Origin of the sequence: Azospirillum cavernae (genome assembly GCF_003590795.1) — a bacterium.
GTDB lineage: Bacteria > Pseudomonadota > Alphaproteobacteria > Azospirillales > Azospirillaceae > Azospirillum > Azospirillum cavernae.
The window spans coordinates 172,629-220,839 of record NZ_QYUL01000006.1; the positions used below are offsets into that span (position 1 = coordinate 172,629).

42 protein-coding genes, 7 pseudogenes and 1 other annotated feature (1 of these 50 running past the window's edge) are annotated in these 48,211 nt (G+C 63.2%); of the genes and pseudogenes, 18 read left to right on the forward strand and 31 right to left on the reverse strand.

Features of this window, described 5'->3' with window-relative positions; translation table 11 throughout:
* A protein-coding gene (locus D3877_RS28635) for a glycosyltransferase family 4 protein (protein WP_158600047.1) crosses the window boundary here: on the forward strand, nt 1-921 show its 3' portion. 333 nt of this gene lie to the left of the window's left edge; 921 of the gene's 1,254 nt are visible here — the last part of the coding sequence; the start codon falls outside the window, past its left edge; its stop codon occupies nt 919-921.
* 28 nt (nt 922-949) lie between these two features.
* Here D3877_RS28635 and D3877_RS28640 read toward each other — a convergent pair whose 3' ends face one another.
* Nucleotides 950-3,016 (reverse strand): glycosyltransferase family 4 protein, encoded by a 2,067-nt coding sequence (locus tag D3877_RS28640; protein WP_119834208.1) that lies wholly within the window; start codon nt 3,014-3,016, stop codon nt 950-952.
* Nucleotides 3,017-3,247: 231 nt separating this feature from the next.
* On the opposite strand from D3877_RS28640, the gene D3877_RS28645 reads away from it, so the two are divergent.
* Together D3877_RS28645 and D3877_RS28650 are read left to right on the forward strand one after the other, a co-directional pair.
* Nucleotides 3,248-4,231, forward strand: coding sequence for a M23 family metallopeptidase (locus D3877_RS28645; RefSeq protein WP_238475150.1), 984 nt, complete (start codon nt 3,248-3,250; stop codon nt 4,229-4,231).
* Nucleotides 4,218-5,492, forward strand: a complete 1,275-nt coding sequence (locus D3877_RS28650; protein WP_119834210.1) for a tetratricopeptide repeat protein — start codon at nt 4,218-4,220, stop codon at nt 5,490-5,492. The genes D3877_RS28645 and D3877_RS28650 overlap by 14 nt, the downstream gene beginning before the upstream one ends.
* Here the strand turns inward: D3877_RS28650 and D3877_RS28655 are convergent.
* Nucleotides 5,482-7,050 carry a M10 family metallopeptidase gene (locus D3877_RS28655; RefSeq protein ID WP_119834211.1) on the reverse strand — a complete coding sequence of 523 codons (1,569 nt, stop codon included), beginning with the start codon at nt 7,048-7,050 and terminating at the stop codon, nt 5,482-5,484. The genes D3877_RS28650 and D3877_RS28655 overlap by 11 nt on opposite strands.
* Nucleotides 7,051-7,203: 153 nt before the next feature.
* Here D3877_RS28655 and D3877_RS28660 point away from each other — a divergent pair.
* Nucleotides 7,204-8,102 (forward strand): annotated as a pseudogene (locus D3877_RS28660) (IS3 family transposase); the annotation flags it as partial.
* Nucleotides 7,266-7,383 (forward strand) — a sequence feature (AL1L pseudoknot). (Overlaps the previous pseudogene by 118 nt.)
* A gap of 161 nt (nt 8,103-8,263) precedes the next feature.
* Here D3877_RS28660 and D3877_RS28665 read toward each other — a convergent pair.
* The 16 genes from D3877_RS28665 to D3877_RS29670 all read right to left on the reverse strand — a co-directional run bounded on the left by D3877_RS28665 (nt 8,264) and on the right by D3877_RS29670 (nt 24,589).
* Nucleotides 8,264-8,959: a cephalosporin hydroxylase family protein gene (locus tag D3877_RS28665; protein WP_119834212.1), complete on the reverse strand. Its 696-nt coding sequence runs from the start codon at nt 8,957-8,959 to the stop codon at nt 8,264-8,266.
* A 121-nt stretch (nt 8,960-9,080) separates the two neighbouring features.
* Entirely contained in the window at nt 9,081-9,632 is a 552-nt protein-coding gene (gene rfbC, locus D3877_RS28670; protein ID WP_119834213.1) for a dTDP-4-dehydrorhamnose 3,5-epimerase, read from the reverse strand.
* The gene (locus tag D3877_RS28675; protein ID WP_238475151.1) at nt 9,632-10,918 is read right to left on the reverse strand and encodes a class I SAM-dependent methyltransferase; all 1,287 of its coding nucleotides are present in this window, start codon (nt 10,916-10,918) and stop codon (nt 9,632-9,634) included. The genes rfbC and D3877_RS28675 overlap by 1 nt, the downstream gene beginning before the upstream one ends.
* Nucleotides 10,882-11,946, reverse strand: coding sequence for an NAD-dependent epimerase/dehydratase family protein (locus tag D3877_RS28680; RefSeq protein ID WP_119834214.1), 1,065 nt, complete (start codon nt 11,944-11,946; stop codon nt 10,882-10,884). Before D3877_RS28680 ends, D3877_RS28675 begins: the two co-directional genes overlap by 37 nt.
* Nucleotides 11,947-12,037: 91 nt before the next feature.
* Complete coding sequence (locus D3877_RS28685) at nt 12,038-13,288, reverse strand: glycosyltransferase family 2 protein (protein WP_119834215.1); 1,251 nt, start codon at nt 13,286-13,288, stop codon at nt 12,038-12,040.
* Complete coding sequence (locus D3877_RS28690; protein WP_119834216.1) at nt 13,288-14,439, reverse strand: UDP-galactopyranose mutase; 1,152 nt, start codon at nt 14,437-14,439, stop codon at nt 13,288-13,290. Before D3877_RS28690 ends, D3877_RS28685 begins: the two co-directional genes overlap by 1 nt.
* Before the next feature lie 46 nt (nt 14,440-14,485).
* Nucleotides 14,486-15,613, reverse strand: coding sequence for a radical SAM protein (locus tag D3877_RS28695; protein WP_119834217.1), 1,128 nt, complete (start codon nt 15,611-15,613; stop codon nt 14,486-14,488).
* Nucleotides 15,614-15,659: 46 nt separating this feature from the next.
* On the reverse strand, nt 15,660-16,328 hold the full coding sequence (locus D3877_RS28700) for a class I SAM-dependent methyltransferase (RefSeq protein WP_119834218.1): 669 nt from the start codon (nt 16,326-16,328) through the stop codon (nt 15,660-15,662).
* Nucleotides 16,328-17,233 (reverse strand): NAD-dependent epimerase/dehydratase family protein, encoded by a 906-nt coding sequence (locus D3877_RS28705; protein WP_119834219.1) that lies wholly within the window; start codon nt 17,231-17,233, stop codon nt 16,328-16,330. The genes D3877_RS28700 and D3877_RS28705 overlap by 1 nt, the downstream gene beginning before the upstream one ends.
* The gene (locus D3877_RS28710) at nt 17,227-18,516 is read right to left on the reverse strand and encodes a nucleotide sugar dehydrogenase (protein ID WP_119834220.1); all 1,290 of its coding nucleotides are present in this window, start codon (nt 18,514-18,516) and stop codon (nt 17,227-17,229) included. The genes D3877_RS28705 and D3877_RS28710 overlap by 7 nt, the downstream gene beginning before the upstream one ends.
* The gene (locus D3877_RS28715) at nt 18,513-19,442 is read right to left on the reverse strand and encodes a Gfo/Idh/MocA family protein (protein ID WP_119834221.1); all 930 of its coding nucleotides are present in this window, start codon (nt 19,440-19,442) and stop codon (nt 18,513-18,515) included. Before D3877_RS28715 ends, D3877_RS28710 begins: the two co-directional genes overlap by 4 nt.
* Nucleotides 19,443-19,460: 18 nt before the next feature.
* Complete coding sequence (locus D3877_RS28720; protein WP_119834222.1) at nt 19,461-21,005, reverse strand: PfkB family carbohydrate kinase; 1,545 nt, start codon at nt 21,003-21,005, stop codon at nt 19,461-19,463.
* Nucleotides 21,006-21,008: 3 nt separating this feature from the next.
* Complete coding sequence (locus D3877_RS28725) at nt 21,009-22,019, reverse strand: NAD-dependent epimerase/dehydratase family protein (RefSeq protein ID WP_119834223.1); 1,011 nt, start codon at nt 22,017-22,019, stop codon at nt 21,009-21,011.
* Nucleotides 22,016-23,017 (reverse strand): NAD-dependent epimerase/dehydratase family protein, encoded by a 1,002-nt coding sequence (locus D3877_RS28730; RefSeq protein WP_238475152.1) that lies wholly within the window; start codon nt 23,015-23,017, stop codon nt 22,016-22,018. The genes D3877_RS28725 and D3877_RS28730 overlap by 4 nt, the downstream gene beginning before the upstream one ends.
* A gap of 46 nt (nt 23,018-23,063) precedes the next feature.
* The gene (locus tag D3877_RS28735; protein WP_119834225.1) at nt 23,064-23,804 is read right to left on the reverse strand and encodes a transaldolase; all 741 of its coding nucleotides are present in this window, start codon (nt 23,802-23,804) and stop codon (nt 23,064-23,066) included.
* A 251-nt stretch (nt 23,805-24,055) separates the two neighbouring features.
* On the reverse strand, nt 24,056-24,589 hold the full coding sequence (locus D3877_RS29670; protein ID WP_147395319.1) for a hypothetical protein: 534 nt from the start codon (nt 24,587-24,589) through the stop codon (nt 24,056-24,058).
* 83 nt (nt 24,590-24,672) lie between these two features.
* Here D3877_RS29670 and D3877_RS28740 point away from each other — a divergent pair, with 83 nt between their 5' ends.
* From D3877_RS28740 to D3877_RS28755, 4 genes are all read left to right on the forward strand, one after another.
* Entirely contained in the window at nt 24,673-24,987 is a 315-nt protein-coding gene (locus D3877_RS28740; RefSeq protein WP_119834226.1) for a hypothetical protein, read from the forward strand.
* 321 nt (nt 24,988-25,308) lie between these two features.
* Entirely contained in the window at nt 25,309-25,926 is a 618-nt protein-coding gene (locus D3877_RS28745) for an SIS domain-containing protein (protein WP_119834253.1), read from the forward strand.
* A 61-nt stretch (nt 25,927-25,987) separates the two neighbouring features.
* Nucleotides 25,988-27,829 carry a carbamoyltransferase family protein gene (locus D3877_RS28750; RefSeq protein ID WP_119834227.1) on the forward strand — a complete coding sequence of 614 codons (1,842 nt, stop codon included), beginning with the start codon at nt 25,988-25,990 and terminating at the stop codon, nt 27,827-27,829.
* Nucleotides 27,816-28,457 (forward strand): tetratricopeptide repeat protein, encoded by a 642-nt coding sequence (locus D3877_RS28755; protein WP_119834228.1) that lies wholly within the window; start codon nt 27,816-27,818, stop codon nt 28,455-28,457. The genes D3877_RS28750 and D3877_RS28755 overlap by 14 nt, the downstream gene beginning before the upstream one ends.
* On the opposite strand, the gene D3877_RS28760 is transcribed toward D3877_RS28755, so the two are convergent.
* On the reverse strand, nt 28,452-29,393 hold the full coding sequence (locus D3877_RS28760) for an NAD-dependent epimerase/dehydratase family protein (RefSeq protein ID WP_119834229.1): 942 nt from the start codon (nt 29,391-29,393) through the stop codon (nt 28,452-28,454). The two genes, D3877_RS28755 and D3877_RS28760, sit on opposite strands and share 6 nt — an antisense overlap.
* 270 nt (nt 29,394-29,663) lie before the next feature.
* Between D3877_RS28760 and D3877_RS28765 the strand changes: the two genes are divergently transcribed.
* The 4 genes from D3877_RS28765 to D3877_RS28780 all read left to right on the forward strand — a co-directional run bounded on the left by D3877_RS28765 (nt 29,664) and on the right by D3877_RS28780 (nt 34,105).
* Nucleotides 29,664-30,674 carry a thiamine pyrophosphate-dependent dehydrogenase E1 component subunit alpha gene (locus D3877_RS28765; RefSeq protein ID WP_199721033.1) on the forward strand — a complete coding sequence of 337 codons (1,011 nt, stop codon included), beginning with the start codon at nt 29,664-29,666 and terminating at the stop codon, nt 30,672-30,674.
* A 19-nt stretch (nt 30,675-30,693) separates the two neighbouring features.
* Nucleotides 30,694-31,728, forward strand: a complete 1,035-nt coding sequence (locus tag D3877_RS28770) for an alpha-ketoacid dehydrogenase subunit beta (protein ID WP_119834230.1) — start codon at nt 30,694-30,696, stop codon at nt 31,726-31,728.
* A gap of 66 nt (nt 31,729-31,794) precedes the next feature.
* On the forward strand, nt 31,795-32,976 hold the full coding sequence (locus tag D3877_RS28775; RefSeq protein WP_158600050.1) for a class I SAM-dependent methyltransferase: 1,182 nt from the start codon (nt 31,795-31,797) through the stop codon (nt 32,974-32,976).
* Nucleotides 32,969-34,105 carry an SGNH/GDSL hydrolase family protein gene (locus D3877_RS28780; protein WP_119834232.1) on the forward strand — a complete coding sequence of 379 codons (1,137 nt, stop codon included), beginning with the start codon at nt 32,969-32,971 and terminating at the stop codon, nt 34,103-34,105. The genes D3877_RS28775 and D3877_RS28780 overlap by 8 nt, the downstream gene beginning before the upstream one ends.
* Here the strand turns inward: D3877_RS28780 and D3877_RS28785 are convergent.
* The gene (locus D3877_RS28785; protein WP_119834233.1) at nt 34,063-34,500 is read right to left on the reverse strand and encodes a hypothetical protein; all 438 of its coding nucleotides are present in this window, start codon (nt 34,498-34,500) and stop codon (nt 34,063-34,065) included. The genes D3877_RS28780 and D3877_RS28785 overlap by 43 nt on opposite strands.
* 41 nt (nt 34,501-34,541) lie before the next feature.
* Here D3877_RS28785 and D3877_RS30915 point away from each other — a divergent pair, with 41 nt between their 5' ends.
* Nucleotides 34,542-34,667: a hypothetical protein gene (locus D3877_RS30915; protein ID WP_274379669.1), complete on the forward strand. Its 126-nt coding sequence runs from the start codon at nt 34,542-34,544 to the stop codon at nt 34,665-34,667.
* A gap of 32 nt (nt 34,668-34,699) precedes the next feature.
* Here D3877_RS30915 and D3877_RS28790 read toward each other — a convergent pair whose 3' ends face one another.
* From D3877_RS28790 to D3877_RS28800, 3 genes are all read right to left on the reverse strand, one after another.
* Nucleotides 34,700-35,920, reverse strand: coding sequence for a tetratricopeptide repeat protein (locus tag D3877_RS28790; protein WP_158600051.1), 1,221 nt, complete (start codon nt 35,918-35,920; stop codon nt 34,700-34,702).
* Between the two features lie 74 nt (nt 35,921-35,994).
* On the reverse strand, nt 35,995-36,441 hold the full coding sequence (locus tag D3877_RS28795; protein WP_119834235.1) for a PglD-related sugar-binding protein: 447 nt from the start codon (nt 36,439-36,441) through the stop codon (nt 35,995-35,997).
* Nucleotides 36,438-37,667, reverse strand: coding sequence for an SGNH/GDSL hydrolase family protein (locus D3877_RS28800; RefSeq protein ID WP_147395321.1), 1,230 nt, complete (start codon nt 37,665-37,667; stop codon nt 36,438-36,440). Before D3877_RS28800 ends, D3877_RS28795 begins: the two co-directional genes overlap by 4 nt.
* Before the next feature lie 242 nt (nt 37,668-37,909).
* On the opposite strand from D3877_RS28800, the gene D3877_RS28805 reads away from it, so the two are divergent.
* The gene (locus D3877_RS28805; protein WP_158600052.1) at nt 37,910-38,896 is read left to right on the forward strand and encodes a class I SAM-dependent methyltransferase; all 987 of its coding nucleotides are present in this window, start codon (nt 37,910-37,912) and stop codon (nt 38,894-38,896) included.
* A 279-nt stretch (nt 38,897-39,175) separates the two neighbouring features.
* On the opposite strand, the pseudogene D3877_RS28810 reads toward D3877_RS28805, so the two are convergent.
* Nucleotides 39,176-39,327 (reverse strand): annotated as a pseudogene (locus D3877_RS28810) (IS110 family transposase); the annotation flags it as partial.
* A 30-nt stretch (nt 39,328-39,357) separates the two neighbouring features.
* Nucleotides 39,358-40,560, reverse strand: a pseudogene (locus D3877_RS28815) (IS256 family transposase).
* Nucleotides 40,561-40,603: 43 nt separating this feature from the next.
* Between D3877_RS28815 and D3877_RS28820 the strand changes: the two are divergent.
* A pseudogene (locus D3877_RS28820) lies at nt 40,604-40,759 on the forward strand (IS110 family transposase); the annotation flags it as partial.
* A gap of 852 nt (nt 40,760-41,611) precedes the next feature.
* Nucleotides 41,612-42,172: a sulfotransferase gene (locus tag D3877_RS28825; RefSeq protein WP_158600053.1), complete on the forward strand. Its 561-nt coding sequence runs from the start codon at nt 41,612-41,614 to the stop codon at nt 42,170-42,172.
* Here D3877_RS28825 and D3877_RS30745 read toward each other — a convergent pair.
* The 3 genes and pseudogenes from D3877_RS30745 to D3877_RS28840 form a co-directional block, all read right to left on the reverse strand.
* Nucleotides 42,169-42,354: pseudogene (locus tag D3877_RS30745) on the reverse strand (transposase); the annotation flags it as partial. The gene D3877_RS28825 and the pseudogene D3877_RS30745 overlap by 4 nt on opposite strands.
* Before the next feature lie 247 nt (nt 42,355-42,601).
* Nucleotides 42,602-43,177 (reverse strand): recombinase family protein, encoded by a 576-nt coding sequence (locus D3877_RS28835; protein WP_119834087.1) that lies wholly within the window; start codon nt 43,175-43,177, stop codon nt 42,602-42,604.
* Nucleotides 43,178-43,289: 112 nt separating this feature from the next.
* Nucleotides 43,290-44,375, reverse strand: a pseudogene (locus D3877_RS28840) (ISAs1 family transposase); the annotation flags it as partial.
* A gap of 658 nt (nt 44,376-45,033) precedes the next feature.
* Between D3877_RS28840 and D3877_RS30750 the strand changes: the two are divergent.
* Together D3877_RS30750 and D3877_RS30755 are read left to right on the forward strand one after the other, a co-directional pair.
* The gene (locus D3877_RS30750; RefSeq protein WP_238475154.1) at nt 45,034-45,462 is read left to right on the forward strand and encodes a recombinase family protein; all 429 of its coding nucleotides are present in this window, start codon (nt 45,034-45,036) and stop codon (nt 45,460-45,462) included.
* Nucleotides 45,463-45,476: 14 nt separating this feature from the next.
* Nucleotides 45,477-45,941, forward strand: a complete 465-nt coding sequence (locus tag D3877_RS30755) for a hypothetical protein (RefSeq protein WP_238475155.1) — start codon at nt 45,477-45,479, stop codon at nt 45,939-45,941.
* Between the two features lie 73 nt (nt 45,942-46,014).
* On the opposite strand, the gene D3877_RS28850 is transcribed toward D3877_RS30755, so the two are convergent.
* From D3877_RS28850 to D3877_RS30065, 3 genes and pseudogenes are all read right to left on the reverse strand, one after another.
* Entirely contained in the window at nt 46,015-46,431 is a 417-nt protein-coding gene (locus D3877_RS28850) for a transposase (protein ID WP_238475157.1), read from the reverse strand.
* 453 nt (nt 46,432-46,884) lie between these two features.
* A complete protein-coding gene (locus tag D3877_RS28855; RefSeq protein ID WP_119834090.1) occupies nt 46,885-47,853 on the reverse strand; it encodes a hypothetical protein in 969 nt (322 codons plus the stop codon).
* Nucleotides 47,850-48,211, reverse strand: a pseudogene (locus D3877_RS30065) (hypothetical protein); the annotation flags it as partial. The pseudogene D3877_RS30065 and the gene D3877_RS28855, both read right to left, overlap by 4 nt.

Genomic DNA, 48,211 nt, shown 5'->3' on the forward strand with positions numbered 1-48,211 from the left:
AACGGGCTGACCCCTGCGCCGCTCGCCGCCACGTTTGCCGGAACCCCCGATCTGGCCATCGCCTTTCTGGAGGACACCAACCTCGGTCCCGAGGTTGTGGCGCGCGGGCAGCGCTACGCCTGCATCGCCGCCGGGGCCTCCTGGACCGCCGAGGTTCTGCGCGGAGCCGGGTTGGAGCGGGTGGTGGTTTGCCCGCAGGGGGTGGACGCCACGGTTTTCCATCCCGGCCCGCCACGCGCCCACGCGCGCGACCGCTTCATCGTTTATTCCGGCGGCAAGTTGGAGTTCCGCAAGGGGCAGGATGTGGTGGTCGCGGCCTTCCGCCGTTTCCACCAACGCCACCCAGACGCGCTTCTCGTGGCGGGGTGGTTCAGCCCCTGGCCAACCTTGGCGCGAAGCATGAGCGACTCCCCTCATCTGGCTGAGGCCCCCGGTTTGGACGAAAAGGGCGCGGTCGATGTGGCCGGTTGGCTGAGCCGCAATGGTTTGCCCGAAGGGTCGTTTCAGGTCGCTCCTGCGGTGTCGAACAGGGCCATGGGCAAGGTTCTGCGGCAGGCCGACGCGGCCCTGTTTCCCAACCGTTGCGAAGGCGGGACCAATCTGGTCGCCATGGAGGCGATCGCCTGCGGAATTCCGACCATCCTGTCGGCCAACACCGGCCATCTGGACCTGATCGCTGATCTTCCCTGTCTGGCTTTGCGCGCGCAGGCTCCGGTTCCGTCCCGACCGGGCGGCATGGGAACCGAGGGTTGGGGCGAATCCTCCATCGACGAGATCGTCGAGGCGCTGGAACATGTTTACGCCAACCGGGACGCCGCGCGCGTCCAAGCCGCCCAGGCCGCCGAACGGATCCGGACGGAATGGAGCTGGGACGTTCAGATCAGTCGGATGCTGAAGGGGTTGGGGCTGCGCGCCGGGTGAGGCGTCGGACGGTTCGCCGCTTTTCCGTCTATGACCGGCGGCGGAATCGGCGATAAGCCCGGGCCGCCAACCGCCAGGGCGCGGCCAGATCCCACCAGACCGAAGCCAAAATTGTTTCTACGGCGCGCTCGGGCGGCAAACTGGCCAGATCGGAAGGGGCGCTTCCCCCAAAGCGCCGCCGCAAGGGGGTGGAAAGCCGCCAGGACCGGGATGCGAGCAAGGCGGAAAGCCGCGCTCGCTGGCGGTCTTCCAGCCCACCGGAGACCGTGGCCTCCAGGGCGCGGGCCAGCCGGTTGCGCTCGTCGAGCAGGCGGCGGCGGGCCGCCTCAGCGGCGTCCCGCGCGGTGGCAAAGCTGTTGCGTTCCGTCACGGCCCGAACCGCCACTGTCTCCAGCCCCAACGCCAACCGGGCAAAATCGGCAACCGCTCCGCCTGCCGCCGCGAAGGGAGCCAACCGTTCGACCGATGAAAGGGTCGTCGTTTGCGGCGTGGTCATGGTGGCGACCGTGGTCGCCATCACCTCGATGCGGTCGCCATCCAGAAGTCGCCCGATCAACGCGGCGGCCCGTCCGGCGGGATCCGCAGGAAGGGCGTTCAGCCGGTCGCGGCGGACCAGCAGCGGCCCGGGGCCGACCACGTCGCGCCACAGACCAAGGGCCGCCGGACCTCCAGCGGCGATCCAGCGGCGGGAACCGTCCGCCGCATCCACCGCGCCGGTGACGATGGCGGCGCCCGTTCGCTGGGCAACCGCCGTCATCCGTTCGACGGCTCCCTCCGCAAGACTCAACTCGTCCCCAGACAGAAGCGCGTAAGTGTCGGAGGCGACGGACAGCGGCGCGCCGCCGTTTTCCAGCACGCGCGCGCGTTGCGCCTCCGCCGCGTGCCAGGCCAGCCAGTCGGCGGCGACCTCCTGTTGGGCGACGCGCAGGCGGGCCGTGACGGCGCCAACGCGCAGAACATGGGCCAACCGATCCGCCAACGCATCGGCGTTCGGCGCGAACAGGACCGCCGCCGCGTCCTCGTCCACGATCAGTTCCGCCGTGCCGCCAACCCGGCTCGCCAAGAAAGGCAGGCCTCGGATCAGGCATTCGGCCACCACGCAGGGAGAGTTTTCAATGCGCGACGGCATGACCGCCAACCGCCCGTCGCCCGCCAGATAGGCCAGGGCCTCCGGCGAGGACAAGCCGTGCTGAAACGCCACCGGCCAGGGCCAGCCCGCCGCCCGGCGGCGGACATAGGTCGCTCCGTCCTCGCCGTCCACCGGGGCCGATCCGCCCAGGAAGGTGATTTGGAGATTCCGGAACTCCCCTTGCGTGGCCAGCCGGTCAAGCGCGTCACAAAACAGGCCGACGCCCTTGCGGGTTTCCAACCGTCCAAAAAAGACCAGTTCCCGCACCAGGCGTGGCGTGTCGGACGCGAACGGGATCGGGTCGGCGGGGGAAGGTTGGACATTTTGCCGGACGTCGGCCCGTGTCGGCAGGGTCCAGCCGGACTCCCGCACCCAGTCGAGCAGGTGGCGGCTCGGGCTGACCACCGCGTCGGCCAGTTCCACCGAACGCCGCTCCAGAAAATCGACGGCGAGTTCGCCGGGGCCTTCCAGCCCACCGCCGTTGACGCTGCGCACCCAGCGGGTTGGGCCGTGCAGGCCAACCGTCAGCGTGGTGTCGGCGAAGGCGATTCCCTGACGCTTGGCGGTGGTGGCGAAAAAGCCCAACCCCGTCCAGTCGGCGAAATGGATGACATCAAAACGCCGTTCAACCAGCCACAGGAAGGCGTCGTGCGACAGACGCAGGAACGGATCCTCCCCTTCAATCGGAAGCGGGCCGGGCGGCAGGCGGCGAATGGTCAGCCCTTCCGCGTTCTCCCGCTCAAACCCCGGGGGGAGGGGCAACAGGCCCGAGCACAGCACGGTGACGGCGCAACCGGCGGCGACCAAAGTCTCGGCCAACCCCGCAAAGGCGGTTCCGATGCCGCCGCTGCCCGGCAGCCCGGCGAACTCATGGGTGACGATGCAGACGGATGCGGAGCGGAGCAAAGCGTCCGGGGCGGAAGGCGTCGCCGCCGTAAGATCGTCCGGCTTCGCTTGGTCTGGCATGTCGTTGCAATCCGATAACGCTGCGGGCAATATTCCCGCGTCCTGTGACGCGGCGCCCTGAGGAGTAGCGCCGAAGCCCTGCCCAGGCCAAGCCCTTCCGCATCAGTCGCCGTCATCGGGCGCCGCGCCGCCAGGAACATCCCGTTCCACCAGGATTGACCGGAGTTCCGCGCGCCCATGTCATCTTCAACCCGCCAGCTTTCGGTTCCGCGACGCGCGTTTGCGCTGGGCGTGGCGCTTGTCCTTCTGGGCTTCTCCTCGGTCCCGGCGGCGGCGGAACCGCCGGTCCTGGAACTGCCGATCGACTGCGCCATGGGCGAACGCTGCTTCGTTCAGAATTACGTCGATCACGATCCCAGTCCCGATCGTCGCGACTACGCCTGTGGCCGCCTGTCCTACAACGGGCATTCCGGCACGGACATCCGACTGCTCGATCACCCCGCCATGCGCCAGGGCGTGGCCGTCCTTGCCGCCGCGCCGGGGATCGTCCGGGCGACCCGCGACGGGATGACGGACGTGGACATGCGCGAGGCCGATCCGGCCACTCTGAAAAATCAAGGCGGGGGCAACACCGTCATCCTCGATCATGGCGACGGTTGGCAGACCATCTACGCCCATCTGCGCCAGGGCAGCGTTGCGGTCAAACAGGGCGACCGGGTGGAGGCTGGGCAGCGGCTTGGTCTGGTTGGCCTGTCCGGTCTGACCATGTTTCCCCATGTCCATTTTGAGGTTCGCCATGGCGCCGCCGTGATCGACCCCTTTGTCGGTGTGAACGGAACTGCCGGGGACGGCGCCCCCTGCAACGGCCCGCGCGCGCCGCTGTGGAGCGCCGAGGCGACGAACAAGCTGACCTATCGGGAAACCGCCGGATTGACCGCAGGCTTTTCCGCCACCCGCCCGGACGCCGAGCAAGCGCGACGCGGCGCCTATCAGGATGCTCTTTTGGGCCGAAATTCGCCGGATCTGATCTTTTGGGCTGATGTGATGGGAGCCATGGCGGGGGATGAGGCATGGTTCCGCATCGTCGGCCCCAACAGCCGCGTTCTGTCGGAGCGGATGAGCGTTCTGCCAAGCTCCAACGTCAGTTGGTTTGGCTTCAGCGGGGTGAAACGTCCCGCCGACGGCTGGGCGCCGGGAAACTACCGCGCGGTCTTCCGACTGCTCCGCCAAGGCAAGCCGGTGGCTGAGATGGAGCGGCGGATTGACCTCCGTTGACACGACGCGCGGCTTTGCGCTGGTGGACGCCCATGTCCGGGCCGGGCGGTTGGCCGCCGCCGAAAAGGTCTGCCGGATCCTGCTGAGCGTCGATCCGGCCCATCCCGCCACATTGCGGCGGCTCGGCGTGCTGCGCCACATGGCCCGCGACTATGCGGCGGCGGTCCGATTGTTCGGCGCGGCGGTCGTGGCTGGCGATTCGTCAGCCCAGGGCGATCTGGGCGTCGCGCTGATGAAGGCGGGGCGCTTGCCGGACGCGCTGGAGCGTTTCAGCGCCGCCCGCGCGCTTGCCCCCCAGGATGCTCGCGTCGGGTACAATCTGGCGATGGCTCTGCTGGCCGCCGGGCGTCTCGACGACGGGTTCCGGTTGTATGAGGAGCGATGGCGGCTGAAGGGGCCGGTTCCTTGGATCGGGCGCTGGGATCGCTTCTGGGACGGGCAACCGCTGAAGGGCGAAACCTTGCTGGTTCATGCGGAGCAAGGGTTTGGCGACGCCATCCAGTTTGCCCGCTATGTTCCCCTGGCTGCGGCGCGCGGCGCGCGGGTGGTTTTGGCGGTTCCGCGCGAGCTGCGCCGTTTGATGGCCGGGTTGCCGGGGTGCGCCCATATCCTGTCGGAAGGGGAACGCATTCCGCCTTACGCCGCTCATGTGCCGCTGATGAGTCTGCCGCGTCTGTTTGGGACCGGCATTGGCGACATTCCCGCCGACACGCCCTATCTGAGGGTTCCCGACGCAGAAACGCACGAAAACAGGAACGGTCTTTTGCGAGTCGGCCTTGCTTGGGCGGGGCGGGGCGAGGACCCGGACGACGTTCACCGCTCTTGCGCCCTGGCGCTTTTGGCCCCCTTGCTCGCCACGCCGGGGGTTGAGTTCCACAGCTTGCAAAAAGGGCCTGCCGAAGAGGAGTTGGACCGTTTGGCGGACGGACGGCGGGTGATTCGGCATGGTTCGGCGTTGAAGGATTTCGCCGACACCGCCGCGCGGATCGCCACATTGGATCTGGTCGTCGGCGTCGATACGGCGGTCGTCCATCTGGCTGGCGCGCTTGGGAAGCCCTGCTGGGTTCTGTTGTCGGCGGATCCGGATTGGCGGTGGATGCGGGAGCGCGCCGACACCCCTTGGTACCCGGCCACGCGCCTGTTCCGTCAACCGTCGTTGGGCGTTTGGCCGCCCGTCATCGCGCAGGTGGCGGACGCGTTGGCGCGCCTTGCCGGGATGGCCCCGCGTCCAGAGCCATCCCCGGAAACGATCAGGTCGTGAGCCAGGAGGGTGAGAATTGACTGGGCGCGACGCCCATCAGGGTGATGGTGTCGCCATTCAGAAAATCAATCACCAGATCACCGGAAGCGGCTGACTTCAGAGCGTAAGTCCGGTCCCCGAAGGCCAGGCGATCCCCGGCGTTGAAATCGAAATCCGCCACGGTGTCGGTTCCATCGCTGACCTGGAAACGGAACAGATCGCCGTCGCCGCCGCCCGTCAGAGTGTCGGCCCCCAACCCGCCGACCAGCGTGTCGGCTCCGGAGTCGCCGAACAGGCGGTCGTCGTCGCGGCCACCATACATCAAATCACCATCGGCCCCGCCGAACAGCGTGTCCGCCCCGGTGTTGCCAAACAACGTGTCCGCTCCGCGATTGCCCGCCAGCACGTCGGCCCCGTTGTCGCCGCTCACCTGATCCGCGCCGTCGCCACCCAGCAGGGAATCATTGTCCACCCCGCCATAGAGACGATCATCGCCCGCGTCGCCGAACAGCGTGTCTTCGCCCTGGTTGCCGAACAGGAGGTCGCCGCTGGCGCCGCCATGAAGCTCGTCCCGCCCCGCCGCGCCAGAGATCGTGTCGGCCCCGTTGTTGCCCTCCAGAACATTGGCCTCCGCGTTGCCAATGATGGAGTCGCTGCCAGTGCCTCCCTTGGCGTTTTCGATCACCGCGCCATAGGCGATCGCGATGTTTTGCCGCGCCGCGCTGCCGCCCGTTCGGATGCCGATGGAGCTGAAACCGCCCGCGTTCAGGTTGATCGTCGCGGCCACCACCTGGTTCGACGCGTCGAAGGTGTCCGTGCCGCCCGCGTCCCAAATGGTCTTCAGCTCTTCCGACGAGGCGCTGAACTGATAGACATCGTCGCCAGTCTTGTAAGAGGTGTTGGCGCCATACAGATACTGGATCGCCGCAATGTCATAGAGCATTGGGCCGGCGGGAGAAATCGTTGCCCCGGACGCTTCGTTGTAGGCCATCACGGTGTATTGGGTGGTGTTGGCGGCGCCCGTGAGTGTGGGAGAGTCATCGAAGGGATGCTTCAGCCCCAGCGCATGGCCGATCTCATGCACCATCACCTCAAATCCGAAATTGCCGGGCAGCGGCGTCTGGTTGGCCGAAACATTCGGATTCAGCCAGACATCGCCGCCAGAACCTTGCTGGCCATAGGGATAATAAGCATGGCCGGAGGTGTCGGACGACAAGGTGGCGCTGAAGGCGACCCGGATGTCGCCCACTTGGGACGCGGTGTCATCGACCTGGACAAAGCTGATGTTCGCGACGGCCGCCCAGGATTGCAGGGCCTGGGCGAAGGCGCTCTGCTGGACGGTGTTCAACGGCGTCAGGTTGTTTCCCCAAGGCTCGCCACTGCCCGACGAGGCGCCGTAGCCACCGCTGGAAACGGACGCTGTGGACCAGGAACTGCCATAGCTGGGAAAACTGTAGGTCAGCGTCAAGCCTGTTCCAGCCGCCCCCCCCCATTTGGAGCCCACCAGCAGGGCGTTGATGTAGGTCTGGGATGTGTCGGCTACGGAAGAGACCTGTCCGCTGCTGGTGGGCGTCGCCATGCACAATTCTCCTGTTCCGAGCCGAAGCGCCCTGCGCGCGATTGCTATCAAACCGCTGCAAATTAACGGATTTGCAGAAGACCGACAATCTTGGTCGTGAGGCTCCCAGGGCAATCGCTTGAAGACGAGGGGGATTCCGACGGATGTGCAGGAAAAGCTGAAAGCGCAGAGATCCGGGAACTGCGGCAGGCGAACGAGATTCTGCGCAAGGCGTCAGCCTATTTCGCGATGGCGGAGCTCGACCGCCGACCGAATGATGCTGGGTTTCATCGAGACCCACCGCCAGGACTATGGGGTCGAGCCGATCTTGCCGAGGTTCTGCCGATCGCCCCATCCACTGTGCGTCGGCATGCCACTCGTCAGGCCGATCCGACCAAGTTGCCGGAACGGACCCCTCGCGATGCCGGGTTGAAGGCGGACATCCGGCGGGTGTTTGACGAGAATTTCCAGGTTTATGGGGTCCGTAAAGTGTGGCGGCAATTGCAACGCGAGGGCCGGAAGGTCGCCCGTTGCACGGTCGGGCGGCTGAATTCCGGACACTCTCGTGGCTGTCGAATTTCACCTACGTCCCCACCTGGAACGGCTTTGTCTCTGTGGCCTTCATCATCGACGCCTTCGCGCGGCGGATCGTTGGCTGGCGGGTTTCCCGAACGACCAATGCCGATTTTGTCCTGGATGCTCTCGAACAGGCACTGCATCAGCGCCGACCGGTCGGCAAATCCGGAGTGGTGAACCAGCCCGACAGGGGCAGTCAATATGTGTCCATCAAGTACACCGGGCGTTTGCTTCTGGCTGGCATCGAACCCTCCGTTGACAGCGTTGGCGATTCCTATGACAACGCCTTGGCTGAAACCATCAACGGTCTCTAAAAGGCCGAGGTCATCCACAGGCGAGAACCTTGGAAATCCTTCGAGGCCGTCGAATACGCCACCCTCGAATGGGTCGACTGGTTCAACAACAGACGCCCGCTCGAACCCATCGGAAATATTCCGCCCGCCGAAGCCGAGCGACGGTATTATGCTGACAGGGAGACCATGCCCATAGCGGCATGACTCACGAACTATCGCTGCCGACAATCCCGGTGCGGTTCAGTCTACCCCCTATTGCCACGAGTTCCAGCAGACCATCGTCGTCGGCCGCGCCGAACAGGCCCAGGGCACAGCCTGCCACCAGCCCGACGGATCGTAGAGGATCATGGGGTGTGGGGGGAAGATCAGCGGAGCCTCCGCAGGAAACCGTCTGGATTGTATCTGGCCCAGGTGGTCGTAATGCCTTCGTTGAAGAGGAGTGGCGGGTCTGCCAGTTCGAAATCAGGATGGGTCGCGGCAAACAAGGCGGCGGCAGCGGCTGGGTTATTCTCTGCCCAATCCGGCTGAGAACGTGGTGCGCCCGGCAGATGGCGCATGATGCCATCCATTGCCACAATCCAGGAATCGACCGATACCAGGGGCGCGTAAGCTTCCAACTCGGCCAGCACATGGTCCTGGTGATGATTGCTGTCGAGGATCACCAAAACCCGTTCACCCGGCATGATCGTGGCGCGCACGCGGTCAACAGTGTCTGGGGCGGAAGAGTCGCCTTCGATCAGGGTGATCAAGTCGGACAGTTCATGGGATTCGATTGCCTGACGATTGTGCGGTCGGATCTCTATATCAACGCCAACAACATGGCCTCGGCCCATGGCCCGGCATAGGCTGGCATGAAAGACCAGGGACCCACCATGCGCTACCCCGGTTTCTACGATAACATCCGGTTTGACCCGATAGATCAGTTCCTGCAAACGCAGGAGATCATCGGGGAGTTGGATGATCGGGCGGCCCATCCATGTGAAACTGTAGACGTATTTAGCGTCCCAGCCACAGCGCAGATACGCGGCGGTCACGGCGGCGAAGGCTTCGGGACTGCTCATGGGCAAATCATGGTTGCCGTTCGCAGTGGTCACGGTTACGCGACCTGAAGCGAAATCGATCGCAACGCGAGCAGGCCAAGGGGTGAAAGGAGCGTTCGACACGGCGAAGGGAAGTCCTCTGTCAATCGAGGGAAGCGGGTTTACGAACCGTCGCCCATAGGGGCAACGCCGCGTCGCGTGACGAGATGAGAGCGGGTTCCATTGGCCAGGGGATCCTCAGTGCCGGATCGTTCCAGCGCAATCCCCTTGCTTTGGATGCTGTATACTCCGGTGAAATACCGTACAGAATCTCGGTGTCAGCCTCAAGAGTCATGAAGCCATGGGCGAAGCCCGTGGGAACATACAAGGCTCTTTGATTTCGTGCCGACAGTTCGACATGGAAATGCTTTCCAAATGCCGGGGAATCCTGGCGCATATCGACAACCACATCGAAGATGGCGCCGTGGGTGCAACGCACCAGCTTGGTTTCCCACGATGGCGGAGCCTGATAATGAAGACCTCGCAGCGTGCCAGCGACGGGATTGCGCGACAGACTCCACTGGTCGTCCGCTGCCTCCAATCCCCATTCCCTGAAGGTCTTCCGGCAATAGAGTCTGGTAAAACTGCCGCGTTCATCCGCATGGATCGGCATTTCGACAATGAACAGGCCGGAAAACGGGGTGGAGGCCAGCATTAAACCAGTTCCGCGACATGGGGGATGGGAACGACGAACCGCCCACCCCACGCACGGATGCCCGACAACTGGTCCATGATTTCCTCCCGCAGGTTCCATGGCAAAATCAGAATACGATCAGGTTTTTCCGCGAAAATCCGATCAGGCGACACGATGGGAATGCCGGTGCCGGGAAGAGAGCGCCCTTGCTTATGAGGGTTGATGTCGGCGACGAAGACGATGTCGCGCGCGGTGACTCCGCAGGCTCCCAGCAAGGTTGCGCCTTTGGCGGCGGCCCCATAGGCGGCGACCCTTTGTCCATTGGCTGCAGCGACATCCAGGAAGCCGCGCAGGTCGGTGATGCAGCGGCGAACCGTGGCGGCGAAATTGTCGTATATTTCGTCGCGATCAAGACCGGCGGCGGCCTCCGCCGCGTGGATCCGCGCCAAGCCGTCCGACCGAGGGGCCGTCTCAGTCCCCGTTGTGGCGCTGTGGCGGACCCAGAGGCGCAGGGAACCTCCATGTGTCGGCAATTCCTCCAGATCGAACACGACCAGACCATGCCGTTTCATTGCCCGTTCAAGCGACAGCAAGGAGAAGTAGGAGAAATGCTCGTGGTAGATCGTATCAAACTGGACACCCTTGATCAGCCGCAGCAGATGGGGAAACTCGCAGCTGAGAACGCCGCCGGAGTTCTCCAGAAGCAGGGCCAGACCGCTCAGGAAATCGTCAAGGTCGGGCACATGGGCCAAGACGTTGTTCGCCACCACCAGATCGGGAGGCGGTCCCGCTTCGCGCAGGCTGCGGGCCGTGCCCGCGCCGAAATAGCGGCCATCGGTCGGGATGCCGATGGCCCGCGCCGCCGCCGCCACGGTCGTGGAGGGTTCGATGCCGAGAACCGGCACCCCTATGGCCTGGAAGTGACGCAGAAGATAACCGTCGTTGCTGGCGATCTCGACCACAAGGCTTGACGGGCCAAGAGCGAGACGCTGCGCGGCTGTGTGGGCAAAATGCCGGGCATGCTCGACCCAGCTCGTGGAGCAGGACGAAAAATAAGGATAATCAGCGAAAATGGTTTCCGGCGGGATGCCGTGGTCGAGTTGCACCAGTCGGCAGTCACGGCAGACCGCCACCACCAGGGGAAAGCGCTCTTCCGGCTCCTTGGAGGTGAGAGGCAGGCGGTTGGCGAGCGGCAGCGCGCCCAGGTCAAGGATCGTCCGGATGTCTCCGCCACCACAGGCACGGCAGCGCAAAGGCGTTGCAGCCCCGGTCATCGTGGCGCCCCCGCCAAGGCCGGGGCCGCACACAGACGCAGATCGGCGCCCACCCGGCCCTGCTCCTGCAGGAACTGAAGGTGCTTCAGCCGAATGAAGCGGTGCGACTGGAAATCGTCGGCCGTCAGTTCCCGCGCCCGGATCCAACGGTCGACCTCCTCGCACCCCATCTCCACGGTCCATTCAGGCCGGAAATCTGGCAACTCCCGATGCGCGCGTCTGAAATCGACCCGGTAGGAGCGCGGGTCGCTCCCGTTTTCCCCGGTGATCGCGATGTGAGTGCCTGGAACTTGATTCTGAACCAGCCGGGCAAGGTCGGCGACCGTCAGGTTGTTGTCGTCCCGCCCGATGTTGAACGGTCGGGCATGCACGATGTCACGCGGCGCGGTTGCCGCACGCAGCATCGCCTGGGCCATGTCCTTGATGTGAACAAGAGGACGCCACGGCGTACCGTCCGACAGAACCCGGATTTCGCCGGTGGTTCTTGCCCAGGCGACCAGATTGTTCAGAACCAGGTCGAATCGCATGCGCGGACTGGCGCCGAACGCCGTGGCGAAGCGCAGGAAGACGGGAGAGAAGCGATCATCGGCCAAGGCCCCCAGATCGCGTTCGCAAGCCGCTTTGGACTGGGCATAGGCGGACACCGGCCGCAATGGCGCTGTTTCCTCCAGCGGTGACGCGCAGTCGGCCGCCGCGCCGTAAAGGCTGCATGACGACGCGAACACGAAGCGCGGACAGCCGGCGGCCTTCGCCAACGCCGCCAGCCGAAGGGTGGCCGCATGGTTGATGTCTGGCGTCAAGGCTGGCGCCAATTCCCCCAACGGATCGTTGGACAACCCAGCCAGATGCACGATGGCGTCCACATCCGTCACGTCGCCCGGTCCGACGTCACGCACATCGCGCCGGATGTCCCCGTCGGGGACAGGCTGCGGCTCCAGCGGATCGACGCAATCCTCGAAGTATCCATTGTCGAAACCGATCACATGGTGACCGGCGTTCTGGAACGCGGCGACCACCGCAGGACCGACATATCCGAGATACCCAGTGACAAGGACGCGCATCGTCTTTCCTTTCCAGCGGGAACAGACACCCGGCTGCTTCCGGTATAGTCCCGGCCACCGCAAGCCGACCGCCGCTTCATAGGCGTTTTTCTTAAAGGCATTGGCCGCGCCGCAGCACGGGATCGACGGGCCAGAGAGAAGAGCGGACGGCGGCGGGGTTGACGCGATAGTTGCGCAGGATCGCGGCGATTCGCTGGACAGCGTCTCCGAGCGAGTTGCAGCCGAGCCGCCCGGCGTCGAGCCGGATCTGGCGCAAATACCCCTCTCCATCGGCGCTGAAGCCAGCGTGATGCCGTGGTGCTGGCGGCAGAACCAGGGTCGCCGGATCAATTTCCATCTCCAGGCGCTCGGCATGCTCCAGGATGGCTTGTTTCCACTCATCGAATGGGACGCTGATTCCACCCGGATCCCGCATGACACAACGGAGCACGCTGCGCTCATCCGCCGGAACCGGGGGGGCCGCGTCAGAATCTGCCGAGATGCCGAGTGTGATACGGACATTGGCGAGCGTGCCCAGCATCATCGTCTCCATGCCGGCCAGACGGGTGTCGGACAGCACGGTCCAGGATTCGATGGTCTGCCCGGCCTCTGCGGCAAGACGCTTCAGCATCGCGCGCATAGCTTCGGGTGTTTGCCCACGACCGCCGTTGCTCCCTCGTGACCACCCGGCGATGGACAGAGGCTCCAGAGATTTCACGTATTCCTTCGCGCAAAACAAATTCGTCAGCGTCGCCCCGATGTCCGGCTGGAGATCGAAGAAGTAGCGTCCGCCCGCACGACCGCGTGCGGTGTCGATGACCGATCGGTGGACGAAACCATGGTAAATTGACGGCGCGCCGATCCAGCCGCGCCGTCGGGTGTAGAGTTCCTCCAGAACCTGTCGGCAGGATATCTCTTCCCAGCCATCTCCGAGAAGAACCTGTACCATATTGCGGAATTCCGGCGCATCGTGGCAAGGCCAGCCGTAGACGGCGGCGACCCACGTCAAAAGCCGGGCGCCGGTCGCCGCGATGATTTTTTTTGCCTGAGCGCAAGCATCGGGGAGCAGCGCGTCGTCGTCACCGATAACAATGATCCATTCACCGCGCGCGGCCTCCAATGCCGCCGCCCAGTTGTCATGCATGGATAGGGGATGGTCGCTACGCCGGTAGACGATTCGCGGATCGTCGAAGGACAAGACCACCGCCCGTGTATCGTCTGGGCTGGCGTTGTCCTGAACGATCACCTCCAGGTCGCCATCGGTCTGCGCCAACACGGTTGGGATCGCTTCGCGCAGGGTTCGGGCACGGTTGCGCGTGGGAATGATGACGGAAAATGTGGGCATGGCTGCGGAGTTGAGCATCAGCGCCACTTCTCCATCGGCACCGGATAGTCGCGCCCGCCGCCACGGACCTGATCGGCCATGATCATCGCCTGTTCGATGCAATCATCGATGTCGAGGCTGTAGCGATAGCTGCCAGCCCGGCCGATTGAATAGACGCCGTCCGGCATCTCCTCGAAATAACAGCGGGCTCTGGCGATTTCCGACTGGTACGGCAAGGGATAGTGCCGACCGTTGAGCGAAGGAATCTCCATGCCGATGAGGGTTGTCGGCGATGTATGATGGGTAAATTTCTTGTATTCGACGAGGCGGGTAAACTTTTCATCATTGGCATAATACAGAAAATACACATCGTTTGGAAATACATGCTCGGTCGGGAAAACGATCTTGTGCAAATCTCGACCGATAAAGCCAAGCTCACCATGGCATTTATCGAACAGGAGATCCGGGGATATAGTGTTGACGATAATGTCGAATTGATGCCTATCGCCTTTGATGCTGACAGTTTTATTAGGAATGTCGTAGTGGTCGATGGTCGTGTTCAGAAGAACGCGAGCGCCCTGGGTGGCGATGTCGAAATAAGCGTTGTAGCCGTCATGGGCATAAGGATAGGCGGAAATCGCCGTATCCCAAGCGGCGCGCGGCCCTTCCTTGATGGCAACCCCCTTGGGAGACCAACTGAATGTGTCGATGGCCGAGTTGTCGTCGATCATCCACATTTTATGATTGTATTTTTCGACAAGCTTTCCGTAAAGCGTCTTGCCAACCGACCCGATCCAATACTCTTCAAGATTTTTGGCGTTCGATACGCCTTTTACTTGCTTCAGCTCCTGATGGACGATGTCGCGATCCGGCATGCGTTCGATGTCGTCCATGTGGATTGGAAAGCTGTAAAAGGCATCGTCCTGTTCCACATAGGTGAGGAATTCATGCTCGTTGCACCGGCGCAGCGGAATAATCGCATTGAGGTAGGTGTGGACGGCCTCGTTCTGAGTCAGGAAATGGCGCGGACCAAAGGTGTAGGGATGGCCGCCGTAAAAGAAGGTGCGGACACCGGCGCCGAGAAAGGGGGCGGCCTCGACAATCGTCACGTCCCACCCACCCATCAGAATCAGCTGATGAGCCGCCGCGCAACCCGCGAAACCGCCGCCAATGATCAATGCCGTCTTCATCCTTATCCTCTTTCCCGTCAAGATTGATTGCCCGTGTTCTCGGGCGTCAGGCAGGCTCGCTGCCGTTCCGGTAGCAGCCGTGGCAGATCTCGGGAAGATCTCCGTTCAAATGGGCGCGACGGAACTGGCGGTAGGTTTCCCCGGTCCAGGCCGCCGTGAGTTCGCGGGCATCGCCCAGATCGCTGGCCTCCGGGGTGCCGACCGTGCAGCACGGTACGGCACGCAGGTCGGAGGACACGTACAACCGCTCGAAGGGCCAGGGGCACAGCGTTTCGCGCCTGCGCGTGTCGTATTTCTCGGTGACGCGCCAGAACGAGACCGCAACCCCGAGCGCCCTGCCGCGCTCCACCAGGTTCCAGCACGCTTCTTCCGAAACCTTGCCGTCCACCAGGATTTCGTCATTGCGCTCTCGCCACTCCTTCTGCCCCCAATCGGTCAGGGTGAGCGAAAAGGTCAAGTCGTGGAAGCCCATGGCCGCCGCCAATTCGACGAAGTCCGACAACTGATGAAGGTTGTCGCGCTGAACGACGACCCACATCTTTGTGCGGGATACGCCCCGTTCGTCGCAATAGGCGTTGATCAGGCGGCAATTGGCGACCACGCGTTCGAACACCGAACCACGCCGAATCGCCTCGAACACGGCTCGGTCGGCCCCGTCGATCGAAATCTGCACCTCGTTGGGATCGGCGTCGATCAGCTTGCGGTGATTGTCGTGGAGATGCAGGAGCGAGGCGTTCGTCGTGGTCCGCACCCAGATGTGGCTGGACCGCGCGTGTCGGATCATGTCGAACACCGCATCGCCTTGAAGAAGCGGTTCGCCCATGCCCTGAAGCTTTATTTCCACAACACCGTACTGTTCGTCGAGCAGATGTTTGAAGTCATCCAGAGACATGTCGGCGGCTCGTCGTCCCTTAGGCCAGTCGCTTACTTGGCACATCCGGCAACGGAAGTTGCAGCGGCTGACATTTTCGATGTCGAGCTTGACCGGCAGGTAATCGATGTCCTCACCACCGAAACGGCCGCGCAGATAACGCTCCCAATTCTCACGGCGCCGGGAGGTGTGGGCCAGGGCCAGTTCCCGCTCGCGCCGATAGGCCTCCACCCCCGCCGAAGGCTGCGGTGTCGGCAGTACGGGGAGCGCCACGGCGTCGGGATGGCTTACGGTTTCCTGCATGATCGGTGCTTTCCGTTTTGAACCGGGAATGGGAGGAAAGACAGCCCTATGGCAATTCCGCTTCGATGATCGTCCAATAATGGTCGCCCCGATAGCCGGCTTCGGCGAACAACGCCTTCCAGCCGTCGGGGTCGTAGTGGGTTTCCGCCGTCAGCACCCAATCAAGGAAAAGTTGGCGCTCGACCGCGTCGCGGTAACTGTCGACCTGGACATAGCCCCGACCGGGAGCGACGCGCTCCATCTCCTGTAGCGCCGCGATGCAACCGGCACGGTCCAGATTGTGCAGCGTGTTGATGGCCAGGACGGCGGAAAAGCTGTTGTCCGGAAAGGGGAGGGACACCGCATTGCCGAGATGCAGGCGACCCACCGTCCCAGGTTCGCAATGCTTGAGCGCGTAGGATGACACGTCCAGGCCGAACGCTTCCAGGCCGGGGCAGACGGTCATCAGATCCTTGACCAGGAACCCCTTGGCGCAGCCCACGTCCAGCACCCGGTCGCCGGGACGCAGGTGGAAATGGGCGACGATGTCCTCGGCGATCGGCAACCAGCGGCCATCGTAGCGGTAACCACCATAGCCGCACTCGCGAGGGCCATCGAAATAGTCGAAACCGAACTCACGGGCGGCGCGAATATTCTCCGGGGTTTGCCCGGCATGGCGCTGATGCAGGTTTCGACGCGCCCGGGGATAGCGACGCAGCAGATCAATCTCCGCCATTAGACCTCACCCCCGGCGGCGCGCCGCCCTTCCAGTTCCCGCCACACCGTGACGAAGCCCTCTTCCGGCGCGGTCCAGGCGAAGCCAGGAAAGGCCTTGATCGCGCTGATGATGTCGAAGTGGCGGTGGATGATCGGGTTGTTGCGAGGGGTGGGACGGATTTCCACCGGCTGACCACCGCTGGCCGCAATCGCCAGTTCCGCCACGTAGTGGAAGGACAGGGACCGCCCGGTAGCCACATTCAACACGCCCTGGCTGCCATGCTCCAGACAAAGCCGGACGATGGTCGCGAGATCATCGACCAGCACATGGTCGCGGCATTCCTCGCCCCCGCCGAACAGCGTGATGGTCTCCCCCTTTTCCACCTGTCGGCGGAAGCGGTTCGGGCCGTAACCGTTGTGAGTGTCGTCGGCACCGTAGAGCAAGGAGGGGCGCAGAAGCGCCGTTGCCGGTCCCATGGCGGTCTGGAACATCAGTTCGCGCGCCAGATGCATCATGCCGTGGAAACCGCCGGGATGGCAGGGCGTCGTCTCGACAATCCGTGATTCCGCGTCCGGATAGACTGCGTCGGAACCGATATAGACCAGATGCCGGATCGGCTGGGCCGCCAGAGCCCGGCAGGCCGCTTCGGCCATCGTCAGATTTTTCATGAAGGTGGCGATATCCCGCCCCCGGTCGGGCGTCAGGGCGCTGACGAAGACCATGGCGTCGTCAGGGCGCAACTGTTCGGCAAGCCGGGCCGCCGCGTCGTCAGCCAGCAGATCCAAACTGTCGGACCCCAGGGCAAGCACTGGCCAACCGCACTGTTCCAGGGTCCGGGTCACCCTGCGGCCGACAAAGCCGCGGGCTCCGACGACGACCGTGCGCGCGGGTGGGGTGGGAGACGCGTGGCTGTGCTTCAGCATGATTGAGTTTCCGGGGAAAGGGGGCGGCCGAGGCGGCGATGATCCAGACCTGCCGCGCGGCAGTCTTCGTGGTCGAGCAGCCCATAGGGATCGACGACCAGCCGGCCGACCATGGCCTCGGCTAGCGCAGCGGGGCGGATCTCGCGGAACGCCGGCCATGGGGTCATGAGCAGCACCGCCTCCGCTCCCTGGCAGGCCTCCAAGGCTCCCGTGGCCTCGACCGCGCCGTTCAACCCGGCAGCCGCAGCGGAGACGAGGGGATCATAGACGGACAGAGCCAGCCCGTTCAGATGGCCGATCAGGGCGAGTGCGGCGGAGTTCTTGGTGGACGCGGTGTCCTCCTTGTAGGCCAGCCCCAGCACGGCCACCTTGCACCCGTCCCGCAACGCGCCCAACCCTTGGGCAAGAACGCGCAAGGCCCAGTCCCGCCGATGTCGACTGTTGCCGATGAAGGCGTCGATCAGCCGGGCATCGGCGCCATGGATGGACGCCAGTTCCCGCACGGTGGCCAAGTCACGCTCCAGATTACCCCCGGCAATGCCCAGTCCGGGCATCAGATAAGCATGGGGGCCAATGCGGCGGTCCAGCTTCAAGGCCGGAACAATGTCGTGCCAGTCGGCTCCGATCGATTCACACACCTCCGCCAGCGTGTTGGCCACTGTCACCGAGGCGACGAGACAGACGTTGATGGCGATCTTGGCCAGTTCAGCGCTCTCGAAGGCCATCGGCAGTTGCGGGCAGTCGAAGCGGTCCAGGAAGGCGGCCAAGGCCGGCGGAAGCGGCTGCCCGCCATCCGGAAGCCCCAGGATGATCCGCTCCGGGGCAAGGGCGCGCTCCACGGCACGGCCGAACACAAGGGTTTCGACCTGGTACAGCAGCGCAAATTCCGGCCGCTGGTGGGCACGGGTGAAACCAGGCGGCACTTGGCTGAGCAGAACGACCGGCGTCCCCGGCTCGACATGCGCGGCCACCAGATCAAGCAGTTCCTCCAGCCCCCGTAAATCGCTGCCACCGCCGGCGTCGGTGGGCACATCCGGAGCGACGTAAACCAACTGGCAATCACGCAAGGCGTCCGGATCGGCTGCAAACCGGACGCGGCCCGCGACTTCGGACCGCAACGCCTCAAGCCCCGGTTCGGACACCGGCAACTGGCCGACGTTCAGGGCGGCGATGCGCTCCTGGCCGGGGTCGAAGCAGACGACCGAAAATCCCTTGGCGGCAGCGGCCAAGCCAGAGATCAGCCCAAGATGGGTCATGCCCGCGAAGGCGATACGGAGGGTCATGCGGATGCACTCGTCAAGGCGTCCCGGCACAGTCGTCCAATGACACGGTCAAGCCAGATGTCCCGCTCCAGCCCATCGGCCTGACGGGCGTGGCACAGGGAAAGGAAATGGTTGTATTCCAATGCCCATGTGGGATCGGGCTGGATCAGGGTGACCGCCTCCTCCGGCGGCCGACCGCTGGGCAGCATGCGCTCGCGCAGGGTGAAGGTGCTCGGCCCCCATTTGCACAGCGATTCGATGGTGGCGGCGCCGTGCTCCCCGACCAGTTCCGCGGTGAAGTGGTTGCGCCAGCTCAAGAGTGACATTTCGAGTTGGATGTGAGGCGTGCCCGGCCGGTCCACGACGACATGATCGAAGGCCTTATTCTCAAAGCGATGGGCGGCGCGAACGACGAAACCGTCGTCAAGGTCGCCCAGCCAGAAACGCAGCGTGTCCAGGAGATGCGAGGCGAGATCAGGCAGCACACCCGCCCCACGGTCCCGCCACGGGGAATTGCGGACATCGCGCGCGGTGCCGTTCCCGTAGAACAGGCGCAGCGTGTACAGTCGGCCAAGCCGACCTGAGGCGATGCAGTCGCGCATGCGCACGAAATGAGGTTCAAATCTATGGTTGTAGGCGGTGTAGCAGACAAGCCCCCGCTCCCGCGCCAAGGCGTTCAGCGCCTGCAACCGCTCGCCCCGGCCAATTGACAACGGCTTTTCCACCAGCACATGCTTGCCGATGCGCAGCAGATCGCCGATCAGGTCCAACTTGGGTTCGTCGGGGGTGCAGACCAGGGCTGCGTCATAGAGACCGGGTTCCACGTCGTCGATGTGGCGGAAGTCCGCCTCGGCGACGTCAGGATCCACGGTGGCCACCACATCGCCTGCGGCGATGGCCCGCCGCTTGCGCCCCTGTATGCCCATGCCGACAACGATCACCCGCATCGTGCTGTCCTCTGCCGTTCAGGCATAATTCGCCCGCCGCTCCAGTTGATCGATCCGTTCCAGCACCGCGTCAGGATGAACCGGGATATTGCCGTCATGCTCGCATTCGATCGCAGCGGCGATCGATCCTAGAATCGAGGCGATGACCTCGTTCCGCGTGGTGATCATGGCCAGCGTGGCGTAGGCCAGCAACGCGTCGCCCGATCCCACAGCGTCGGCCACCTGTTGAGCGAAGCTGTCAACCGTGAAAAAGGAACGGACATCGTCCACATCGGGGCGCTGACGATAGGTGATCAAACCGCGTTCGCTCAACTTCAGGATCAGGGTCCGGCATTCGGCCTTGCGGAACAGCTCGTAAGCCAGCAGGCGCACCGTCAGGTCCTGGTCACCAAGCGCGAAGCGGGCCTCGCGCTCGTTCGGGGTGATCAAATCGAACCCCTTGAAATCCAGGATGTTGCCCCAACGGCTGGCGACTTGGCTATCAGCCACCCGGTAAACCCCTTCGGGAATGCCGGCGATCAGGGCGGGAGTGGTCTGACGGTTGAAGATGCCGTGGCGGAAATCGCTGAAGACCACGGCGTCCACCGGAACCTCGGCCATCGACGCCAGGAGGCGGCCGAGGATCTTCTCCGAGATGGCCCGGTTGTCCACCGTATCGACCTTCAGAAGCCGATACCCATTGGCAATGAAGGCATTCTTGTTCGTGGTTGGCCGGGTCGCATCGAACACGGGCCGACATTCCACCCCGGCGCTGGTCAGATCCTTCAGCACCGTGTCCTTCAGCGGATCCTCGCCGAGAACGGTGGAGAACACGACCTGGGCGCCGGCGGCCTTGAGATGCTTGGCGACGACGGCGGCGCCGCCGGTGTAGTCGACGCGCTGTTCATGACGAACACTGAAGGTCGGCGTCTTTGTGTTGCCGCCAATCAGCGTGCAGTGGGTGTGGCTGTCGACGATGGTGTCGCCAACCACATGCACCCTGGTTTTGGCGAAACCAGCCAGAGTCTTGCGCAAATCGCCGAAGGTGACGTTTTCCGCCGCCATCACGGTGACCAGCTTTTCCACCCCAATGGAAGGGGGCGCCATCTCGATCAAAGCGGAGGAGGAGTAGACGATGTCCCCTGGGGTGAAGATGAACTCCCCGCCATAGCTTTCCAGGACCTTTTGTTCTTCCCGGGTCCGCGGGTGAAGCCCACCATCCACGTACTCATAGCCCTTCGCAAAGAAGTCGGGCTGTATGATCCCCAGATTGCGCAGGGGCGTGGGGTCGGAATCGATGATGACGTAATCGACGACCTCCAGCGCGGCCAAGTTCAAGGCGCGCAGGTTTTCCGGCACGTAGGGCCGGAAATTGGCTTTGTGAATGTGCGCGTCGCAGGTCAGGCTGGCGACCAGGATGTCGGCTTTGTCGCGGGCGTAGAAGAGATGCCGGACATGGCCGGGATGCACCACGTCAAACGTGCCGTGGCACATGATCACTTTCTTTTCACGCGGATGCGGCCCGATGATGGCGCACAACTGCTCGACGGTGACGATCTTGTGCTTTACCGCTGTCTCGATCATGAATCACGCCTCCACGGTCGGCTGGGACAGCATGGCGAACCATGTGCGGGTGCTCTCGGCGATCGACTGCGGATCCCACAACGGGGCCTCGCGCCAATCCTCAATCCGTTCCAGCATGGTCCGCACCCCTTGTTCGAACGGCACCTCCGGTTCCCACCCCAACTCCGCCCGGATACGGCCGATGTCGGCCCAGGTGCAGTCCGGCTCGCCCGGCCGCTTGGGGATGTGCACCACAGCCCCTTCCAGCAGTTCGACCAAGCGCAGGATCGTCTGGGGCCGGCTGGCGCCGATGTTGTACACACGTCCGACACGCGGTGTTTTCGCTGCGGCCAGGAAAGCCCGAGCAACGTCGGTGACATAGACGAAATCCCGGGACTGGCTGCCGTCGCCGACCACAGTGAACGGAACTCCCGCCAGCTTCTGGCGCAGAAAGACCCCGAACACCGCTCCATAGGCCCCGGACGTGCGCGTGCGTGGCCCGTAAGCGTTGAAGATGCGGATCACGTTGACCGGCAGGCCGTAGACCTGATGCCAATGCAGGACCGCCTGCTCGCCCTGGTGTTTGCTGAGAGCGTAGGGGTATTGGGGGGCGATGGGGTGTTCCTCGACCGTGGGCGTGGCGGCAAGGCCGTAGCAGGACGAGGAGGCGGCATAGACCAGCTTGCGCACCCCGGCGGCTCTCGCCGCTTCCAGAACCCGCACGGTTCCCATGACGTTGACGTCCATGTAATCGAGCGGGCGGTCGATGGAAGGGACGATGTCGCCGATGCCTGCAAAATGGAAAACCAGATCGGCCCCCTGGAACAGGGCGTCGCCAGGCTCCAGCGAACGGATGTCGCGACGGTCAATCACCACGTCCGGATCGTTGCGCAAATGAGCCAGATTCTGTTCCCGCCCGCCCGATAGGTTGTCGATCACACGCACCGCATAGCCGCAGGCGCGCAGAAGATCGACCATATGGCTGCCGATGAAGCCCGCTCCACCGGTGACGACGGCGACGGAAGAACCAGTCATTGAACGCACCGCGTCTTCATCGTCTTGATGTTGAAGTAGGCGTCGCTATCCAGGCTGTCCGGCAGTTTCCCCGCCTTGAAGGCGGCGCAAAGATCGCGCACGGCGGTCTCGACGCTCCGCTTTGGCTGGAACCCCAGCATCCGTGTGATCTTGCCGGAATTGATGTGGTAGGAGCGTGGATCGTTGCTGGTCGTCGTTTCGACCTCGACTGCGGGACGGTCCGGAAACTCGGACTCAACGACGGATTTCACGACTTGGGCGATGTCCTTGATCTTCAGATTCTGGTAGCCGCAGTTGAAGATCTGGCCGGCGATCTTTTCGGACTCGACCTCCAGCAGAAGCTGATAGGCGTCCGCCATGTCGTTGATGTGCAGATTGGGGCGCATCTGCTCCCCGCCAAACACGGAAATCCGCCCCTTGTTCACGGCAAGGTTGGTCAGGATGTTGACCGACAGATCCAGGCGGGTGCGTGGGCTGTAGCCGCAGATGGTCGCCGGCCGGATGGTGACGCAGGTGAAGCCGTCGGCTTGGTGCTTGAACAGCAGCGGTTCGCACAGCCCCTTGTAACGGTTGTAGTCGGTCAGGGGCACCAGCGGATGCTCCTCGGTCACGTCGGGCTGATCGCTCACCCCGTACACCGAACTTGACGAGCAGTAAACGAACCGTTGCACGCCGGCGCGCTTGGCCGCCATGACAATCGGCTCGAAACAGGCATAGTTGATGGAGTGGCTGAGTTCGGGATCGAGATCGAAGCTGGGGTCGTTGGAAATGCAGGCCAGATGCAGAACTGCGTCCTGCCCCGCCATGGCTTCGGCCAAGCGGTCGGTGTCCCGGATATCTCCCTCGACCAGGGTCAGGTTCGGATGTTCCGGCAGCGTGCCACGGCCGTAATACAGGATGTCGTAGACGGTGACGCGATAGCCGGCGGCCAGAAGCTGCGGCGTCAACACACTTCCCACGTAACCGGCACCACCTGTGATCAGGACCTTCCGCAGCATCGTCATTCCTCGTTCAGCCATGTTCGGATCAATGTCGCAAGATGGATCAGGATGCGACGAATTCAGGAGCGCCGATGGAATAGCCGGCGGCTGTCGCGTCACGATAGAACATCTGTACGGTCTCGATCGAGTATTCGTCCAAATCCTTGCCGATCAACGGCAGCTTGGCCAGAAGATCGTGGGTGATGGTGATGATGTGGCAGCCGATGGCATCGGCCTGGACGACATTCAGCAATTCGCGCGGGCTGGCCCATATCAACTCGGCCCCGGGTTTGGAGCGCAGGACGGCGACGGCCTCGGCCATCAGGGGGACGGGATCCCGTCCCGTGTCGGCGACCCGCCCGGCAAAGACCGACACCAAGGCTGGGACATTGGGAGTGAGGCACTCCGCGACCCGGCGCACCTGCTCCACGGTCGTCAAGGCGGTCACATTCACAGCCACGCCATCGGCGGACAGCCGACGGATCAGCGGACCCGTAAAATCGCCTTTTGTGTTGGTGACCGGAATCTTCACGTTCACGTTGCGTCCCAGCCGAGCGATGACGTGGGCTTGACGCTCCATTTCGTCGAAATCATCGGCAAAAACTTCAAAAGAGAAAGGACGGTCAGGAACTAGGCGAAGCGCCGAACGGGCAAAACTCAGATAGTCGCTGACGCCGGCCTTGCGCATCAGGGTCGGGTTGGTCGTGAATCCCTTGATGAGGGGGTTGGCCGCCAGCTTGGCGATCCCACTCAATTCTGCACCGTCAGCAAAAATCTTCACCGACATTCCCTGGAGTTGTTCCATTGCCCATCGCCTTTATCACGTAACGGAAGGTTGGCTTCACCACTTGACGCAGCGATCCGAACCTGTCACCGGGAATACCCCGTTCTTCACCGCATGCTCTTAATACAAGCCGTAGCGCAGCCGCTTCCAAGCTCATCGCTGGCCTTCCCAGCAATTGCACGCGAAAGAGGCAACGCAAAAATCAGGCCGTTAGATCCGGGTTTTCGTCCGCCCCCCCGCTCCGTCCAGACCGAGAGCCGTTGAAGCCCAAGTCATTGCACAAACACGCTGAAACAGCGTGTGATCGGCTTTCCGCCAAACGATGCGTCGCCTTCGGCCTTCCGGCGGAACCCGGCAAAATTGAACCACCGGCAAATTTTGCTGGCAGGCAAGATTTGCCGGTGGGCAAGATTTGCCGCTTCTGCGAGCGTGGCCACGCCGGAACCGGACGGTGACGTCCTTTGCACCAGACGGGCAAGCGAGTAACCACAAAGAGCATGGGTCTTGCGCGGCATAAGGGGAAACCGGAACGGAAAAGGATCTTTGCCTATGCCAGAAGGCTGGCCCGCGCAACCTTTATTCAGGATCGCGCAAAGCCCGCAAACCTGCCCGGCAATCGCCAAGCGCCGCGCGAGCGCGGCCAGGGGTGAACGTCCGGCAGGCTTCTCTCTATAAAGTCCCACGATGTTTGTTGGTTTCTTGCGTTCAGAGTATGCTAATGCTTTTGGATAGATTCTTTCAAACGGCCCATCAAAAGGTCCATCATGCCCTCTCCCTTGCGCATCCTGTTGGCCGATCCCGTCCACACGTTTGTTGGGCGTGACAACTGGTGCATCCCGCTCAGCGTCCTTTAATCGCCGCCACTCTGGAGCAGCGCTTCGGAAGGCGCGTGGAAGTCGAGGTCTTCAAGTTTCCTGAGCGCATGCTGGCCGCCATCGAAACCGGGATGGCTTTTGGACGCGAATGTGTTTTCGATTGGGACTTCACCGCCTGGAGCACTGATCCCGTCGGCCGAACGGTGGAGGAATTCAAACGGCGCCCGCGCCTGTCTTTTTATGTGGAGCCGGAGCAGGAAGCCGACTTGCAACGACACATGCGGTCCCTTGCCCACAAAGGTCGTGAATACCAGATGCGCAAGCCGCACGAACCCTATTGCGGCATCCGCAAGGAGCACCTGCTGTTCCGGGTTTCCAATATCGGGTGACGGCGACGTCTCAACTCTGGCGCCGATGCCGACAGTCGACCCAATAGGTTGAGGTTTGCGGACCAGGGCGTAGGTTCAGCGGGTCCTTGCCGGCGACCCGCAGGACCATAGCGGTGGGAATGATGAAGATCACAAAGAAAACGGCGGTCCAGATGGTATTGAAAGCTTGAGTCACCATCAGCTCCCTTGTTCGGTCGGAGCGGCCAGTCATCAGCCACCATTCGGAGAAAAGTCTATCAACGGTAGCCGTGAAGTGGCAAGCTCCCCAAGCTTTTTGTCGTTTTGACGCTTCTGTGTCTGATCTGCAGGAAACCGATGCCGATGACCGTGACAAGCTATACCTCTGATTATCTCGACGAATCGATCCGTATCATCCGCGAACTCGACCGTTCGGTGATCGACCGCATGGCCCAGATCCTGGCCGATACGCGCGAAGGCGGCGGTCGCCTCTTCATTCTGGGGGTCGGGGGCGGGGCGGGACACGCCAGCCACGCTGTGAACGATTTCCGCAAGATCGCCGGAATCGAAAGCTACACTCCCACGGACAATGTGTCCGAATTGACCGCGCGCATCAACGACGAGGGCTGGGACAGTTCATTCCGACGCTGGCTCGAAGTCAGCCGAATCGCCGCGCAGGACACCGTCCTGGTATTCTCGGTCGGCGGCGGCAACATTGATCTCAAAGTCAGTATGAACATTGTCGAGGCGGTCAAATTGGCCAAGGAGCGGGGCGCCCGCGTGCTGGGGGTGGTTGGCCGCGATGGCGGTTACACCGCCCAGGTCGGCGACGCCGTCGTCATCGTTCCCACCGTCAACCCCGCCACCGTTACGCCGCACACCGAAGCTTTCCAAGCGGTTGTATGGCATCTCGTGGTGAGCCACCCGGCTCTGAAGCGCCATGAGATGGCTTGGGAATCGAAGCAAACGGCAATCCCGTAAGATGCCCACCTCCCGCTTGCGCGCCTGCTTCGACCGATCCGGCGCATGTGAGGTTTGACACATGCGAGTTTTGGGAATTTCGGCCTATTATCACGACAGCGCCGCCGCGCTGATCGACGATGGACGCATTGTCGCCGCCGCCCAGGAGGAGCGGTTCACCCGCAAGAAGCACGACGCTGGCTTCCCGCACCACGCCGTCCAGTATTGCTTGGCGGAGTCCGGAGCGGGACTCGACCGGGTGGACCGGGTTGTTTTCTACGACCATCATGGGGCCAAATTCCAACGGCTCCTCGCCACCTATCTCGCTTTTGCACCGCGAGGGTTCACCTCCTTCGAGGCGGCGCTGCCCATGTGGCTTGGAGGGCGGCTGTTTCAAAAGCGCGTCCTGGTGAAAGAACTGTCCCAGTTGGCGCCACGGCGCGACTGGAATCACGACCTTCTGTTCGCAAAGCATCACGAAAGCCATGCGGCCTCCGCCTTTTATCCATCCCCTTTCGAGGAGGCGGTGGTTCTGGTGATGGATGGCGTGGGGGAATGGGCAACCACGTCGCTGGGCATCGGCCGTGGCAACGCCATCGATATTATTCGCGAGATCCGCTTTCCCCATTCACTTGGGCTGCTCTATTCCGCATTTACCTATTACCTCGGATTCAAAGTCAATTCTGGTGAATACAAGGTCATGGGGTTGGCTCCCTACGGAACCCCCCGCTTCAAGGAGACGATATTCGGGCGCCTTCTCAAGGTGAAGCCGGATGGCAGCTTCTGGATGGACCAATCCTATTTCGATTACTGCACCGGCCTGAGCATGATCAGCGAGCGGTTCTGCGAATTGTTCGGGGGGCCGCCCCGCCGTGCCGACGAACCGCTGACTCAGCGTCATATGGACCTTGCGGCTTCGATCCAGGCAGTCTGCGAAGAGGTCGTCCTCGGCTTGACCCGCGCGGCCGCGAACGAATTCGGCCTCGACCATCTGTGTCTGGCCGGCGGCGTGGCGCTGAACTGCGTGGCCAACGGCAAAGTGCTGCGGGACAACCGGTTCAAGCGGATCTGGGTGCAACCGGCGGCGGGCGACGCGGGCGGCGCCCTGGGGGCGGCGTTGGCCGTTCATCATCAGCTTCTCGGTGCGCCACGCCGCGCCGGCGGCGGTTCCGGTGGAGACGCCATGCAAGGAGCCTATCTTGGCCCGGCCTTCAACGATCCGGACATCGCGGCGCGGCTCGACGCGGCGGGCGGGCGCTTCCGCTCCCTGGACGACGCTGACCTCATCGAGACGTGCGTGGAGGATCTGTGCATGGGCAAGGCGGTGGGCTGGTTCCAGGGTCGCATGGAGTTCGGGCCACGGGCACTGGGCGCCCGTTCCATCCTGGGCGACCCGCGATCGCCCACGATGCAGTCGAACCTGAACCTGAAGGTCAAATACCGCGAATCCTTCCGCCCCTTCGCCCCGGCCGTGTTGGAGGAGGATGTCGGCCAGTGGTTCGATCTTAACGATTCCTCGCCCTATATGCTGCTGGTGGCCGCTGTGGCCGAACGCCATCACATCCCCATGACCATGAAACAGGAACAGCTGTTCGGCATCGAAAAACTCAATGTGCCCCGCTCCTCCATTCCCGCCGTGACCCACGTCGATTATTCGGCGCGGGTCCAGACGGTCCATGCCGACACCAATCCGCGCTTCCATCGGCTGATCACCCGCTTCAAGGAGCGCACGGAGTGTCCGGTGCTGGTCAACACCAGTTTCAACGTCCGTGGCGAGCCGATCGTCGGCACGCCGGAGGACGCCTTCCGCTGCTTCATGGGCACCGAAATCGAAACGCTGGCGATCGGCAATCTTCTTTTGCGCAAGGAGGATCAAGACCCGGCTTTGCGCGTCAACACCAGGGATCTCTATGAACCGGACTGACGGCGTTCCAAATGAAACCATCGCACCGATGACCCGGCGGGGCGAGGCGTGCCGACTTCAAGCCGAGGATGCTTGGCGGGACGGCCGCCTTGAGGATGCCGTCGCCCTGTTTCGGCAAGCCATCGCCTGTCTTCCGGACGATGGCGCCCTCCGACGCCGTCTGGCCAACGCGTGGAAGGCTGCGGAACGCCCTGAGGAAGCGCGGGCTTCCTACCGCGTTGCCATCGCCCTGGAACCGGCATGCGCCGATCTTCTGCGGCAATCCGGAAACCTGCTGCGCGAACAGGGGATGGTTGCTGCGGCACTGGCGGCGTACCGCCATGCTCTTGCCGTCAGGCTGGATATCGCGGCGCTGGTTCAGTTCCGTCTCGCTCTCATCGCCGCGGATGACGATGACGACGCGATCCTGTCGACGTGCCGCGCCGTTCTGGCCATCGAACCGGATCGGATGGCGGGATGGCGGGACTTGGCAGACTGTCTGTGCCGGATTGAGCAACTGGGCGCGGCACGGGCCGCCTATCGCCGACAGGAACGCTTGTGCCCCGGTCAGGCCATGGTCTCGCACAACATTGCCGTCCTCGATTCAATCCTGGGGCTGATGGCCAAGGGGAAAGGGATTTCTTCATGATGTCCTCTTCCCGATATCCCGGCAGACGTCGGCGGCGTTCTCGGCAACGAACTGCTCCAGCATCGGGCCAATCTCCATCGGAGCGTAGCCGTACAGCGCTTTTGCCCGCCTGCTCGACACGGTGAAGCGGGGGGCGCCGGGCGCTTCCCGCGTCACGATCTTCGAGTCTCCGCCCACTCCATCGACAACCCTGCGGGCGGCGTCGAGAACGGTGGTCATGCTGTCGGCCCCCAGGGTCACGGCGTCGGCCCCGTCCCACTCCATCCCCAGAAGACGGACGACGAACCGGGTCAGATCGTCGACATGAACCGCGTTGTTGAATGGGGTGTCCGGATTGAACACCATCACCTCTTTCCCGGCGCAGGCCGCTTCCATGACTCGACTCAGCCAGTTGCGCGTTGATCGTGGGCCAATGATCCCCGGCAACCGCAAGGCCAAGGAGGGGAAGCAGCCAGCACAGGCCCGCACCAATTCCTCCCCGATCTGTTTGCTGGCCCCGTAGGGTTCGGGCGCGTCGATGGCGGTCCGCTCATCGACAACGTCCGAAACGATCCGCCCGTAGACCGAGAGGCTGGAAAAATACACGAAGCGGCGTGCCCCCGCCGTCTTGGCTGCGGCGAGCAGGCGACGCGTGGCAAGAACATTGTCATGGGTCAACGTGGCGGTGCTCACACCCGGATCTGGCAACCGCGCGGCGGTGTGCACCACCGCATCGAAGGACCGGGGCAACCCGAGATCGCCGGCCAGATCGCCATGGAGAAGATCAAGCATGCCCGACTCAGGCATGGAGGACCACGCCGGTCCAGCCGCTGACCGGCCAACCACCGCCGTCACCCGATGCCCGGCCGCCAGCAGTCCAGCCATCGCATGTCGGCCACACAAACCGCCAGCCCCCGTCACCAAGACATGCATCGTTCGCGCCGCCTTCTTCGCCATTCACTGGCCCCGACATCCGCACCAGAAGACGGCAGGAGTGATTCCTTTTCCATCCCCTGACAGAATTAACTGTAACATCTCGGGCTTAGCATTCATCGAATTCTCCGGGAACCTTGCGGAATAGGCAATGGAGATGGGCATAGGAGGCCGAATCCGCCGTTGGCCGCGTGTATAAGGACGCGGCGGCGCCGAAACGTGAATTCAGGCTTCCCGGCGGATGGGGGCGAGGGCGAATTGACCCAATTTAAAATTTTCTCTGATAGACAGGGCGTGATCGAAGAAACCACGGAAGCGGAGGTTCGCATGGATGCCCTGACACCGGACGTCAAACGCCGATTGTACCGCTCGGTTTTCCGTCTGCGCCGCATAGAGGAAAGGCTGGCGGATCTCTACCGCGAACAGACGATGCGCACGCCTGCCCATTTCGGCGTCGGGCAGGAGGCGGTCGCCAGCGGTGTCTGCGAAGCGCTTGGCGCTCGGGATGTCGTGTACAGCCATCACCGCTGCCACAACCATTACCTCGCCCGAGGTGGGAAACTCGCGGGGTTGGCCGCCGAGCTTTACGGCCGGATCGACGGCTGTGCCCGCGGTCGTGGCGGCTCGGTGCATCTGACCGCGCGAGACCAGGGATTCATCGTCAGCAGCGCCATCCTGGGCCAGACCGTGGCGGTGGCGTGCGGCAGCGCGTTGGCGTTCCGCATGGATGGGGTGCCCGGGGTGGCCGTCAGCTTCTTCGGCGAGGCGACCTGCGAAGAGGGGGTGTTCTACGAGAGCCTGAACTATGCGGCCATTAACCGGCTGCCGGTTCTGTTCGTGTGCGAGAACAACCTGTATTCGACGGAAAGCCCACTGTCGGTGCGCCAGCCTGCCGGTACAGCGTTGACCGACCGCGCCGCCGCCTTCAAGGTCGAGGCCCATCAGGTTGATGGCAATGATGTCTTCGAGGTGTGGAACGCCGCGCGCCACGCCGTCGATTCGATCCGTTCCGGCGGAGGACCCGTCTTCCTCGAATGCATGACCTACCGTTGGCTGGAGCATGTCGGGCCGAAATTCGACCACGAGGCGGGGCGTTCCTATCGCAGCCGGGAGGAACTGGACCATTGGATCGCACGCTGCCCGGTGCGCCATGCCCGTGAGCGGCTTCTGGCCGAGGGGTTGGTGAGCAAGGCGGAACTCGACGCTTGGAGCGACGCGGTGGAGCAGGAAATCGACGACGCCGTTGCGACGGCCCGCGACAGCGCTTGGCCCGACGCGGCCGATTTGTTCGAAAACGTCCACTGATCCGCGGAAGAGGCACATCATGCGCGAACTCACCTACGCAGCCGCCCTGTCCGAGGGCTGTGTCCAAGCCATGGAGCGCGACCCGGCGATCTTCGTCACCGGCATTGCCGTGGACTATCCGTCGGGAATTTTCGGAACCACCGACGAAGCGCTCAAGCGTTTCGGCCCGTCGCGGGTCTTCGACGCGCCAGCCATGGAAAACGCGCTGACCGGCATCGCCATCGGGGCTGCGGTCATGGGCAAGCGACCGGTCATCGTTCACCCCCGCAACGACTTCATGTTTCTGGCCTTCGATCAATTGATCAACCTGGCGGCCAAATGGCGCTATATGTACGGCGGTCGCGCCGGGACGGTGCCGATGGTCGTCCGCGCGGTGATCGGCAAGGGATGGGGGCAGGGGGCGACCCATTCGCAGAGCCTCCAGGCGCCGCTCGCCCATTTCCCGGGGCTGAAGGTGCTGATGCCTGCCTGTCCCCAGGATGCCAAGGGATTGACCCTGGCCGCTCTGCAGGACGATTCCCCGGTCGTCATCCTGGAGCATCGGTCTCTGTATGGTCTGACAGGTCCGGTGGATGAGGCGCCGCTGCCCACGCCCATTGGCAAGGCCCGCATCGCGCGCGAAGGGCGCGACCTCACCATTGTGGCCGCCTCGGCCATGGTGGTGGAGGCCCTGCGCGCCGCCGAGGAACTGGCCCGCGAAGGCGTATCGGTCGAGGTGGTGGACGTACGGACGATCCGCCCGCTCGATACGGATACGATTCTCACATCGATACGCAAGACGGGGCGCCTGCTCGTCACCGACACGAGTTGGGCCTTCTGCGGCCTGTCCGCCGAAGTCGCCGCGGTGGCATCTGAAAAGGCTTTCGATGCCCTGAAGGGGCCGGTTCGTCGGCTGGCGGTCGCCGATTGCCCGGCGCCGGTTTCCGAACCGCTGGAGGCGGCCTTCTATCCCAGGGCATCCACCATTGCGCGGGCGGTTTTCGCCATGCTGGGAAAGACGTCGGCGGCCTTCGACGGGATCGATGCGGAAGACAACTTCAAGGGGCCCTACTGAATGGCACGGATTTCCCGCTGTCCCGTCTGCGACTCGGTCGGGGCCGTCGAGGCATGTCGGCGCGACATGCCCCTGCACACAGTTCGACGCTTCGGCGCAGGCGGCGGGGGCGACCGGTATGTGGAGTTGCGGCTGGTCGCCTGCGCAGGTTGCGGCCACCTTTACAACGAGGCCTTCGATTCGGAGCTGGGTGCGGAGATGTACGGCGACGGACCGCTGACCAACGTTCCGGTTCATCCGTCAATGACCGACAGGTTGCGGCAGTTGATCGTCTGGCTGGACGTGGAGGCGGTCAACCGGGCAGCGCCGCCCGATATCATCGAGATCGGCAGCGGCAGCGGGCATCTGGCACGGATTCTCGCGCCGCTGTCCCGGTCGATCACGGTGTTCGAACCAAACCGGTCGCTGACCGCCGCCATGCTGCCGGAACCGGCGATCCGGCTGGTGTCCGAGGAATTGCCGCCCGTCGGCCTACCGGAGAGCGCCGATCTGGTGATCTGCCGACAGGTGCTGGAACATCTGGCCGATCCCCTGGTCTTGCTGCGTGCCATCCGCTCTTGCCTGCGCGAAGGCGGTCGGGCCTATCTCGAGGTTCCCAACGGCGGCTACGTCTTCGAGCACGCCGCCTTCATGGATGTCCATCTTCCGCACGTCCAGTATTTCAGCCGTGACGGCTTCCTCCATCTGGCGCGGCGGGCCGGCCTGGCGCCAGTAAAGGAGCAATGGATCAAGGGGCGGCATGATTTCGGCATCCTCTTCACCGCCGTCGCGCCGGAGCCATGCCCTCCATCGCCGCCGCCCGGCGGCGATGCGGTCGACCTGGGTCAGCGCTTCACCGCCCGCATCGCCGCCGCCCGCGACCGGTTGTCCCAACTAGGTCCACGCATCGGCTTGTACGGGGCGACGGCGCAGGCCCAGTCCTTCGTCAACGCCATGGCGCCATCCCGCCGCTTTCCGGTCGTGTTCGACGACACGCCGGGCTTATCCGGCTTCGCCCTGTTCGACCGGCATCACGACATCCCGGTGGAGGCGCCCTCGGCGGAACGGCTCGCCACCCTCGACGCCGTGGTGGTGACCGCCTACCTGCACGATTCGGCAATCGCGCGGAACTTGCGGGCTGGTGGCTTCGCGGGTCCGATCCTGACGATCCGCGCGGATTTTCCGACGGACGAACCGGATGTGGACTGGCTGTACACGGACAGCGCCGCCGGTCCGCCGGGACGCTCGGAGGTGGCCGCCGATGCCTGAGGCGCATATCCTTCTCGGCTCCGCTCCGCTGTGGGGTGGTGGGCTTGCCGTTCTGCTGCTCTGCCTCGAAATCCTGGCGCGGGCGGAACGGGGCATCGCTCTGCTGTCCCGGCGGAATTTCATCGCTGAAGCATGGGGCGACCAGACGCTCGCGCATGATCCCGTAGTCGGCTGGCGGCTCCGTGACCATCACCACAGCGAGGACGGAGCGTTCACCACGGGGGATCATGGCGTCAGGCTGACGGGGACCGGCCCACCCTCCCAGGGGGGCATCATGATCGTCGGCGATTCCTTCACGGTCGGCCCCGGGCTGGCCGATGGCGAAACTTGGCCGGCGCATCTGGAACGGCGGCTCGGGCGCCCGGTCATCAACGGATCCTGCGGGGGGTACGGCGTCGACCAGATCGTTCTGCGAGCCGAACATCTGGCGGCGCTGTACCGGCCTGCGGCCATCGTTCTGGCCGTGCTCGACCATGATATCCTGCGCAACGGTTTTGCCCGGTTCGGCAGCCCGAAGCCCTGGTTCGTGCCGGACGCGGACGGCCTGCGCCTGGAGGGGGTCCCGATCCCGCAGCAGAAAAGCGACCGCCGCCCACGGGGGGTGCGCCGCATCGCCGGCCATTCCTATTTTCTGCAAACCCTGTTCACCCGTTTCGGCGCCAAGGATTGGTGGCTGGGCAGCGCGCCATTCGCCCGTGTCCACGGGGCTGCTGTTTCGTCCGAGATCGCCTGTCGCCTGATGCGCCGGGTGGCCGAACTGCGGGACCGGTTGAACGTTCCGGTGGCTGTGCTGATGCTCTACAACGCTCCCAGGCTGGGTGAAGAGGCGCCGGACTGGTTCAGCCCTCCCGTGCTCGATGCGGCCCGTCGGGAAGGTCTGATCGTCGTCGACAGTTTCCCGCCGTTGCATGCGCTTTGCCGCGACGACCCCGACCGTTTCGCAGCCTTGTGGTTGCCGACATCGTGGCGCACCTCGGACGCCACCGGTCTCGCCCGTTTCGACTACCTGTCCGACGCCGGAAGCGGCCTCATCGCGGCCATGGTGGCCGATGCCCTGAAGCGGAATGGCCGCCCTGACGCCGTCGTTCAGAACCCTGCGGCGATGCGCACCGCCACCACCAGTCCGTAGCTGGCGGCAAGCCCCCCCACGATTCCACCCGCCAGCAAACGCGCCCGCCAACGGCGCTTCCAGGTGGAATCGGGAATGCCCAATCGCTGGCAGATGACCGGATAGGCGTTGCGGACGTCGGTGAAGCCGAAGGCGGCCAGGGTATCGGCAGCTTCCGGCCAATGCTGGCTGGCCAGCAGAATGCGGCTGTTCCGGTCGGCGGCGCGCACGAAATCGGCGGTTGGGATGATCGGCAGCCCGGCAAAGGCGCCGGTCTTTTCCGTGTCGACGAAGCTGGCCACGCGATATCCGGCAGCCAAGAGCGCCTCGAACAGGGCTTCCCCGCCCCGTCCCGCTCCGAATATGTGGATCGGATCATCGGAATCCGGGGCGCCGACGTGATAAAGATGGATCATGAAGCCCGCTCACCCCTCAAGCGTTGCAGGACACCGTGACCATGGACACTCTTCTCGCCATCCTGTTCGCCTGCGTGCTGCTGTTCGCGGCGGTTGTCGTTCTTGTCGCACGGCGGGCGAAAAACCGCAAAGGGGCGCTGCCAAAGGACATCTACCCCCACTGGTGAATGCGCCGCCGGAGAGCGCGCCGCATGGCCGGTCAGGTGGCTTCGCTGGTGAGGCCGCCGATCATCGTCATGATTGCGTCCGGCCAACGGACAAGCGCCGTGTAGTAACCCAAGGTGCCGAGTTCACGCGCCAACCCGGTCTTCAGCGCGGCCTCCGCCTCCGACCGCCGCCCCAACCCCAGGAGGGCCTGGGCCTGGGCGAAATAGGGCAAGCGGAGCGGGATCGGCGAAGCGACGATGCGCTCCGCCTCGACCAACGCCTCCTTCATCTGGCCGGCGCCGTAAAGACAGATGCTGTGGACGGCCCGGTTGAAAGCCCGGTCGGGCGCCAGCCGTACGCCTTCGGCGGTGGTCGCAACGGCCTCATCAACCTGTCCGGCAGCCTGCAAGACCAGCCCAAGGAACGGCTTGACGATGAAGAACCGGTCGGTCGGCTTCGTCGCGGCCAGCCGAAGCCGCTCGACCGCCGCCGCCGTGTCGCCCAGCAATTGGCGGGCAACCCCGGAATAGGCCAGGAAATAGGCGTTCTCGGGATCGCGCGCCACCACTTGGTCGCACAGCGCAAGCGCCCCCCCGTAATCCTTGGAGACCAGAAGCATCCAATTCAGACTGTCCCAGGCGTTCATATCGTCAGGCGTCAGCCTTACGACATGGCGCATGTGGTCGAGCGCCGCGTCCACCGCGCCGTAGTTCCGTTCCCGGGTTCCCAAATAGACGTGGGCATCCAGTATGTCCGGTGAACGGCGCAGCAGTTGCCGGTAGAGGTCGGTTGCCTCGTCGTCCCGATGCAGGGCGGCGAAGCTGTTGGCCGCCGCGACCAGCAGGCCGAGATGCTCACCGACCGAATCGGGCCAACGATCCTCGACACCCCGTAGGATGTCCAGCGCCTCCGCCGGTTGGTGACGGTCCAGCGCATCCTCCGCCACTCCAATCAGGGCGTGGTGTTCGTAATCTGGATCCATCCCCAGAGCGCGGGTGTGCAGAGCATGCGCCTCGTCCGCCCGACCAAGCTGCTCCAGGATCAACCGCAGCCTATGATACGCCCGGTAGAAGGATGGGCAGGCGTCAATGCTGCGGCGCAACGCCGCCATGCCCGCCTCCGCATCGCCGCCAGCGAGCAGCGCGACGCCCATGTGATAGTGGTAGTTGGCGAAGGTGTCGGAACGGATGCGTTCCCGCCACCGATCGAAGTCGATACGGCCCACCGTATCCTGGAAGGTTGCGCCTGTTCCGGCGGCAGACGTGGCGGACATCGTGACTTCCATCGAATATTACCGCGAAACGGTAGCATTTCCGGCGCCGGTCCAGCAATGCTTCGAGGGAACGGTTATCCCGCCACCGTTCCAAGAATCAGGACGAGCAGAAGAAGCAGCGCTCCCGCTGCGGCGAACCCGGTCGCCTTCAGCCGCCCGCGTCGCCGCTCCCCGGCCACGGTCCCCCTGTCCCGGGTGGGGGCCAGATGTTCGACGATGATCGGATAGGCGTTCCACACCCTGCGGAATCCAGCAATCGAGAGTTGTATACTGATTTCCTCCCAATGCTGGCTGGCGATCACCACTGTGGCGTCGCGGTCGCCGGTGGCGAGAAAAACCGCAGAGGAGAGAACGGGCAAACCGTCCGCCTCCTCCCTCGGGGCGCGATCGACGAACGCTGTGACGCGGGCGCGCCCGGCCGCCTCGATCGCCCGCTTGACGATCAGACCGCCGCCGCCGGCTCCAAACAGATAAACCGGCCCAACCGCCTTCAGGCGCCGAGGATGAGAGAGCGTCTTCATGTGGGCGCGGTTTCCGAGTCGCTGACACGTGGACGGGGGCTTGGCGCGAGCAGGCCACGGGAGACCAGCGCCTGGGCGATGGCATCGGCGATGGCGTCGGCAAACGCTGCGGTGTAATGGACGGCATCGACATAAAGCGGTTCAGCGCGCTCGTCCTGAAGATCAGCCAGCCAGATGAAAGTGTCGCCCATGGGCGAAGCCGCGACCCATTCCGCCATCCGCGCGTAACCCATCCCGGACCGCTCATGCCCGCACAGACCCTGTGTCGGGTGCATCGCGATGTGATGGCGCAGGTCGTAACGATAACCGGGAACGGGCTGCCAGACGAACACCGCCCTCGTCCCGTTCTCTTCGGACACCCGTTCGATCACGTTCTTGTTGAAGAGATAACGGCGGATGACCGCATCAGCCGCCATGGGCGTGAGCGATTCGGTGCGGTAGACGGCGGTCTGTTCCGTCCGTGTCAGATGGCGGTCGATCAGGCGGTCGATCAGACGGGGAACCGGCAGGCTGTTCCAGAACATGCGCAGAGCATGCCAATTCGGCCGGGAGCCGGTTTCGTCGAGCCCACTCCTCGCATGCCGCCGCAAGGCGTCCCGGAAAATGGCTCCGGTCGCCGGAACCCCATCGTGGAAGTAGAAATCATTGAGGCCGTCGAGAAAGATCGCCATGTTCGGGATGTAGCCCCGACAGACAAGGTCCAGATATAAAAGCGCTTCCTGCGAGGAGAAATAAGCGCCCCGGCCAAAGTTATAGATCTTCACCTGTTTCTTGGTCGAACCGGCCAAGGCGTCCTGAAGCCGATTGGCGATGCCGGTCCAATCGGGACCGAAATGCATTGCCGTTGAACCGCCGAAAAAAAAGATCGTGTACTGATCAGATGGTGGGGGCCAGGGACCTTGCTCCATCACCGGGCGGAAGCCATGCTCGGACATGTTGAGGGTGATGCCCGTGACGGGCGAATGGCGAAATTCCACGAATGGCTCGTAGACATACCCGAACCTGTGCATGAGCCGGGTTTCCGCCTCGTACACCGGCCATTGTTCAGCGCTCAGCCGGAACCAGCCAAGGGCATGAGCCTTTAATGAACCATTGAGGCGCGAAAAAATATCATTCGGGTCGTCCTGAACGAAACGGGGCATTGCCGCGAGTACAGCCAGTGCCGCACCGTTCAAAAACATCAATGCCACGATAAGATAAACAATGTAGATGCCGATCTGCGCCATGTTGGAAAACACCTTCTTTGCCATTCCATGGAATAGCCGCCTGACGCAGGCTTTTTTGAATTAGATAGCCCAAGGTTTCCTGCCAATCAACGCGTTTGCCGCGACGGGTGGCGGCTTTCCTGTACGGTTGCCGGGACAGAGAACGGAAGCGGAGATCTGGACAGGGGGGATTTCCAAAAAACCGCTGATCGTCTATGGAGTTCCTGGGCGCAACGCGCGACCTTATGCGAGGAGCCGCAAAGATGTCCACGGCAGGAGCCACCCCCGGCAACACTCCCACCGCCAACTTGGCCGCCGAAGCGGCCGCTTTCGACCAAAGGATCCAGGAGCGCGTGGCCGCTGGCTTTGTGCCGGACCTACGACGGATGGCGCCTTGCGATTACTTCTACAAAAGCTTCTGGCGGGATCCGCATTTCGCCAACCTGTTCGTGGGGTGGAGCGTTGATCGCTACCTGCAACTCTTGAGCGATCGCTGCGGTCCCGGCCAACGCATCCTAGATGTCGGCTGCGGTCCCGGATACGTCTCGCTTGAACTGGCGCGCGCCGGGCATCACGTCACCGGCATCGACATCTCCGAAGCCAACATCGACATCGCGCGTCAAACCCTGGCGCAGAATCCCTGGCACGAGGGATTCGGCTCGCTCGACTACCAAATTACCCCGCTGCACGCGGTCAAGGGGTGCTGGGACGTGGTGCTGTTTTCAGTGTCGCTGCACCATATGCCCGATGTGGCGGCGGCGGTCGCCCACGCCCACACGCTGGTGCGTCCCAGCGGTTGGCTCTTGACGTGGGAGCCGTGCCACGACCGCTTCACCGAACGGGACGCGGCGACCGTGGCGCTGGTCCGCACCCTTCTCGCGCTTACCGGTCACTGGTATGAACCGGCGGACATCGCCAACCTGACGGACGAGAACAGCCTTGCCGCGCATGTCCGCGATGTATGGTCGGAGTACGTGTTCGAACGCGACCCGTCCGAACCGGATGGTCAGTCCCCCAACGATCTGGCGGCGGACGGCGCGGCGATCCTGGCCGCCCTACGGGGCCGCTTCGAAGAGACGGACTTCTTCCCCGGCTATTCCTACATCTACCGCCTGCTGGGCGGTATCCGCGGCGACGCGGCAACGGTCCGGCGGTTGGCCGACGCGATCACCCTGTTCGACCGGCTGTCGGTTAAGTCTTGGGGGCAAAATCCCAACCATTTCTTCTTCATGGGCCGACGCCGCGACTGAGCGGACCCTCCCCGCCCGTAATTTCTTCCGTAATGGGCGGTTGGTCGTCAAGCCCCCGAATGGATCATGTCGCCGGTTTCATGCTTCCGTCCGTGGTCAGCACGTGGCCGCCACACCATGCGGTCAGAAGGAAGCCGCGAGCCGATCTCACAGAGCGTGACGCCCGTCCGCAAGGGCGGGTTCACCAGCAATTGCCCGGCTTCATCGGATCCTGCGTCCCGGCGACGGGACCTCGGGCGGCTGGGCCGCTGATCAGCCCGACCGGAAACGGTTTGGTTCTTATGCGGCGGCGGTCTCCTTGCCGAAGCGGAAGTCGGCGCCCCCCACATCCGGTGGCGGACAGTGGCCAGCTTGCGCGCCAAGGCGACCTTGGCGCGCATCATGCCGCAGCGCTTGGCCACGTCCAGCGCCCAGCGCGAGAGTGTCAGGAATTCCGTGTGTGGCCGGGCGGTTGACCAATTTCAGGCCATAGCCCAGGTGAAGCGCTCACCGAAGAGGATGGCGAGCTGGGCCTTGGCCATGCACCACTCACGCGTCGGCATGGTCCGCTCTTTTTCGGTTCAGTTCAAGACCAGGAAGAACAGCTTGATGGCGGCTTCGTCGGTCGGGAAATGGCCCTGCGCCCGCACCGCTCGCCGCAGCTTGGCGTTGAACGGCTCGATGGCGTTTATGGTGTAGAGGATGCGCCGCACCTCGGCTGGAAAAACATAGAACGGCACGACCTCACTCCAGGCCCGCCGCCAGATTTGGCCGATGGCCGGGCATTTCGGCCCCAGGGGCTGTCCTCGAAGGCGGTGAGCGCGGCCTCTCCGGCGGCGGCATCGATGGTCCGGTAAAGGTCCTTCAGCGCGGTGGCGACCGCCTTCCGGTCCTTCCACGATACGAACTCAAGGCTGCCGCGCAACAGATGCACGATGCAGCTTTGGACCAGCGTGTCGGGGAAGGCGGCGCGGATGGCGTCGGGGAAGCCCTTCAATCCATCGACCACCGCCAGCAGGATGTCCTCGACGACGCGGTTCTTCCGCTCGTTCATCACCCGCAGCCAGAACTTGGCGCCCTCGTTCTGTTCCAGCCAAAGACCCAGCACCTCCTTGGCGCCGTCGGCACGCACGCCGAGGGCGACATGGACCGCCTTGTTGCGAACCAACGCTGCGCGGGCTTACGCCGCCTTCGGCGACGGTCCTGCTCGCCATCGCGGATCTTGACGCGCAGGGCGTCGAAGAACACCAGCGGGTAGACCGCGCCTCCAGCGGCCGCGCCTGCCAGCTGACGGTCTCGTCCAGCACGGCGTCGGTCACCGCGCTGATCAGGTCGGGCGACACCTCCACCCCATACAGCTCGCGCAGGTGGCCGGTGATCTCCCACACGCTCATGCCGCGCACGTACAGCGACACGATCTTGTCGTCGAAGCCGGGAAACCGGCGCTGGTACTTTGCGATCAGTTGCGGGCCGAAGCTGGCCCGGCGGTCCCGTGGGATCTCCAGTTCCAACGCTCCGGCGCCGGTCAGCACCGTCTTGCGACCGTAGCCGTTGCGGCTGTTGCCGGCCTCCGCCTCGCTGGCCAGATGATGGTCCATCTCGGCGTTCAAGGCGCGCTCGCTCAGCGCCTTCTTCAGCCCGTCCAGCAGGGCGTCCGGTATGACAGGCGGTTTGCGACGGGCCATTCGAGGTCTCCTTCTTCCTCAGTATGCCCGGCCACACACGGAATTCCTGACACTCTCGCGCTGGGCGCTGGACGTGGCCAAGCGCTGCGGCATGATGCGCGCCAAGGTCGCCCTGGCGCGCAAGCTGGCCACTGTCCGCCACCGGATGTGGGGGGGGGGCGCCGACTTCCGCTTCGGCAAGGAGACCGCCACCGCATAAGAACCAAACCGTTTCCGGTCGGGCTGATCAGCGGCCCAGCCGCCCGAGGTCCCGTCGCCGGGACGGAGGATCCGATGAAGCCGGGCAATTTCTGGTGAACCCGCCCTTGCGGACGGGCATCACGCTCTGTGAGATCGGCTCGCGGCTTCCTTCTGACCGCATGGTGTGGCGGCCACGTGCTGACCACGGACGGAAGCATGAAACCGGCGACGTGATCCATTCGGGGGCTTGACGACCAACGGCCCATTACGGAAGAAATTACCAAGCAAACGCCACCTCACCGAAGACGATCAGGACCATCGCCGAATTTGCAGCATCTTAACGGACGCTATCGAAATCGCTGCCCAATTGAGCCAGTGGCGGAGTCACATTGACAGAATCAATGCGGAGTGATATTGGTCCCCGCAAAATCAGGGTCCAACCAAGAATTACATTGTTGCTATCTTGGTGATCTCTGAAGAGGCAAAAATCTTATTGTTATGAGAGAACTATGAAATTCCACATGCACACAGAGGTCACCTCCATCGTCGAAAATTCCATCTTTATAACGGGTGGATCACGCTCTGGAACGACGATGATGAGTCGTCTCGTGAATTCTCTGTCGAATGTGGAAAATTTTTTGAACATCCTTTTGTTTACCTTCATTTTTATCTTATCGATAAAATCGAGGAGAGCGCTTGGCGCTTTCAGTTGGAAGGATTCCTAGTCGAAGAGTTGATGCTACAAGCAATGTGTGGGCGGATTCTCAATTTCAATTCGCATGATGATTCTTGGGTTTTCCATGGTCGTCCACGCGAGGAAATCGAAGCTCGAATGGCGCGGACTTGGCGCCGACAGGAAGCGTTCCCGCTCATGCTTGATCGCAGACTTGCATTCAAAATGCCGGAAATGCTTCCGCAGCTTGATCGTTTAAAGATGTACTACCCCAACATGACATCCTTGGTTATGTTGCGACGCCCAGAAAGCGTGATCTCTTCAGTTATGAAGAAGGGCTGGTATTCGGACGATCAGATGCAGGGTATAAATGGGGAGTTTATCTTTAAGACTGGATACAGCAAGAGAATTCCACCTTGGGTTCCCGACGGAATGGAGGAGAAATATATTGCAATGCCTGAAGTTGAACGGGCAGCTTTCTGCTATATTCTCCAGTATGAAAATCTAATATCTCGCAAAGACTGCGTGGTTGTTGATTACGATAAGATGATGCTTGATCCATATAATTATTTTTCTGCGGTGTGCGAACGAATTGGATGCAGCTTTGGATCTCTGACGAATGAAATAATTCAAAGTATTCGAGAGCCGTCTAAAGACAGATCTGTTGAAGTCAATATGATTACTCCTGAGTATCGTCAAAAATATCTGACGTTTATGAGACATGCCGAGCGCTTGCCATCAGATAAACGATTACTTTAAGAGTCTGTTCGACAGCCTGTACAGTGGGGAACTCGTCGGAGTGGCATGGTGCCCATAGCGATCAGAATCATGCCGCCTGACACATCGATGCGTCGTTTGAAATCGCGGACCAATCGTCTCGAACGTGTCATCCATCTGAAAATTCGCTCGACAACCCATCGTCTTGGCAGAAGCTTGAAGCCCAAGTTCAGCATCGGTGCGTTTGACGATTTCGATCGTGAAGTCGAGGTGGGCGGCTTTGTCCATTAATTCTACTATGCCATAGAGTGCGCAGTTGATGGCGGCAGGGACATCGTTGGAGATTTCGAGCGAGCATCCGGACGATAGCGATGCGCAGGGTGGCAATGGACGTCGGGACATGGCCTTCAAGACAGAGCGGCGGAACTCGGGTCAGTACATTATTGGGACTCAGATATACGGTAGGGCGCCCTACCCCGGCAGCATCGCTTGGCGATGGGCGGCGATGAGACGCGAGACGGTCGCTTCACTGATGTTGTAGAGGCGAGCCATCTGCGCCGCCGTCCGCCGTCCGGATAGGACGTTGTCGATGACATCCGCCTGCTGGACGGGATTGAGCTTGTGCCGGCGGCCTCCAATTCGGCCTTCCGCCCGCGCCGCCGCCAAGCCGGCCCGGGTCCGTTCCCGGATCATGGCGCGCTCGAATTCGGCGAAGGCGCCGACCATCTGCATCATCATGCGGCCGGCGGGGATCGTGGTGTCGACGGCCTCGGTCACCGAACGGAAGCCGGCGCCCCTCTCCTCGATCCGGTCCAAGATCGCCAGCAGATCCTTCAACGACCGTGACAGCCGGTCGAGCTTCCAAACCACGACGACATCCTCGGTCCGGATCTGGTCGAGCAGGCGGTGCAACTCCGGCCGATCCCAGCAGCCGCCGGACGCGGTCTCTTCGAAGAAGCGCTCCACCCCGGCCTGGGTCAAGGCGCGGCGTTGAAGGGCGGTGCTCTGGTCGTCGCCCTTGGAGACCCGGAGGTAGCCGAGAAGCAAGGTGCCACCCTTTCACAAACGTCCGTTTTTGGAAGCGTATCGCGCTTCCCGAGCGGGCTTGACGCAGGGCAATCGCTTGAAAGTTATCCGGCCGCCAGAGTGATGGCTTTCGCAGGTAGTCGTCATCCCAAGCGGCTGTTTTTCGCCGGACTTTCAGGCTTGCCTTGTCAGGAATCGCGCGGAAGAGGTTGAGAGCGGAATGACGGATCACAGCCATATTGGCGGGTCTGTTTTCGGTTCTCAGGCGCATGAGGTCGTCGTGGAAGACGACGTCGAGGACCCAGTGGAGGCGGTTTTCGATGCCCCAGTGGGCGCGGACGGCTCGGGCGAACTGAGCGGCGGACAGCGGCGCTGACGACAGGTAATAGCGTCGGGCTGTGCTGGTTTTGCCGTCTTTTTCGACGTCGGCCTCGATCATGCCGATCATGGCGAGGCCAGGGAAACGGGTTCTCCGGGAAAGCGGCGGTTGGTGGTGAGCCAAGCGACGTCATGGCTGACGGCGTGGCGCCGGATCTCAATCCGGCCATGGTCGCCATCGGTGGTCTCATGGCGGTCAAAGGCGTCGCCTGGCTCTTGATGAAAGAACAGCCGCACGTCATCGGCCAGGGTTGGCCAGTTGTCTTTGAGGGCAAGGAGATAATCGGCGTCCTTGGCGCGGATGGCTTCGGCGATGGACCGCTGGCAGCCCATCGCGTCGATGGTGACCAAGGCTCCTTTGAGTTCAAGACGCTCCAACAGCGCCGGGATCGCGGTGATTTCGTTGCTCTTGGCCGCCACGGCTTCCTGCCCCAAGACCAGACGCTGGCGGCTGGCCCAGGCCGACACGGTGTGGAGCGGGCTTTCCTCAGCCCGCCGCGCCCGGCGCGAGGTTTTGCCGTCGATGGACGATGTCCGGGTCGCCATCGCGCAGATCCGCCACCCAAGCGGAAAAACAGGCGGAAAACAGCCTGGCCGGCAGAGCGTTCATCACGTCGTTGAGCGTATCGTGCGAGGGAATACCTCGCTCGAAGGGCAAAAGGCTGCGCAGAAAATCCTCTTTGCGCCGCGCCCAGCGTTCGATTTCAACGAAATCTTCCCCTCCCGCCATCGTGCCGCACAGGATCACCAATAGGATTTCCGGCAGCGGATACACCACTTTCCAAGCCTGGCGCGGATCCTCCAGCGCCGAAAAATGATCCAAAAGCGACCGTGCCTGCATGGGATGAGCCTCCGATTCGAGGCCCTCTATGAATCACAGCAAGCCCCGTACCGGAATCCCCTCGTCTTCAAGCGATTGCCCTGCCTTAGACGATCAACGATTGATTTTAATGATAGCAAAGTATTAGTTTTCTTCTGAGCTATCGATATCTTCTCTGTCAGTCGTGAGGAGCGCGGTCGGCTTGCAAGGGCGAAGATGGCTATCTTCGACATTGTCTGCCGTTGTCGGGCAGTTCATGCGAAAAGCCGGATTCCAAGGGGTTGGGGTACTGCCGCGTCTCGGTTTTGCAGACCGGCTCATGCAAAATGTCGGCAGTTCATGCGAAAAGTCCGTTTCAGGAATCACGGGATCATCTTCAACCCATTGGAAATCGGGAGTTTATCCCAAAACAGCCCTCGTCTTCCGCAGTGTTGGCCAGCCCCGTCAGGCGACTGTTTGGTCTGGGATTTTGTCGCGCGGCATCTGCGCGCCGACGGCCGCCGAGCGGGAGGAATGGAGTGGTCCAACTGGGGGCCTGTTCCGGCTTCCGTTCCGCCCGCTCAGCCCCCCTTGCGGACCGCTGTAAAGGAATTGGCGCGCTCTGAAACGACCGTTTACTCTCATTCTCATAGACTTTACAAAGGGGTATCCTGACGCTTTTTTCAGCTTGGAATCCGCCATGGCGCTCATCGGCTACGCCCGCGTCTCGACCGACGATCAGACCACCGCCGCCCAGATGGACGTGCTGCGCGCCGTCGGCTGCGCCACGATTTTCGAGGAGAAGGCCTCGGGCGCCTCGCGGGCCCGGCCGGAACTGGCACGGACCCTGGCCCGCCTCAGCCGGGGCGACACGCTGGTCATCTGGAAGCTGGACCGGCTCGGTCGCTCGCTGTCGCATTTGCTGGAGGTGATCGAGGACCTGCGTGGGCGTGGTTGCCACTTCCGCTGTCTCACCAGCCCGATCGACACCGCCAGCCCGCATGGCACGCTGGTGCTCCAAATGCTCGGCGCCGTGGCCGAGTACGAACGTTCGCTGATCCGCGAGCGGACGCGGGCCGGGCTGGCGGCCGCCAGGGCGCGGGCCGGGTCGGTGGCAACCCCAAGCTGAAGCAGGGCGACAAGGTGACCGCGCAGCGTCTTGCCGACCGGCAGCGTCAGCTCTACCTGCTGGAGTTGACCCGCACGGCGGAGGAGTGGCTGCCCACCGTGCGGCGGCTTCGGCCATCCCGCTCCTGGGCGGCGGTGACGCGCGCCGTGAACGCCAAGCTGCCACCGGGTCGGCACTGGACCGCCGAACGTTTGCGTCGGGCCGTCCGCGTCTTCGTCGATGAAGGGCTGGCCAACCGGGTGCTGCTCGACAAGGTGCCCTCGGTGCGCGCCGACGACCGGCTGATGGTGCTGGTGGCTGGCATCGCCCGAGCGAACCCGAAGCTGTCGCTTCGGGCGATCGGCGCCCAGTTGGAGGCAATGTGGGAGACAACGCCACGTGGTGGGCACCTGGGCGGCGGCGTCGGTCAAAAATCTGTTGGATCGTGCCGCGCGCAGGGACTTCTGTCTGCCAGCCCGTCAGTCGGCACGAATGATTAGAGCATCGAGCGTTTAATCTGGCGCATATCCAGCGTGCTTGAGGTAGTTCCAGCATTCCTCATGCGTATAGAGGTCAGATGGAGCCGACGGCATTTTCCCAATGGTGCGCCGATGCGTGGAGATGGGCCTTGAGCTTGGCGAAGGCCATCTCGATGGGGTTGAGGTGTAGGGGGGCAGAAAAAAGGCCCTTTTTCTTTGAGGATGGCTTTGGCCTTTTCGCTTTTGTGGCTGGACAGGTTGTCGAGGATGACGACGTCGCCCGGTCGCAGGTGGGGGCAAGCTGAGTCTCGACATAGGTTTCGAAGAGAACCTTGTTCATCGCGCCCTTGATGATCCAGGGGGCGGTAAGGCCATCGCAACGCAAGGCGGCGATGAAAGTCTGGGTTCCCCAATGGCCGAATGGCGCTTTTGCCTTGAACCGCTGGCCGCGCTTGGCTCGCCCGCGCAGCCGGGTCATCTTGGTGGTGGTGGCGGTTTCGTCGAGGAACACCAACCGATCCGGTTCCTCGCGCATCCGGGGCTGGCGGTGGTTTCGCCACGTCCGACGGTCATCAGCGACATCAGCGCGACCGGCTTCGGTCGCCAGCACTGTTTTTTTTGACGGTGAAGCCGCTGGCGATCAGGAAGCGCGACAGCGAGGCGGGTGAGCCGTGATCCCGCGCTCGGCTTTCAGCTTGGCCGCCAGTTCCGGCATGGTGATGTCGCCCTGAGCCTCCACCCAACCGATCAGAAGCGCGGCGTGGGGAGCCAGTTTGCCGCCTCCCGGCGAACGTCCTTGCGCGCGAAGCCCCCGAAGGCATCTCCGCTGCGCCCGGCCCCGCGCCGCTGCCCCCCGCACCACCGTCCCCGCCAACCCAATCCCTAAGGAATTGAATGTGTGAATCATGGCGAAAAAACAAACGCAAGCCTTCGATTCAGATTTCACGCGCGATGCTCTAAGGCCCTATGGAGCGTAAACAGCGTCATGTCCTCCAACAGACAATCCCACAGGTGGACGATGTCCAAGCTCCCGGATCGCGCGATAATCGAATGGGGTCTGAATGGAGCGCCCAGTCAGCGTATGCGTTTCAAGGGGAGCCATCTTGTCGGCGATGGAGCGACCGCTGTGGATCAGGTGCAGAATTTCGATGACGTCGTGCGGCGGTTGGGGAACGCGCAAGCTTCCGGTCGTATCGTCGATCAACGGCCTTGCTTCTCCCAACACCCAGTTGAAGCGGGCGGGCAGAAAAGCGGCGTCGGCATGGCGGCGGTGAACCGCCAGATTCAAAGCGGTCTGCTCGAAGATGTGATACAGCGTGTCCGACCGTTCCATCGAGAAGTCCAGGATTGGGCCAATTTCCGCCGCCCACAGGTCCCAAATCGGCGAGCCGGTCGGCATGGCGAAAACCCCGGAACAAATTTCGCCCAGCACCAGCATGGTTTGCGCCAAAGCTTCGGGCAACAGTGTTCGGTACACCGGCAGAATGGCTGCCCGCGCCTTCAACGCTCCCAGCCCGTGATAGCGGGTGTAGGCTGGATCAACCGTTGGCACGACGGCGATGTCCCGACCTGCGGCGGCGGCGGCCAGCGTCGCAAGCGCGGTCGGCGTCGCCACCCAGGTGTCGGCGTCGAGCCAGATGTAGGTCTGGTAGCCGGGAAAATAATCGCGGAGATGGGGGCGGGCGGTCATCGCCTTGATCCATTCCGGCGGTCGGAAACGGGCTTGGTGCTCGGCGCTCATGTGCCAATCGGGGACGGCGAAGCGATCAACGTAGGGGGCGAAGCGGTCGCGATCCTCGACCGTCAACCCGGTGTCGAGGATGCCGACCGGCAAACCCCCGCCATGGTCGCGCACGGACTCCAGAAGCCCGGCCAGCAGCGGCGCATACGCCGTGTTCGCCGAGGTGACGATGATGGTGTCTGCGGGTGTCATGACGCGCCGCCCTCTCGATGTTGCTCGGTGCGCAGATCGCTCCGCAGATGTTCCAGCGCGGTTGTCCATCCGTCATCCGATCTTTGCCGGTACACGGTGAAACCGGGAAACCATACGCTGTGTGGGCCATCGCCCAGCCAGCGAAACTCCGCCGGGAACGGCACGAGGACCCGCGCGTTCAAACCCAGGGCCGCGCGCAGATGCGTGTTGGTGTTGCTGACGCCGATCACCTCCTCCAGCAGAGCGAGAAGCGCCAGCATCTCTTCCAGATCCTCGTTGAGCGCGCCAAAATCGACGACCGACCGACCAACCAACTGGGCGAAAGCGGCCACCTCGCCCATTTCCGGCTGGCGCTGCA

Excerpts from the sequence above, each read along its gene's own strand:
- D3877_RS28640 (WP_119834208.1), bottom strand. The coding sequence starts at position 3,016 with ATGCCAGACCAAGCGAAGCCGGACGATCTTACGGCGGCGACGCCTTCC.
- D3877_RS28655 (WP_119834211.1), bottom strand. The coding sequence starts at position 7,050 with ATGGCGACGCCCACCAGCAGCGGACAGGTCTCTTCCGTAGCCGACACA.
- D3877_RS28665 (WP_119834212.1), bottom strand. The coding sequence starts at position 8,959 with ATGAGCAGTCCCGAAGCCTTCGCCGCCGTGACCGCCGCGTATCTGCGC.
- rfbC (WP_119834213.1), bottom strand. The coding sequence starts at position 9,632 with ATGCTGGCCTCCACCCCGTTTTCCGGCCTGTTCATTGTCGAAATGCCG.
- D3877_RS28680 (WP_119834214.1), bottom strand. The coding sequence starts at position 11,946 with ATGCGCGTCCTTGTCACTGGGTATCTCGGATATGTCGGTCCTGCGGTG.
- D3877_RS28685 (WP_119834215.1), bottom strand. The coding sequence starts at position 13,288 with ATGCTCAACTCCGCAGCCATGCCCACATTTTCCGTCATCATTCCCACG.
- D3877_RS28690 (WP_119834216.1), bottom strand. The coding sequence starts at position 14,439 with ATGAAGACGGCATTGATCATTGGCGGCGGTTTCGCGGGTTGCGCGGCG.
- D3877_RS28695 (WP_119834217.1), bottom strand. The coding sequence starts at position 15,613 with ATGCAGGAAACCGTAAGCCATCCCGACGCCGTGGCGCTCCCCGTACTG.
- D3877_RS28700 (WP_119834218.1), bottom strand. The coding sequence starts at position 16,328 with ATGGCGGAGATTGATCTGCTGCGTCGCTATCCCCGGGCGCGTCGAAAC.
- D3877_RS28705 (WP_119834219.1), bottom strand. The coding sequence starts at position 17,233 with ATGCTGAAGCACAGCCACGCGTCTCCCACCCCACCCGCGCGCACGGTC.
- D3877_RS28710 (WP_119834220.1), bottom strand. The coding sequence starts at position 18,516 with ATGACCCTCCGTATCGCCTTCGCGGGCATGACCCATCTTGGGCTGATC.
- D3877_RS28715 (WP_119834221.1), bottom strand. The coding sequence starts at position 19,442 with ATGCGGGTGATCGTTGTCGGCATGGGCATACAGGGGCGCAAGCGGCGG.
- D3877_RS28720 (WP_119834222.1), bottom strand. The coding sequence starts at position 21,005 with ATGATCGAGACAGCGGTAAAGCACAAGATCGTCACCGTCGAGCAGTTG.
- D3877_RS28725 (WP_119834223.1), bottom strand. The coding sequence starts at position 22,019 with ATGACTGGTTCTTCCGTCGCCGTCGTCACCGGTGGAGCGGGCTTCATC.
- D3877_RS28730 (WP_238475152.1), bottom strand. The coding sequence starts at position 23,017 with ATGCTGCGGAAGGTCCTGATCACAGGTGGTGCCGGTTACGTGGGAAGT.
- D3877_RS28735 (WP_119834225.1), bottom strand. The coding sequence starts at position 23,804 with ATGGAACAACTCCAGGGAATGTCGGTGAAGATTTTTGCTGACGGTGCA.
- D3877_RS28745 (WP_119834253.1), top strand. The coding sequence starts at position 25,309 with ATGACCGTGACAAGCTATACCTCTGATTATCTCGACGAATCGATCCGT.
- D3877_RS28750 (WP_119834227.1), top strand. The coding sequence starts at position 25,988 with ATGCGAGTTTTGGGAATTTCGGCCTATTATCACGACAGCGCCGCCGCG.
- D3877_RS28755 (WP_119834228.1), top strand. The coding sequence starts at position 27,816 with ATGAACCGGACTGACGGCGTTCCAAATGAAACCATCGCACCGATGACC.
- D3877_RS28760 (WP_119834229.1), bottom strand. The coding sequence starts at position 29,393 with ATGGCGAAGAAGGCGGCGCGAACGATGCATGTCTTGGTGACGGGGGCT.
- D3877_RS28770 (WP_119834230.1), top strand. The coding sequence starts at position 30,694 with ATGCGCGAACTCACCTACGCAGCCGCCCTGTCCGAGGGCTGTGTCCAA.
- D3877_RS28775 (WP_158600050.1), top strand. The coding sequence starts at position 31,795 with ATGCCCCTGCACACAGTTCGACGCTTCGGCGCAGGCGGCGGGGGCGAC.
- D3877_RS28780 (WP_119834232.1), top strand. The coding sequence starts at position 32,969 with ATGCCTGAGGCGCATATCCTTCTCGGCTCCGCTCCGCTGTGGGGTGGT.
- D3877_RS28785 (WP_119834233.1), bottom strand. The coding sequence starts at position 34,500 with ATGATCCATCTTTATCACGTCGGCGCCCCGGATTCCGATGATCCGATC.
- D3877_RS30915 (WP_274379669.1), top strand. The coding sequence starts at position 34,542 with ATGGACACTCTTCTCGCCATCCTGTTCGCCTGCGTGCTGCTGTTCGCG.
- D3877_RS28790 (WP_158600051.1), bottom strand. The coding sequence starts at position 35,920 with ATGTCCGCCACGTCTGCCGCCGGAACAGGCGCAACCTTCCAGGATACG.
- D3877_RS28795 (WP_119834235.1), bottom strand. The coding sequence starts at position 36,441 with ATGAAGACGCTCTCTCATCCTCGGCGCCTGAAGGCGGTTGGGCCGGTT.
- D3877_RS28800 (WP_147395321.1), bottom strand. The coding sequence starts at position 37,667 with ATGGCGCAGATCGGCATCTACATTGTTTATCTTATCGTGGCATTGATG.
- D3877_RS28805 (WP_158600052.1), top strand. The coding sequence starts at position 37,910 with ATGTCCACGGCAGGAGCCACCCCCGGCAACACTCCCACCGCCAACTTG.
- D3877_RS28825 (WP_158600053.1), top strand. The coding sequence starts at position 41,612 with ATGCTTGATCGCAGACTTGCATTCAAAATGCCGGAAATGCTTCCGCAG.
- D3877_RS30750 (WP_238475154.1), top strand. The coding sequence starts at position 45,034 with ATGGCGCTCATCGGCTACGCCCGCGTCTCGACCGACGATCAGACCACC.
- D3877_RS28855 (WP_119834090.1), bottom strand. The coding sequence starts at position 47,853 with ATGACACCCGCAGACACCATCATCGTCACCTCGGCGAACACGGCGTAT.